The following is a 41,724-nucleotide window of genomic DNA, read 5'->3' as shown; positions in this document are numbered from 1 at the left end:
GAGAGAACTGGCCGGTTCTTTCTGACGGAGTAATCATACAAGCCCGGACAGGCGCGCAGCGCCGCCTCCAGGAAACGTGCGCACGGGGTTTAGAAACGATGACCGGCGTTGAGGGTCACCGCGTCTTCTCCGGCTCTGAATACCAGCGTTGGATTCGGGCCGCCAAGGGTAGCGTGGCCCTGCGTCACCTGTATCCAGTTGCCTTCCGGCAGGCCGATAATCGTCAGCTCTGGCGCAACCACCAGCAGCTCGCGGATCCGCTGTTCGCGGGTCTCGCCTTTATGGCCTTCCGGCAGCGCGTTGGTGAAATGCGGGTTAATTTGCAGCGGGAACAGCCCCAGCGCAGCAAAACCGTTAGGGTCGACAATCGGCATATCGTTAGTGGTGCGAATCGTCGGGCAGGCCAGGTTAGCGCCCGCGCTCCAGCCGATATACAGTGCCCCGCGCTTCACCACATCCACCATCGGCGCCAGCAGGCCGCGTTCGCGGCACTCTTTCAGCAGCTGAAAGGTATTGCCGCCGCCGACGATAACTATCTCCGCATTCGCAATCGCCGACACCGGGTCCGCGACGCTGTGAATACCGGTAACCGTAACGCCCATTGGGCTGAAGACGGCGGCGGTTTTCGCGGTGTAATCATCCCAGGTTTGCGTCACCCCGGCAAAAGGGATGAATACCGCAGAACGGCGGCCATTTAGCTGCCCGGCAATGGTCGGCAGCGCATGTTCCAGCCAGGCTTTGCCCGGCAGCGTTGAGTTACTCAATAGCAGCAGTTCCATTATTTCTCCATTTGACCAGATGATTATTCGGGCAGAGATGTTATCACAGGATATCTTACCGCTTGCTGACGTGGCTCACGCTGGGACGCGCTGAGCAAAGCGGAACGGTGATTATTGGCGCAGCGACTCTCTGAATTAATCTGGAAAGTGCCTCGCAGAGTGACTCTACCGGGCGTGACAGGTTAGCGGGAACCGCTTAGTTTTACGTTGATGATTCACAGGCAAAGGAGGGGCTGCGCTGCGCGATGCAATCGACTTTCTGATCAACGGTTATTAGAGCGCCCTCCCTGGCGCTCTCCGTTTTGCCCTTATCCTCTGGCAAAGGCCGCGGCTTCAGCGACCAGCGCCGCGTCCGGACGCACGCCGGTGTAGAGCGCAAACTGCTCCACCGCCTGCAGGGCAATCACCTCCGCGCCGCTGATAACGCGCTTGTCCAGCCTCTGCGCCAGCTTGATGAGCGGGGTTTCCGGCGGCAGAGCGACCACGTCAAATATCACGTCGGCCCGTTCCACCATCGTCGTGCTAAAGGCCAGGGTTTCGCTTTCCGCACCGCCCGCCATGCCGAGCGGCGTGACGTTAACCAGAATATCCGCCGCGATTCCCTCCGGCCTGGGCTGCCACTGAAAACCGTACTGCTTTGCCAGCGCCAGGCCGCGCTCGCGATGGCGGGCGGCGATAATCACATCGCGGAAACCGGCATCGCGGAAGGCGGCGATGACCCCTTTGCCCATTCCGCCGCTGCCCTGGATCATCACTTTGGCTGAGGAATCGAGCTGATAGCTGTCAATCAGGCTTTTCACCGCGATATAGTCGGTATTCAGCCCGGTCAGCCTGCCGTCGTCGTTGACGATGGTGTTGACCGAATCAATCGCCTTTGCCGAAGGGTCAAGCGCGTCAAGATACGCTATGCAGCTCTCTTTAAACGGCATTGAGACCGCGCAGCCGCGAATGCCTAATGCGCGCACGCCGTTTACCGCCGCGGCTATATCCTGGGTCGTAAACGCTTTATAGATATAGTTCAGCCCCAGCTTTTCATACAGGTAGTTATGAAAGCGGGTGCCGAAGTTACCCGGGCGACCGGCCAGCGACATGCACAGCAGCGTATCGCGATCAATCATGAGCAATATCCTCCGCGTGGGCCAGCAGGTACTCTTCCGCCTCTTTTGACCAGATACCGTGGTGACGTTCCATAATCGCCGCCAGCTGCGGGTCGCTAATGTTTCCCAGCGGCGTAAGCGGAATGTTTTTTCCGGTATAAACCAGCTTCTTACCGCCGCCTACCGCCGGTAAATCCAGGGTGGTCGCGCCCGCCGCGTTCAGCCCCAGAATATGAGTCACCACCTTCGCGGTCTGCACCTTTTTCTCCTGCATCAGCGCTACGGCGGCGCGCATATCGTCGGTATTGCCGCCGGAGGTGCCCACGTAGTGGGTGAAGGCGTAATGCACATCGTAAAAATTGATCGGTGCGCTGAACTGCTTATCCTGCGGGCCGGCAAAAAAGTTCAGGCAGCCGTCCGGGGCCAGCAGCGAGGATGCCAGGGTGATGAGCTGTTCGTTAGGGACGAAGACGAAGATATCGTCAAAGCCGTGGCCGCCGGAGAGCGCCATCAGCGTTTCGCGGCTGGCGTCGCGCCCATCCAGATAGTGGATCAGCGTTTGCGGCTCGGAGGGATAGTGCTGGCGCGCATAGCTGAGCTTTGGCTTATTGGTATCGGTGACCACCAGCAGCGCCGGGTTGATCGGGCCATGCAGCGCGTAGTCGATGGCCAGCAGACCCATCGGGCCGGTGCCGCCGAGGATCAGCGTGCGGCCCTGCGGGCGAATGCCCATCACATGGTTATAGCTGCCTTCCTGCAGATGATAGTTGGCGTTGAAGGCGCCAATCACGCAGGAAAGCGGCTCCACCAGCGAGCCTTCAAACCAGGTATCGCCTTCCCAGGAAAGCAAACAATCCTGTTCCATCACCTCGTTGGGGATCACCACGTGGGTGGCTTCGCCGCCGATCCATGGAAAAGAATAACCGGGGCAGTCCGGGCGATCCGGCAGCTGCAGGTTGGCCTGAATCACATAGCGCTGGCCGGCGTGAAACTTGTGCTGCCACTTTTTGCCGACGGCGATAATCTCCCCGCAGAACTCATGGCCGATAATGATTGGGTTGGTCGCCACATCGTCCGGCACCTTTTTGTGGTCCTCGCCCTGGTTCGCCTCTTTCCACGAGGAGAGGCACAGGCTGTCGGTGACCACCCTGGCGAGAATTTCATCATCCTGCATCGCCGGAAGTTCAAAGGTTTCCAGGCGCAGATCGCGTTTGCCGTAGAGCCGCAGGGCTGTTGTTGTTTGCATGTTTACCACCTCATCCCCTTCATCTTTCGCATGACGGCTGCGAAAGCTTTTGGGTCTAACTTGTTGAAGTAGCCCCGGCATCGCCGGGGCGGAATAATCAGGACAGAATCAGGACAGGAAGCCCAGCGCGTTACCGATAATCCCCAAACCGAAGAGGGCGAAAATCAGCCATACCGGGTTCACTTTCTTATTGAGCAGGCGCACCATCAGCAGCGTCAGGCCCAGAGCCAGCAGGCCGGGGCAGAGCTGATCGAGGATGTCCTGTACGGTCATGGTGACGGTCGAGCCGTCGGCGCCCGGGGTTTGCGAGACCACCAGCGGGACGTTGATGGTGGTCCACTTGGTCACCAGCACGCCCATCACAAACAGGCCAAGAATGGAGGCGCCTTCGGTCAGTTTTTGCAGCAGGTTGCCGCCCATATCGCTGACGATATTGACCCCTTTACGGAAGCCAAGCTGCAGCCCGTACCACTTCATCGCCAGACGTACCGCGTTGAAAATAAAGAAGAACAGCAGCGGTCCAAGAATATTGCCGGAGAGCGCCAGCGAGGCGCCGAGGGCGGCGGTAATCGGCCGCAGCGTGCCCCATACCAACGGGTCGCCCACGCCTGCCAGCGGCCCCATCAGGCCAACTTTGATCCCGTTGATGGCGCCATCGTCGATAGCGGCGCCGTTGGCCCGGGCTTCCTCCATCGCGGCGGTGACGCCAATCACCGGCCCGCAGACTGCCGGAGTGGTGTTGAAGAACACCAGATGGCGTTTCAGCGCGGCGACCTGATCCTCCTTCAGCGGGTAGAGGCGCTTGATGGCCGGGATCATGTCGTAGCAGAAGCCAAGCCCGTGAATACGTTCGAAGTTGAATGACGCCTGCTGCAGGTTGGAGCGCAGAAACATGCTCACCAGGTCGCCTTGGGTAATTTTTCTCTGTTCCATGTTGGGCTCCATCAGTCGTCAAGCTGGTCAAGGGCAGTGGAAGAGGTGGCGGCGGCCTGCGGTTCGGGTTTACGCCACTGCGGATTAAGCTGGATATAAATCAGCGCGATGATGACCCCGACGCCGCCGAAGGCCAGCAGGCTAAAGTCGAGGTAGCCGCCCGCGAGGAAGCCGAGGAAGAAGAAGGGCATCAGATACTTCACGCCCATCATGCGCAGCACCATGGCGTAGCCGACCACCACGATAAAACCGCCGGCGATTTGCAGACCGCGGGTGACGAAGTCCGGAATGGCGTTGAGCATATTGCTGACCATATCCGCGCTGACAAACAGAGAAACGATGAGTGCGGGAATGGCGACGCGCAGCGCCTGAACGCCCAGCGCCGACACGTGCAGCAGATCGATTGTTCTGAAGCGCGCCTCTTCCGCGGCCTTATCCGCCGCGTGCTGGAACACCACGGTAATGGTGCGGGCGAACACGGTGAGCACCTGACCTGCGGCAGCGACCGGCAGCGCAATCGCTATTCCGGTAGCGATGCTTTGCTGGCCCACGATCACCAGGATGGCGGAGATAATGCTGGCTAACGCCGAATCCGGAGACTGCGCCGCGCCGACGTTCATCCAGCCGAGCGCGATCAGCTCCAGCGTCCCGCCGAGCATAATCCCGGTTTTTAGATCGCCGAGAATTAAGCCAATCACGGTACAGGCGATTAATGGGCGGTGCGTCTGGAATTCATCCAGCACGCTGCCCATCCCGGCAATACAGGAAAAAATAAATATGGCGATTATTTGTAGGGTACTTATTTCCATAATTTTTCACCTTGAGGGTATAGAAATCCCTGCCTTTTACGGCATTTACACGATGTTCTTCAGGCTGCCTCTTTGTTGACTGCATTCTCTCGCCCCAGTCGCATAGTTAGCTATGCTGCTGGTGACTCGCTCATTTGCCGCCGCGATGCATCCAGAATGACAGTGTGTAATAAAAGGCGCGTTTTATTATTCTGTAACGGACTGCTCTGCTATTTTATCGAGAATATTAACCGACGGATCCGAAGCCACGACGCGTAAATCAAGCTTAACGCCCAGCTTATCTAACTGCTGAAAGGCATTAATATCCGCTGCGTCTAATGACACCGCTTTGGTTAACTGTTTTTTACCCGGTCGCCAGGCCATGCCGCCAATATTCAGCGTGGCTATTTTGACGCCCTGCTGCACCATGGTTAATACGTCCTGCGGATTAGTGAATAAATAAAAAACCGTTTCGTCCTGATATTGCGGGTTGTGATAAACGGCGACGGCTTTCTCAATATTCACCACATTGACCTTCATGCCCGGCGGCGCGGCCTGGCGAAGCAGCGTGCGGCGAACGTCGTCGTTATACACGTCGTCATTACAGATAATGATGCGCTGGGCGTTGGCCACTTTTGACCAAACGGTGGTGACCTGGCCGTGAATCAGGCGGTCATCGATGCGTGCGAGCGTAATGTTCATCAGAAATCCTCCTCAACGGTTTCCGGTTGCCGCCAGGTGACGCAGCACTGGCTGGCGATGGTCTCAAGATGTTGGCACAGTGCTTCTGCATTCATCGTTTGCTGGTTATCGACCAGCTCCAGAGCCAGCGGTAGCGACAGGCCGCTGATGACCCGAAGCTGCGGGTTGCGCATCGCCAGGCCGGCGGCGGCGTTCCACGGGCTGCCGCACTGTAGATCGACGGCGATGAGCCACTCCTCCTCTTTGTGAGTACTTACCAACTTTTCAAGCTTATCGGCGATATCGCCCGCGTTTTCCCCCGGTACAAACGCCACGGCGCTGACGTGGACATCGCCGTAAACCATGCGCACCGAGTCGAGCATGGCGCAGGCCAGCTGACCGTGAGCGCAGAAGATGACGTTAACCATGTTTCCCCCTTAGCCGCGCGTTTTGCCGCCCGCAATGTTAGTGGTTACTCCGGTGATGTAGCTGGCGCGCTCTGAGAGCAGATAGCAAACAAAATCAGCAACTTCGCTGAGACGGCCGGAGCGACCAACAGGAATCGCATTTTTGCTATAGCCTTCGCGCAGCTGTTCGACGGTGATATTGCGGGTCCAGGCCAGCGCTTCTTCATATTCCGGCGTACGCAGCCCGGTTTTTTCCAGAATGCCCGGCGCAACGCCTACGACGCGAATACCGTGCTTGCCCAGCTCTTTCGACCAGGAGCGGGTAAAGCTGTTCAGCGCGGCTTTGGTCGCGGCGTAGCAGCTCTGGCCTTCAGAGCCTTCGAGACCGCTTTCCGACGAGACGTTAACAATCACGCCGCTGCGCTGTTTAACCATCTGGCGCGCCACCGCCTGCGACATCAGGAACACGCCTTTTTGGTTGATATTGACCATTTTTTCGAAAGCCGCTTCATTTAATTCATAGCGACCGGACGGCGCTTTCTCATCGACTAATAAACGCGGGAAGTTGACGCCGGCGTTATTGACTAAACCATCAATGCGGCCAAATCGCTGAATAATACTGTCGACGGTTTTATTCACTTCGCTGGCGCTGGAAATATCGGTTGGCCAGAAATTATAATTATCGCGATCCTGATGTTTGTCGCCGCCGTGAATATCGCTCATCTGCACGTTTGCGCCCTGGGATAATAACTCATCGACAATCGCCAGTCCGATTCCTGATGCGCCGCCGGTCACGATAATTATTTTGTCTTTTAAATTTAACCATGTATTCATTATCGACTCCTGTTTCTTTAGATAAAGGGATCCCCCGCAGCAGCGCTGCGTGAAATCATATTCTTGACATTTACTTCAGTAATGACTCAGCGGTTTCTCGATTCGTCACCAGACAATTAATGTAATGACCGTTTAAGGCACCAAGAATCCCGGCGTATTTCTCCTCGCCCATGGCGATACCCACCGAGTAGCGCGCCTGCTTGAGTTTCGCCATCTCGATAGAGAGCGTTTTTTCGCTCATGGCGGTTTCGACCAGCGCGCCATCAATGTTGTAAAAACGCGAACAGATATCGCCGGCGACCTGGCGAGCGTTGAGATCGTCGCTCTCTTCACTGCCGTAAAATGCATGCCAGTTGGCGCCGTCGCGGATCGCCGGAGAACCAATGCCCACCAGCGCGACGTCCAGGTTATCCCAGTAGGAGGCAATCGTTTTAAAATGCCGGGACTGCATAATACCGTTGCGAATTAATGTGTTATCCAGCAGTGCCGGGAAATCAGCGAGATGAGATTCCGCTTTCAGCTTCGCCGCTGCGCCGTAGGTCAGCGTATTCACGTGGTAGCGACTTTCCAGTTTTCCGGAGGGGCCGCCGATAATCGGCACGCAGATAACCTGACGGGACTGGCTGGCCTGCGGCAGATTCTCCACCAGCGCGCGCACCGCCCGACCCCAGGAGAAGCCGACGATATCGCCCGGCTCCAGCAGCCTGTCGACCAATTGCGCGCCATGCAGGCCGATAAGATTGAGCTGATCCTCCTCCAGTAGTGAGTCGCAGGCCGCCACCACCGCCTCTTTGAGACCGAATTTTTGTTTTAGCTGCTGCTCAAGCCACAGATTTTCGTTGTAGTCGTAGTTGATGGCGATAGTGACGATGCCCTGCTCGCGGCCGCGCTTCAGCAGACGGCTGATAGTGGTGCGGTATATCCCCAGCTCGCGGGCAATCTGCGCCTGGGTCATATCCTGCTCATAGTAGAGCTGGGCGATTTTCACGATCAGACGAATATCGTCGCTGTTTTCCATCGTCACTGTCGGCTCCTGCACATTTGTGCAAATGGGAGAGTTGCTGTCATGATCTGATATAACCCCATCAGCGACCCGCTTCAAAGAAATTTTCCTCTATTTCATGATGATGTTCCGACCGTTTCTGTTGCACATTTGCGTTGCTTACCGGTGGCTTATGGCACCTTTGTGCCGGACGTGATAAGAGCCTGATTCTGCTTTGTTTCGCCGGGCAAAGTTGCCGGGCTTTCATGGGCACACTTTTGTGTTGAAAGGCGTGGCAGATCACATTTAGCGGCAGGCGACGAGAGCGCGATTCTTTTTTATCGCCCGCAAGGTAGGGTATATTTCGCTTTTACAGGAGATTTTATGCTGCCCGACTCATCAACCCGACTCAATAAATACATCAGCGAAAGCGGAATTTGCTCGCGTCGTGAAGCCGATCGCTTTATCGAACAAGGCAACGTTTTTATCAACGGCAAGCGCGCTACCATCGGCGACCAGGTTAAAGCGGGCGACGTGGTAAAGGTCAATGGCCGGTTGATTGAGCCGCGCGAAGCGGACGATCTGGTCCTGATTGCGCTGAATAAACCGGTTGGCATCGTCAGCACTACCGAAGACGGCGAACGCGACAACATCGTTGATTTCGTAAACCACAGCAAACGCGTTTTCCCCATCGGTCGCCTGGATAAAGACTCCCAGGGGCTGATCTTTCTGACCAACCATGGCGATCTGGTGAATAAAATCCTGCGCGCCGGTAACGATCACGAAAAAGAGTATCTGGTCACCGTTGATAAGCCGGTGACCGATGAGTTTATCCGCGGCATGGGGGCGGGCGTACCGATTCTCGGCACGGTGACGAAGAAGTGCAAAGTGAAAAAAGAAGCGCCGTTTGTGTTCCGCATTACCCTGGTGCAGGGGCTGAATCGCCAGATCCGCCGGATGTGCGAACACTTTGGCTATGAAGTGACGAAGCTTGAGCGGACGCGGATCATGAACGTCAGCCTGACGGGGATCCCGCTGGGAGAGTGGCGCGATCTGACCGACGATGAGCTGATCGATCTTTTCAAACTGATTGAAAACTCGTCTTCAGAAGCGAAACCGAAGGCAAAAGCGAAGCCGAAAACGGCCGGCATCAAGCGTCCCGTCGTGGCGATTGAAAAAACCAGCGACAAGTCCTCCCGCCCGGCGTCGAACGGCAAACGCTTTACCGCGCCGGGGCGCAAGAAGAAAGGGCGTTAACGTCTGCCGCGCGTCGGGGTATTTGCCGACCAGGAAAACGAGGCCTCTGCGTCCGGTTTATAAGCCTGCTTTTTCTTCAGCTGGCGGGCTTTCTTAGCCTCGGCCTCGCGCAGGGCCATCAGTTTATCGATGTACTCTTTTTTCACGCTATTGGTTTCCGCGTTGGTCAGCGGACGGCCATGGGCGATGCGCGCGCGGTCGAGCAGGGTTTTCAGTTCGCGCTGTTCGCGCTCGGTCATCTCTTTTTGCGTGATGCGGGGGAGTGCCATAGTGGTGCCCTCAATTAGCCTGTGGTTTCAGTGTACGGTATTGGGGCTGACGTCTCACGGTAAATTGTTGTGCCTCGCAGAAAATCCCGGAGGCGGCGCTGCGCACCTGTCCGGCTACAAAACCCGCAAGCTGCACGGACCGTAGCCCGGCTAAGCGCAGCGCAAGCCGGGAAAATTACGGGTTATTCGCGCTCTTTTACCGTTTACGCGGTTTGTCGGCGATAGGCTTCCCTGACCAGTAGCCGGCCAGCAGCGAGCCGGACAGGTTGTGCCAGACCGAGAACAGCGCGCCGGGCAGCGCGGCCAGCGGGCCAAAGTAGATTTTCCCCAGCGCGGCGGCAAGGCCGGAGTTCTGCATTCCCACCTCGATCGCCAGCGTGCGGCAGGTGGATTCGTCGAAGCCAAACAGCCGTCCGCCCCAGTAGCCGCCGAGCAGGCCGATGGTGTTATGCAGGATGACGGCGATAATCACCACAAAGCCTACGGAAGCGATATGCGATGCGGAACCGGCCACCACGGCGCAGATAATCGCCAGAATGCAGACCATCGAAAAGGCCGGCAGGAACGGCTCCACCGCCTTCACCACTTTTGGCAGCAGATGGTGCACGACCAGCCCCAGCGCAATCGGGATCACCACGATTTGCAGAATGCTGAGCAGCATCCCCATCACGTCCACCTGAATATGCGCATCCACGTACAGACGCGTCAGCAGCGGGGTGGCGACCACGCCAACCAGCGTGGAAACCGATGAGATGGTGACTGAGAGCGCGACGTCGCCTTTTGCCAGAAAGATCATCACGTTGGATGCCGTACCGCTGGCGACGCTGCCGACCAGCACCATCCCGGCGGAGAGCTCGGGCGGCATGTGAAAAATCAGCGCCAGCAGCCAGGCGGCGAGCGGCATCACCAGGTAGTGGAGAAAAATGCCTGCGGCGACCGGCGCGGGGCGAGAAAGCACGCGCTTAAAATCGTCGACTTTCAGATGCACGCCCATGCCGAACATAATCAGCATCAGCAGCGTCGGGACCCACGGGCCAACGGGGGTAAAAGTGGATGGCGTGTAATAGGCGATAACCGAGAGCAGCAGCGCCCATAATGGGAACAGCCGCGTAAGCGTGGCGAGCATGTTGTTTTCCTTGCACGTAAGTTGTGTTTGCTTGTTATAGACCGGCCGGGATCGAGCCCGGCCATCGCTATTGTTTATCGTGCTAAGACATATTATTCAAACAAATTATGCTCATGTTCCGCTGCGGATAAGCTCCCAGCTGAGTCCGAAGCGCGCTAAATATTTGCGCAAGCGGTCGGCATCGTTAGGGTTGGCCTTTTTTTTCCGGGAGACGGCGAACAGCTCGCGTCCGGCTTCGGAGAGCGAAGCGCTGCGCTGGCAGACCTCCAGCACCGTTTCCAGCTGGCGGCGATCGAACAGATCGATTTCCAGCGCAATATCAGGAGAAGATGTCGTGAGCTGCCAGCTCTCTTTCAGCAGCATTATCTCCTCTTCCGCAACGGCCAGCGTAATGCGCCCCTGCTCGGCCAGGGTCGCCATACGCGCCACGGAGGAGCCTAGCTCGCGGAAATTGCCGCGCCATTGCGCCTGCGGCGAGCAGGCAAAGGCCAGATAGCGTTCGCGGGCGTCTTTATCAAAGCGGATCTGCGTCTGCCGCTCGTTGGCCAGTCGCCGTAATTCATACTCCACGTTCGGCGCAATATCTTCCCGCCGCTGCGCCAGGCCGGGGAGGGCAAAGCGCCACATATTGATGCGCGCATAAAGATCTTCGCGAAAGCGCCCCTCCGCCACCCACTGCTGCATATCGCGATGCGTGCCGGCGATTAGCTGGAAGTCGCTGTGCACCTCTTTATCCGAGCCAAACGGGAAAAAGGTTTTTTCTTCGATGGCCTTCAGCAGCATAGCCTGCTCATCCAGCCCCAGCTCGGCGATTTCATCGAGAAACAGCACGCCGCCGTCGGCTTCGCGTAATAGCCCGGCGCGAGGCGTAACCGCGCCGGTAAACGCGCCTTTGACATGTCCAAACAGCGTGGACATGGCGTTATCACCGCGCAGCGTGGCGCAGTTTACCGCCATGAATTTTCCCGCCACCCGATGGCGCGACTGACGAAGCTGAAAAATACGTTTGGCGAGGACGGACTTCCCGGCGCCCGTTGGGCCGGTCAGCAGGATCGGATCGGTCGATCGGATCGCCACGCGCTCAATACGATCGATAAGCGCGTTGAACGTCGCATTACGCGTCTCGATACCCGCCTTCAGGAAGGAGACGGACTGCTGCTGCTCGCGCTGAAAGCGGCTGGTGAGCGTGGCGTAGCGGCTTAAGTCCAGATCGATCACCGAGTAAATACCGGCGGCGACGGCGTCATCCGCTGCGCCTTTCGGCGCAGGGCTGGTCTGCAGCAGGCTGGCGGGGAGATAGCGCGCTTCGGTCAGCAGGAACCAGCAGATCTGCGCCACGTGGGTCCCGGTGGTGATATGCACCAGATACTCTTCGTTTTCGGTATCAAAGCGATAGCGGTTGGCGAAGTCGAGAAACGCCGCGTAGACCTCTTCAAAATCCCACGGATCGTTTATCTCAATCGTATGCGGGCGCACTTCGGTATGCGGCGAAAGCTGGGCGACATCGTCAATCAGCTTTTGCGCCATATTTTCATCACGCGGCTGGTGGAGAAGCTCCAGCCTGTCGACAGGAAAATCGGCCTGCTGGCATAGCCCAACGGTAGGCCGCCATTTTTTAAAGCGATTCGCCCGCTTGCCGCGTTTGTCCAGCACCGTTCCGAGGACGCCAATGACCACTCGCCGCTTTTTCATGTTTATCCCAAAAGATAAGTTTCGATATTTAAAGATAAAAAAACCTGCTGCCGGCGGCAAGCGTTACCGTTTGAATTAAAAACAAAAGCGTTATTAATCAATTGATTGAAAAATAACTCTCGCATTTTTTATTGTTGGCACGCAACTGGCAATATCCCTTCCGTCACGACGCTGAAAACGCAGGGGGTTAAACCTCGCCGGCACGCCAGGAACGGTACAGGCCGTTTTTCGGGCGCGTTCCGTCAGCCGATGACCACCAATGGGTTCGATTCCCGATTTCATCTCCAATGAAAACTGGTCGTTAATCATAGAAATAACGCGGGGTGATGCGCAGTCAGCACGCCCCACAGCAGGCCGCCGGTAAAGGCGCCGTGCCGCAGGCAAAAGGGAGTTCCCCTGCGGCTTCGCCCCTGCACCCGCGCCTGATTTTGCTAAGGAACAAAAAATGACGAAGAAAATCACGATACGTAAAGGTCAGCTTGGCCTTTTATCCCGTCAGGGTGACTACTATCAGGTTCTGGAAGCGGGCGAGCATCGCCTGCCGTGGTTCAACGTCCCCGAAGTGCTGATCGTTAACCGGGACGGCAGCGAAGTGCCGGAGGCGCTGGCGGAGTATTTACGACGCTTTCAGCCGGAATGGATTGAACGCGACTGCCTGGCGGCGGATTTGACGGATGTCGAGGCCGGGGCGCTGTATGCCAACGGTGTGCTGCAGGAAATTTTACCGCCTTCGACGCGCCGACTGTACTGGTCCGCCGGTGATGAAATTCAGCTGCTACGTATCGATACCCGGCAGGTTGCGGTTCCGGCTGACATTATGAATGCGGTGCTGCAGCCGCGACGTCACGGGGCGGTAAAAGGTCGCGAAGCGATCCTCACCGTATCGGTGCCGGCGTGGCACGTCGGGGTGCTGAAAATCGACGGCGAGACACAATCGCTGCTGCAGCCTGGCCTGAGCGCGTACTGGAAGGTCAATCATCTGGTGGAAGCGGAAGTGGTCGATACCCGCCTGCAGGTGCTGGAGGTTGGCGGCCAGGAGATTCTGACCAAAGATAAAGTGAACCTGCGTTTAAATCTGGCGGCGAACTGGCGCTACAGCGATGTACTGCAGGCGTTTGGACAGCTGACGAAGCCGCTGGACCATCTGTATCGCGAGCTGCAGTTTGCGCTGCGTGAAGCCGTCGGAACGCGAACGCTGGATGAGCTGCTGGAAGATAAGAAAATCATTGATGAGGTCGTGAGCGCGCAGGTCACCGAGCGCATGGCGGCATTTGGTATCGACGTCGCGTCGCTGGGCGTGAAGGATATTGTGCTGCCCGGCGACATGAAAGCCATTTTGTCGCAGCTGGTGGAGGCGGAGAAATCGGCGCAGGCGAACGTGATCCGCCGGCGTGAAGAGACCGCGGCGACGCGCTCGCTGCTCAACACCGCGAAGGTGATGGAGAATAACCCGGTCGCGCTGCGCTTAAAAGAGCTGGAAACGCTGGAAAGAGTGGCGGAGCGTATCGATAAAATCTCGGTCTTTGGCGGCCTGGACCAGGTGCTGCATGGCCTGGTGAATCTAAAAGGATAATGAAAATGACGTATCACGCTGTAAGCGCCGCCATGCGCCATAAGGTGCGGCGGCAGTTAAAAGACGTGGAGCAGCGCTACGGCGTCAGAGTGCTCTACGCCTGCGAATCCGGCAGCCGGGGCTGGGGCTTTGCCTCGCCGGACAGCGATTATGATGTGCGGTTTCTCTACGTTCACCCGCTGGAGTGGTACCTGCGGGTGGATCCCCCGCGCGATGTTATTGAGCTGCCCATCGACGATGAGCTGGACGTCTGCGGCTGGGAGTGGCGCAAGGCGTTGGGTCTGCTGAAAGGGGCGAACCCGACGCTGATCGAATGGCTGGATTCACCGGTGGTGTATCAGCAGGATGACGCAACGGTTCAGGCGCTGAAGAAAGTGATACCGCATTGGTTTTCTCCGGTTCGCGCCCGCTGGCATTACTATTCGATGGCCCGTAAAAATTTTCGCGGCTATCTGCAAGGCGAACGGGTGCGGCTGAAAAAGTACTTTTACGTACTGCGCCCGCTGCTGGCCGTCCGTTGGGTTGAGGCGGGAAAAGGCGTGCCGCCGATGCGCTTTAATGAACTGCTGGCAGGAAGCGAGCTGGAAGCGGGTCTACGTGCGGAAATAGACGAGCTGCTGGAACGTAAACAGCGCGCAGGAGAGGCGGAAAACGGCCCGCGTCGACTGCTGCTGCATGCGTTTATTCAGTCCGAGCTGCTCAGAGGCGCAATCCCGCCAGCGCTGCCTGAGAGCCGGAGCGGTGATGTCAGGGAGTTGGACAGATTGCTGATGACCACGGTGATGGGAAACTAAAAATGGCCCGGCAGAAATGGCGGGCCATTTTATTCGCTATTACTCGAACAGATTATGATGCAGCTTCTGCACCACTTTTTCGGCATCCGCACCCGGGACCAGGAAGCACAGGTTATGGCTGGATGCGCCGTAGCAAATCATACGAATATTAAACGGGTCCAGTACGCCAAACACCTCTTTACCGACGCCGCACGCCTTCGACAGTTCATTACCAATGATGGCGACCAGCGCCAGATCCTGCTCGACCTCAACGCGGCACAGAGAGGAAAGTTCGGTCAACAGTCCCTGGGTGAGCAGGGTATCGCCAGCCGACGTCGAACCGGTGGTATCCATGGTCAGCGCCACGCTCACTTCCGACGTGGTGATCAGATCGACGGAGATACTGTGGCGGGCCAGAATACTGAATACCTCGGCCAGAAAACCGCGTGAGTGCAGCATATTCAGGCTGTGCAGGGTTAGCAGCGTCTGCTTGCGGCGCAGCGCCAGCGCGCGGAACAGCGGCGGGTTTTCGGTGTTTTTGCACACCAGCGTGCCGCCGGCTTTCGGCTCTTTGCTGGAGCCGACGAATACCGGAATATCGCTGCGCACGGCGGGGAGCAGGGTAGCCGGATGCAGGACCTTCGCGCCAAAGGTCGCCATTTCCGCCGCTTCTTCAAAAGCGATAACGTCAATGCGTTTGGCCGCCGGGGCGACGCGCGGGTCGGTGGTATAGATACCCGGAACATCGGTCCAGATGTCGACGCGGGTGGCGTTTAGCGCTTCGCCGAGTAGCGCGGCGGTATAGTCGCTGCCGCCGCGGCCAAGCGTGGTGGTGCGGCCTTTGGCTTCGCTGCCAATAAAGCCCTGGGTGATCACCACGCCTTCCGCAAGACGCGGGGCCAGCAGCTGCTGGGTTAATTCAGATAAGGCGGCAATATCCGGTTCCGCGCGGCCAAAGCGGTCGTTGGTGCGCATAATTTTGCGCACGTCGAACCACTGGGCGGCGATACCGCGCTCGCGCAGGATCTCGACAAACAGCAGAGTAGACATCAGTTCGCCGTGGCTGACCAGTTCGTCGGTTAACGCGGTTGAACTGGCCAGGGAGGCGGCTTCCGCCAGGGTGGTGATGTTTTCCAGCAGGCGCTCAATTTCATCGCGAATAACGTTGGGATAGCGCAGACGCTCCAGAATATTGAACTGGATTTGACGCATGGCATCGAGCTTCGCGAAACGTTCGCCGGGTTCCAGCCCTTCCGCTAAGGCGACCAGCAGGTTGGTCACCCCCGCTGAGGCGGAAAGCACCACCACGCGGGTATTGGCGTCCAGCAGCGCGACGTCCACGCTACGGTTCATGGCATCAAAATCGGCAACGCTGGTGCCGCCGAACTTGGCTACAACTAAGTCTGTCATAACAACCTCGTGTCAGGGGGCCTGACTTATTAAAACGATTCCAGAAAACCAATCCTGGCGGGGCTGGACGCAACCGGATTGCAATAAAATGTCTTAATAAGCCAGGCCAAATTATTCAGCCATGGCACAAGGGAAGAGCGAAAAACAGGGTGGGCGCAGAGCGATAAACAAACTACGATGTCACCCAGAAGTGCTCCACCTTGTAGACCCGCTTGCCGATGCTGTGCATCAGACGGCGAGTATGAAACGCCCGACTGCGAACGTTTCTGGTGACAACCCAGGGGATTCAGCCCCTGTGGCCGGTGATGAGCGTAACCAGACGCTTATTCACCTCGGCGTTGCTCCCCCTCACGTATTTTCCCCGGACTGGCTCCTCCAATACGGTTACCTGGGCAACGCACCTCTTCTGGCAATTACCGACGTCTTTCACTTTGCCAGGGGGACGCGGGACATTATACCCCCCTGCAATACCCTTTCGCTGTAGCGTGAAATGCGCGATCCATACCTACCTACGTATATGTAGGTACTGCCGTTATATAAAGGCTTCAGGCGAAGTATGTCAACGTCAGGGTTATGCGGATTTTTCATGCGCGAGTCGCTGACAGAAAAAAGCCTTATGATGTCTATACTATGAGGGGCGATTTGCGCCAAATTGGCTCTAATCCTGACGCGTATCATCGGCATAACACAAAAATCATCACAATTTTTCGTCACCGGCGCTACAATCGACCGCAGTCACAATTCTCAAATCAGAAGAGTATTGCTAATGAAAAACATCAACCCAACGCAGACCTCTGCCTGGCAGGCATTACAGAAACACTTTGATGAAATGAAAGACGTTACCATCGCGGATCTGTTCGCGAAGGATAGCGATCGTTTCTCTAAATTCTCCGCCACGTTCGACGATCTGATGCTGGTGGATTTTTCCAAAAACCGCATCACCGAAGAGACGCTGGCAAAACTGCAGGACCTGGCCAAAGAGACCTTCCTGGCAGACGCCATTAAATCCATGTTCTCCGGCGAGAAGATTAACCGCACGGAAGACCGCGCGGTGCTGCACGTTGCGCTGCGTAACCGCAGCAATACTCCGATTCTGGTTGATGGCAAAGACGTGATGCCGGAAGTGAACGCCGTGCTTGAGAAGATGAAAACCTTCTCCGAAGCCATTATCTCCGGCAGCTGGAAAGGCTACACCGGTAAAGCGATTACCGACGTCGTCAACATCGGTATCGGCGGCTCCGACCTCGGCCCGTTCATGGTGACCGAAGCGCTGCGCCCGTACAAAAATCACCTGAATATGCATTTTGTTTCTAACGTCGATGGTACCCACATCGCCGAAGTGCTGAAAACGGTGAACCCGGAAACCACCCTGTTCCTGGTCGCGTCGAAAACCTTTACTACTCAGGAAACCATGACCAACGCCCACAGCGCGCGCGACTGGTTCCTGGCGACCGCCGGCGATGAGAAGCACGTCGCGAAACACTTCGCCGCGCTCTCGACCAACGGTAAAGCGGTTGGCGAGTTCGGTATTGATACCGCCAATATGTTTGAGTTCTGGGACTGGGTTGGCGGCCGTTACTCTCTATGGTCAGCCATCGGCCTGTCCATCATCCTGTCCGTGGGCTTCGACAACTTTGTTGAGCTGCTCTCCGGCGCGCACGCGATGGACAAACACTTCTCCACCACCCCGGCGGAGAAAAACCTGCCGGTGCTGCTGGCGCTGATCGGTATCTGGTACAACAACTTCTTCGGCGCTGAAACCGAAGCGATTCTGCCGTACGACCAGTATATGCACCGCTTTGCCGCCTACTTCCAGCAGGGCAACATGGAATCCAACGGTAAATACGTTGACCGTAACGGCAACGCCGTGGATTACCAGACGGGCCCAATCATCTGGGGCGAGCCGGGTACCAACGGTCAGCACGCGTTCTACCAGCTGATTCACCAGGGGACCAAAATGGTGCCTTGCGACTTTATCGCGCCGGCGATTACGCATAACCCGCTGTCCGATCACCATCCGAAGCTGCTGTCTAACTTCTTTGCGCAGACCGAAGCGCTGGCGTTTGGTAAATCCCGCGAAGTGGTTGAGCAGGAATATCGCGATCAGGGTAAAGATCCGGCGACCCTGGAACACGTGGTGCCGTTCAAAGTGTTTGAAGGCAACCGCCCCACCAACTCCATCCTGCTGCGTGAAATTACGCCGTTCAGCCTGGGCGCGCTGATTGCCCTGTATGAGCACAAAATCTTCACCCAGGGCGTGATTATGAACATCTTCACCTTCGACCAGTGGGGCGTTGAGCTGGGCAAACAGCTGGCTAACCGCATCCTGCCGGAGCTGAAAGATGGTTCCGAAGTGAGCAGCCACGACAGCTCCACTAACGGTCTGATTAACCGCTATAAATCCTGGCGCGCATAATCGCTAAAACGTTCGCAATGCCGGCCCATGTGGCCGGCATTTTTGTTATAGCCGCCGCAGCAGCTTTGCCGGGTTCCCGGCCCACACGCCTTTCTCCGTAATGGATTTGGTCACCACGCTGCCCGCGCCAATCACGACCCCATCGCAGATGCTGACCGCCAGAATGGTTGCGCCGCTGCCGATAGACACATCGTTGCCAATCACAATTCTTCCCCAGCTCTCGCGGTCGGCGTTGGGTTTTCCCTCGCGGAACATATCGTTGGCGAACATCACGCCGTGGCCGATAAAACAGCGCTCGCCGATGGTCACGTACTCGCAGATAAAGGTGTGGGACTGAATTTTGCTGTCGTTGCCGATACGGGTATGGCCCTGAATCTCTACAAACGGCCCGACGAAGACGTTATCGCCAAGCGTGCAGTCGTAAAGGTTGGCGGGCTGGTAAATCACCACGTTTTCGCCGCTGGCGACGTTACGAATGGCGGTTTCACGAAGGGTATGCATGCTGCCTCTCAGATTGGTTTAGCCAGAATATGGAGTGTGCTTTCCTGGGTTGCAGAATGAAATGCCACATCCTTCACGTGCTGCATCCCCTGACGTTCATAAAAACGGCGGGCACCGGTATTCGCGGCGAGCACTTCCAGCCATAGCCAGCTTTCACCGGTCTCTTTCGCTCGCTTCTCGACGGCGCGAAAAATCTGCTCGCCGTAGCGATGCCCGGTAGCGTCAGGTAATAGATAGAGTTTATGCAATAGCGTACCCGTAGGGCCTTCGGGGTTGATGTCCTGGCGGCAGGCATATTTAGCAAAGCCAATTGGCTCCTCTGCCTCAGCAATCAACCAGCAGCACTGCGGATCGGCCAGGCTGTGCGCCAGCGCGGCCATGGAATACTCTTGCTGCAGGTAGTGCTCCATTTCATCGGCGTTGTGCCAGAGGTGGGCAAAGTGGTGGCGATAGCTGGCATTGGCCATCTGGTTGAGTAAAGCCGCATCTTCCGGACGTGCAAGACGAATCTTTAGCATTCTGCGTTCCTCGCAAAGAAGTGGCGATATTTTGCCCGTAAAGTTCGCTGCGGGTAAACCTCAAAAGTGGGGGGGATAAGAAGTGGCCGGAGGATGGCCTCCGGCCGGGGATCAGGCGACGGCGATGGCTTCGATCTCAATGCCCGCATCTTTAGGCAGTCTGGCGACTTCGACGCAGGAACGGGCCGGAAAGGCCGCGTTGTGTTCGGTGAAGAACGCTTCATACACCGCGTTGATGGTGGCGAAGTCATTCAGATCCTTGACGAAGACCATCGTCTTAACGATGTTTTTCACCTGCAAACCCGCCGCTTCAACGATAGCCTTAACGTTGTCCAGCGACTGTCGCGTCTGCTGAGCGATGTCGTCAGACATGGTGCCGTCCTGCGGATTGACCGGGAGCTGCCCTGAGGTCATCGTCATGGTACCCAGATTTACTCCCTGAACATACGGGCCAATGGCGGCAGGCGCAGCGGCGGTGGTAATTATCATTCTGTTGATTCCTTCTGATAGGTGATTACATGAAATAGTTGAGCAAAACCAGTGAACCGACGCCGCTGACGACGACCCAGACCAGGCCCAGGCGGAAGCTGGCGAGCGTGCAGATAATCGCGGCGATCACCTTCGGGTTTTTCAAATCGAACTCCATGCTGGAGTTCACGCTCAGGATCTGAATCGTGATGATGGCCGGCAGCACGGTCACCGGCACAAAACGCAGCGTTTTGCTGACCCGGCTCGACATCTGAATCTTCCCGGCGAGGCCAATGAACGAGAAGCGAATAAGAAAGGTCACGGCGGCCATGCCCAGCGTCAGGGCGATAAAAAAGCTATTACTCATTTTCCAGCGCTCCTTCGAGAGAGAGTTTGTCAGCGGCCTGCGCCTGTTTACGCTCTTCGGCGAGATCGACGCTCAGGCCCGCCATTACGCCCAGTACGGACGCGACGACGATACCTAACGAGTAGGGCAGTACGACCAAAAGTACCCCGGATACGGCAGCAACAACGGCGGCGACGGTGCAGGCCTGGCTTTTGATTTGTGGCACCACGATGGCGATAAATGCGGCGACCATCGCGAAGTCCAGACCATATTTTTCAATGTGCGGAAAAGAGGCGCCAACCAGAGCGCCAAGGAAATCGGCCAGCACCCAGGCGAACCAAAACGTCAGCATTGCTGAAAAATAGAAAAGATATTTATCTTTTTTATTCTCCTCCATCTCTTTCACCGTCGTGGCGTACACTTCATCGGTCAGGGCATACGCCATAAAGCATTTTTTAAAGAAGGAGGCTTCGCGTACCGTACTGGAAATAGAGGCGCTATAAAGCACATGGCGAAGATTAATAATCAGCGTGGTGAATATAATCACCCCAAGGCTCGCTCCGGTTTTTAGCATATTTAACGCCAGCATTTGTGCCGAACCGGCGATGACAATCGTCGACCATGCCGTACTTTGCCAGATACTCATCCCGGCGCTAACGCTTAGCGCGCCGACAATAAATGAAAACGGAAAGTCGCCGATGCACAGGGGAAGTATGGCGCTCATACCCCGTAGAATCACTTTTTTGTTCATGAACAATACCTGTTGTATTCAGGAGATTAATTATTTGTGTAAGGTACATTAAAACGCTAATTAATGATTACTTTGCTACCATAATGTTGATGATTTCTTTATCGGTATAGGCCATAGGCTTAATTACCAGACGGCAGAGATTATTAATAGTCTGCTCAACGTCAGCGCAAACAATGCCGTCATTAGAGCCTGCGCAGCTATTTTGCATCGCCATCAGTACGGCCTTAAAGGCGCTGGAAACCACGGACGATACTTTCATTGCGCAGCTATTAGAGGCGCCATCGCAAATCATGCCGGTAATATCGCTGATCATATTAATAATAGCGGTATTAATTGTTTGCAGGTCACGGGTAAATAACCACGCCATGCCTGCCGCGGCGCCCATCGCTGCCGTGGACGCCGCGCATAGCGCGGACAGACGCGTATAGCGGGAGTGGATCGATATGGCGGTCAGGTGGGAGAGCGCCAGCGCCCGCGCGAGGGTCTCTTCATCAGCGTTAAGATGCTCCGCGACCGTCACTACCGGCATGGTGGCGGCGATACCCTGGTTACCGGAACCAAAGTTAGACATCGCGACGACGGGGGCTCCGCCCATTCGCGCGTCGGATGCGGCGACGGTATTGATGATGACTTTACTCAGCAGGTCGTTGCTGAGCAGGCCATTTTTTACCGCATCAGAGAAGGTGCCGTTGATGTTCAAGCCGTATTTTTTGCTTTTACCTTCCTCCGCCAGCGCCGAATTGAGCCGGGCGGCTTCGAGAATAAATGCGATGTCGGCGAATTCGACCTCGTTAATAAAATTAAAGGCTTCCGCAAGCGAGAAGGTTGCTAATGTTTCCTGCTGCGTTACCGTACTCTGTTTGTCCGCCAGTACCTGCGCTTCGCCATTAATATACAGCTCAACGATATTGGTATGCGTGCCCTTGACCACCACGCGGCAGCTCTTTTCGCCACCCGTTAGCGTCAGATCCAGATGAATAAAGTCAGGGGTATCTTTCACGCTAATATTGACCTGGCCATCGGCAATTAACTTCTGGGCTAATTCAACATGCCGTTCGGTAATTCCCTCCAGCGTTTTTAAACCTTTATCCGCATCGCCACCAAATGCGCCAATTGCGGCTGCGAGCGCCACCCCGCTGACGGAAGTGCCCGGAATAGTTACGCCCATCGCATTCTTGTACAGGTTCGCAGAAATAAAACCGCTAATGTTTTGACAAGCCGTATCTAAATGTTTCGCAGCGTAAGCGGCGGTAAAAGAAATAGCAACGGGTTCCGTACAGCCTAATGCCGGAGCCACTTCTTTTTTTAGCCAGTTTATAAACAGGGATGAGTGTTCAGTAGTCATGTTTTATATCGTTCCACTAACGAGGGTTTATTAATCTGCGAGTATGCTAAGTCAATTTCTAAGGAAAAACTTACTCTAATGCGGGCGTAATTTATGCATGAAAGAGAAAAATATTCGCTTATTACAATATTGTAAAATTGTGATCTTATTATGGTTAATTAACTGATTTGACGGGTATTTATATTCTGTTTTTTGAACATAAAAAGGGATTTAGTTAACTACCTCACAGCGTTGCCGAAAGTAAAAATTTCTCTTTTTACGTATTTCGTCGGAGATGAGAAAGGCAAGCAGTGGAAAGAAGGGACTCACAAATGTAGATCTGGATCACATTTTTGCGTTATACAGGTCACAGGAAATCATGATGATGAGGTGTACCTATGCCGCCGGTTTATCGTCCGTTGGTGAGTTTTATTGCAACCGCAATGCAAACCGTTTTGAATCTTGGCCTGCTGTGCCTGGGGGTCATTCTGATCGTATTTCTGGGAAAGGAGACGCTGCATCTGGCGCACGTCCTGTTCACCCCGGAGCCTGTCAGCAAGTACAAGCTGGTGGAAGGGCTGGTGGTCTACTTCCTCTATTTCGAGTTTATCGCGCTGATAGTGAAGTACTTTGAGTCGGGATTTCACTTCCCGCTGCGCTACTTTGTCTATATCGGCATCACCGCAATCGTCCGCCTGATCATTATCGATCATGAGTCGCCTATGGCGGTGCTGATTTACTCCGCGGCGATCCTGATTCTGGTGATAACGCTCTGGCTGTGTAACTCCAACCGTCTGAAGCGCGAATAAAAAAAGCGGCCTCCAGGGCCGCTGACCAACAGTCACAAATAGAATTTATGTAGGGTCCAGTTGAGGATAGCAGTGGCATTTGCCTTACTTTTTCAGCTGAGGGCGACGGCGGTAATACCCGGTTGGGGTCGCGCATTACCGCTAAACCGTCGGCCCTCATCTGAAATTTGGGGCGGGTGTTACAAAAAAATTAACCTTTCACTCCGCCAGCCGTCAGGCCGTTAACCAACCAGCGCTGGGCCAGCAGGAACACCACGGTAATCGGAATGGCGGAAAGCACCGCCGCGGCGGCAAAGTCGCCCCACAGATAGTTCTGCGGGTTGAGATACTGTTGCATTCCGACCGCAAGGGTATAGCTGTTCACATCGCGCAGCAGCAGGGAGGCCACCGGCACTTCGGTGATCGCCGCGATGAACGACAGAATAAACACCACCGCCAGAATCGGTACCGACAGCGGGAGCAGCACGAGGCGGAAAGCCTGCCATGGGGTCGCACCGTCCAGCGCCGCCGCTTCTTCCAGCGAGCCGTCGATGGTTTCGAAGTAACCTTTGATTGTCCAGACGTGCAGCGCGATACCGCCCATATAGGCGAAGATGACGCCGCCGTGGGTATTCAGGCCGACGAACGGCACGTACTGGCCGAGACGGTCAAACAGGGCGTACAGCGCGACCAGCGACAGCACCGCGGGGAACATCTGGAAAATCAGCATCCCTTTCAGCAGCGTTGCTTTACCCGGGAAGCGCATGCGGGCAAAAGCGTAAGCGCAGGTGGTAGAAAGCGCGACGATGCCAATGGCGGTAATGCCTGCCACCTTGATGGAGTTCCACAGCCACAGCAGCACCGGGAAGGGGGGCGGCGTGACGCGACCATCAGCGTGTTCGACGCTGAAGCCGAGCGCCAGCCGCCAGTGCTCCCAGGAGATACTTTCGGGGATCAGGCTACCGGTGGCGAAGTTCCCTTCGCGCAGAGAGATAGCGATGACCATCAGCAGCGGGAACATAATCGCCGCGATAAAAATCAGCAGCAGGAGGTGCGTCGTGAACAGGCGCAGCTTCTGAGATTTGGGTTGAACCATAGCCATAATCGTTATCTCCCTTAATCAAACTTCATACGTGTGGCTTTCAGGTTAACAATCGCCAGGGCGCCTACCAGCAGGAAGATCAGCGTGGCGATAGCCGCCGCAAGGCCGAAGTCCTGACCGCCGCCGCCTTCAAAGGCGATACGGTAGGTATAGCTCACCAGCAGGTCGGTGTAGCCCGCCGGCGTGGTGGTGCCGAGCCGGTCCGGCCCGCCGTTGGTCAACAGCTGAATCAGCACGAAGTTGTTAAAGTTAAAGGCGAAGCTGGCGATCATCAGCGGCGTCAGCGGCTTGATCAGCAGCGGCAGCGTAATTTTGAAGAAGTTCTGGAACGGCGTAGCGCCATCCATTGCCGAGGCTTCATATAAATCGTCAGGAATCGCTTTCAGCAGGCCCATGCACAGGATCATCATGTACGGATAGCCCAGCCAGGTGTTGACGATGATAATCATGGTACGCGCGGTGGTCGGGTCGCTAAACCAGGCCGGCTTGATGCCGAACAGCGCGCTGAGCATCATGTTGATCTCACCAAAGCTCTGGTTGAACAACCCTTTGAAAATCAGAATCGAGATAAACGACGGTACGGCGTAAGGCAGAATCAGCAGTACGCGGTAAATCGCTTTACCTTTCAGGGCTTCCCACTGGACGAGACAGGCGAGCACCATGCCGACCGCAACGGTGAGAATCACGGTCAGAACGGAGAACACCACCGTCCAGACGAAAATCGCGAAGAACGGTTTCTGGATGCCTTCATCCTGGAACACGCGAGTGAAGTTATCCCAGCCGATGGTCACGGTGTAGCCCGGGCTGAGCTTTTCGCTGCCCCAGCTACCGTCGGCGTTCATCGCCTGATAGAAACCGACCTCGGCGTTCGGACGGTATTTCACGCCGCTCTGGTTGTTGGTCAGCGTGCCGTCACTGGCCAGCGCGTACAGCGGCTGAGTACCGGAGAACTGACGCAGGGAGCTCATAATGACTTTGCTTTCATCCGGCAACACGGCGGTCAGCTGGTTCAGGGCGGTACGGTTTTGCGTAATCACGCGCAGCGTGGCGCGCTCGCCTTCCGGCAGGGCGTCTGCCTCTTTTAAGGCCAGCTTCTGTTCGCCGCCGAATTTAAAGGCGTCGGAAAGATAGTTTTTGCCGCTTTCGCCGTCGGTCAGCGCCAGCTTCCACTCATCTCCCGCCGGATAAAGCGCGAAGTTGTAGGATTTCCCTGCCTGGAAGGAGCGGTCCATCAGCACCTGTTGGGCGCGTTCGAAGGTCAGCTGGTTAGTGCTGCTGTAGTTGGTAAAAGCGATAGCGATAGTGCAGATCAGCGGGAACAGGACGAACAGCCCCATCCCGGCGAGACCCGGATAAACATAGCGCCAGGCGTAGGCCTTGCGATTGGAAAAAATATACAGGCCAACCGAGCTCAAAATCAGCGTCATGATGGCAAACAGGTACTCCCCCTGGGCGTACATCAAAACAACAAGGTAACCCACCAGCAGGCACAGCAAGCCGATCACAGACCATGTGAGCTGCGGGCTTTGCCACCAGTGCTTCTTTTTCACGACATCCATGGGGATCATCCTCTTTACACTTTATCCTTCGCGCTACCTCTTTGTTGGCTGCGGATGCGTACCCCAGTCACTTACTGATGTAAGCTCCTGGGATTTGCATCCTTGCCGCCTCGATGTAGCGCGAATGATTTCGCGTAACAACGTATTCAACAAACCTTATTCCCTAAGAAATAAGGGAAACCGTATTACTTGGTGATACGAGCCTGTGCGTCTTTCAGCGCCGCATCGACGGTCTGGCGACCGCTAGCGGCGTTGATCACTGCGGTACGAACGGCATACCAGAAGGCGGACATCTGCGGAATATTCGGCATGATTTCACCTTTCTGGGCGTTAGCCATGGTGGCGGCGATACGCGGATCTTTTTCCAGTTTTTCCTGGAAGGATTTCAGCGCGACCGCGCCCAGCGGTTTGTCCTTGTTCACTTCATCCAGACCCTGATCGGTCATCAGGTAGTTTTCGAGGAACTCTTTCGCCAGTTCTTTGTTCGGGCTGGCGGCGTTAATACCGGCGCTCAGTACGCCAACGAACGGTTTAGATGGGTTGCCTTTGAAGGTCGGCAGCAGGGTAACGCCGTAGTTAACCTTGCTCTTATCGATGTTAGACCACGCCCACGGACCGTTGATGGTCATCGCGGTTTCGCCTTTGTTGAATGCCGCTTCCGCGATGGAGTAGTCGGTGTCGGCGTTCATATGCTTGTTCTTGATAAGGTCGACCAGGAAGGTCAGGCCCGCTTTCGCGCCAGCGCTATCCACGCCTACGTCTTTCACGTCGTACTTGCCGTTTTCAAACTTGAACGCATAACCGCCGTCGGCGGCGATCAGCGGCCAGGTGAAGTACGGTTCTTGCAGGTTGAACATCAGCGCGCTCTTACCTTTCGCTTTCAGTTCTTTATCCAGCGCCGGGATCTCTTCCCAGGTTTTCGGCGGGTTTGGCACCAGGTCTTTGTTATAGATCAGCGACAGCGCTTCAACGGCAACCGGGTAGGCAATCAGCTTGCCGTTATAGCGAACCGCATCCCAGGTGAACGGATAGAGTTTGTCCTGGAACGCTTTATCCGGGGTGATTTCCGCCAGCAGGCCGGACTGCGCGTAGCCGCCAAAACGGTCGTGAGCCCAGAAGATGATGTCAGGGCCGTCGCCGGTCGCGGCAACCTGCGGGAATTTCTCTTCCAGCTTATCCGGATGCTCTACGGAGACTTTAATGCCGGTGTCTTTTTCAAACTTTTTACCCACTTCAGCGAGGCCGTTGTAGCCTTTGTCGCCGTTAATCCAGATAACCAGCTTACCTTCTTCGATTTTTGCGAGGGCAGAGGCGGAAAACATCATCGTGGTCAATGCAGACAGCGCGAGGATGCGAGCGCCAGTTTTGATTTTCATATACCCGTCCTATTTGGTGATGTGCTCGTGGATACACTTGAGTGGCTTAACGGTGATGAGTTTCCTTTTTTAACAACCTCTTTCCATCCTCCCCATGTCTACGCCCCATCCCCCGATAGTGTGATCTCCATTGCAGAAATGCCGGTTATGAGTCCTGGAGCACATAAAAAGGCGGCCAATTTTGCAGGCTACATCACGAAATCGACGTCCGTCCGTCCCCCCCGGCGGCGAGAAGCAATCTCTCATCCTCCCGCCTCCTCCCCCATAAAAAAGCCGGGGGGTGGAGGATTTACCCTATTTATGAATGCCGCATAGTCAGCCCATCTTGAATGTGTCGTTAAGTGACAGGTTGTAACGAAGGGAGAAGGGCATGGCGAGCGTACAGCTGCGAAATGTAACGAAAGCCTGGGGTGACGTAGTGGTATCGAAAGATATCAATCTCGAGATCCAGGATGGGGAGTTCGTCGTGTTTGTTGGGCCATCAGGCTGCGGCAAATCCACCCTGCTGCGTATGATTGCCGGGCTGGAAACGGTGACCAGCGGCGATCTGCTGATTGGCGATACCCGAATGAATGATGTCCCGCCCGCCGAGCGCGGTATCGGGATGGTGTTTCAGTCTTATGCGCTTTACCCCCACCTTTCCGTCGCGGAAAACATGTCTTTTGGCCTGAAGCTGGCCGGCGCCAAAAAAGAGCTGATTAACCAGCGCGTGACTCAGGTGGCGGAGGTTCTTCAGCTGGCCCATCTGCTGGAGCGCAAACCGAAAGCGCTTTCCGGCGGTCAGCGTCAGCGCGTGGCGATTGGCCGTACTCTGGTGGCTGAACCGCGCGTGTTCCTGCTGGATGAACCGCTCTCTAACCTCGATGCCGCGCTGCGCGTGCAGATGCGCATTGAGATTTCCCGTCTGCATAAGCGTCTTGGCCGCACGATGATTTACGTGACCCACGACCAGGTCGAAGCGATGACCCTGGCCGACAAGATTGTGGTGCTGGACGCCGGTCGCGTCGCGCAGGTCGGGAAGCCTCTCGAACTCTATCACTACCCGGCGGATCGTTTCGTCGCGGGCTTTATTGGCTCGCCGAAGATGAACTTCCTGCCGGTGAAAGTCACCGCTACCGCCATTGAGCAGGTGCAGGTGGAGCTGCCAAACCGTCAGCAGGTCTGGCTGCCGGTGGACAGCGCCCGCGTTCAGGTCGGCGCCAACATGTCCTTAGGGATTCGCCCGGAACATCTGCTGCCCAGCGATATCGCCGACGTCACCCTTGAAGGTGAAGTTCAGGTGGTCGAACAGCTCGGCCACGAAACGCAAATTCATATCCAGATCCCATCCATCCGTCAAAACCTGGTTTACCGCCAGAACGACGTGGTGCTGGTAGAAGAGGGAGCCACATTCGCCATCGGTTTGCCGCCGGAGCGCTGCCATTTATTCCGTGAGGATGGCACCGCTTGTCGTCGGCTGCATAAAGAGCCGGGCGTGTAAGGCTTCTAACTAAAAAAAAACACAAAACCATTCGCGCTGCATCGAGGCGGCAAGGGAATGAATCCCTGGGAGCGTACAAAAGTACGTGACCAGGGTGAGTGAGCGCAGCCAACAAAGAGGCAGCCCGAAGGGTGAAGTGTTCAAAGAAAAGCAATGATCTCAGGAGATAGAATGATGATTACTCTGCGCAAACTTCCACTGGCGGTCGCCGTTGCGGCAGGCGTTATGTCTGCTCAGGCGCTGGCCGTTGATTTCCACGGCTACGCTCGTTCTGGTATCGGCTGGACCGGCAGCGGCGGTGAGCAACAGTGCTTCAAAGCCACGGGTGCTCAAAGCAAATACCGTCTTGGCAACGAATGTGAAACCTATGCGGAACTGAAGCTGGGCCAGGAGTTGTGGAAAGAAGGTGATAAGAGTTTTTATTTCGATACTAACGTCGCTTATTCCGTAAATCAGGAAGATGACTGGGAAAGTACCTCTCCGGCGTTTCGTGAAGCTAACATCCAGGGTAAAAACCTGATTGACTGGTTGCCGGGTTCTACCCTGTGGGCCGGTAAGCGCTTCTACCAGCGTCATGACGTTCACATGATCGACTTCTACTACTGGGATATCTCCGGCCCGGGTGCGGGTCTGGAAAACGTTGACCTCGGCTTCGGTAAACTCTCTCTGGCGGCCACGCGTAACTCAGAAAGCGGCGGTTCTTACACTTTCTCCAGCGATGACACCAAGAAATTTGCTGCTAAAACCGCAAACGACGTCTTTGACGTGCGTCTGGCCGGTATGGAAATCAACCCGGGCGGCGTACTGGAGTTAGGCGTGGATTATGGCCGCGCTAACCCGCAGGACGATTACCGTCTGGTTGATGGCGCATCAAAAGACGGCTGGATGTTCACCGGTGAACATACTCAGTCTATCTGGGGCGGCTTCAACAAGTTTGTTGTTCAGTATGCGACCGACTCGATGACCTCCTGGAACAGCGGTCACTCCCAGGGAACCAGCATCGATAACAACGGCAGCATGATCCGCGTTCTGGATCACGGCGCGATGGACTTCAACGATGACTGGGGCCTGATGTACGTTGCGATGTACCAGGACGTGGACCTGGACAGCAACAACGGTTCTACCTGGTACACCGTCGGTGTTCGTCCGATGTACAAATGGACGCCGATCATGAGCACCCAGCTGGAAGTCGGTTACGACAACGTGAAATCTCAGCGCACCAGCGAAAACAACAACCAGTACAAAATTACCCTGGCCCAGCAATGGCAGGCGGGTAACAGCGTCTGGTCTCGCCCGGCAATCCGTATTTTCGCGACCTACGCAAAATGGGATGAGAACTGGGGCTACAGCAACACCTCCGGTCTGCAGACTAAAGACGGCAGCGGTAACGGGGTTTACACCTCCAGCCGCGGTAACGATAGCGAAGTGACCTTCGGTGCGCAGATGGAAGTTTGGTGGTAACACCGCCGTAATCATGTAGTGACACGGAGGGGCTCTGCCCCTCCTGATTCTTCAGGATTAGCGCGCTATTGCCTGGCCACCGCTAAACCTACGCTATCCGAGGTGAGAACAATGAAAATGAAGAAAACTCTCGTCGCCCTGTGTTTATCCGCAGGAATGTTGGCATGCGCGCCGGGAATGAGCCTTGCCGACGTCAACTTTGTCCCGCAAAACACCAGCGCAGCGCCCGCCATCCCCGGTGCTGCCCTGCAGCAGCTCGTCTGGACGCCAGTCGATCAATCTAAAACGCAGACCGTTGATTTACTCACGGGCGGCCAGCGCCTGGATGTTGCCGGCATCTCCGGACCGGTTGCGGCCTGGAGCGTTCCGGCGAATATTGGCGAACTGACCCTGACGCTCACGAGCGAAGTGAATAAGCAAAAACAGATTTTTGCGCCGAACGTGCTGATTCTCGATCAGAATATGACGCCATCCGCGTTCTTCCCCAGCAGCTATTTTACCTATCAGCAGCCCGGCGTAATGACCGCGGATCGGCTTGAAGGCGTCATGCGCCTGACCCCGGCGCTGGGGCAGCAGAAGCTTTACGTGCTGGTCTTTACGACGGAAAAAGATTTACAACAAACCACGACTCTGCTGGATCCGGCGAAAGCTTACGCTAAAGGCGCGGGCAATGCCGTGCCGGATATTCCAGACCCGATTGCCCGCCACACCACCGATGGCGTGCTGAAGCTAAAAGTCAAAACCAATAGCGGCTCCAGCGTGCTGGTTGGTCCGCTGTTTGGCTCTTCCGGCAATGGCCCGGTGACCGTCGGCAATACCGCAGCGCCGGTTGTCGCGCCGGCCCCGGCTCCGGCGGCGAAAAGCGAACCGATGCTTGATGACACCGAAACCTATTTCAACAACGGCATTAAGCAGGCGGTTGCGAAAGGCGATATCGATAAGGCCCTGAAATTGATGAACGAAGCTGAACGTCTTGGCTCGAAATCTGCTCGTTCCACCTTTATCAGCAGTGTAAAAGGCAAGGGGTGACCGTCTCCCCGCAATGCTGATGTTTAGGCACAGCCTTTAGGTGCGTCCGTCAGGGCGCACTTTTTTTTAGCGCGCCGCAGCCTCTGTTGCACGGCTGTTGCGCGGATGATCGTATATTGACGTTTGCCCGCCCCCGATGCCCCATTCTGCGATACAATACCTTTACGTTATGTACCGGAGATTCAGGCATGCCACATCCTGCGCTTACGCAACTGCGTGCGCTGCATTATTTTGCCGCTATGCCCCCGCTGGATGCGCATCTGCGCGACTGGCTATTGCTGGAAGACTCAATGACCAAACGCTTTGAGCAGCAGGGGAAGAAAGTCAGCGTCATCATGGTTAACGAAGGTTTTGTTGGACGCGACGCGCTGGCCGGTGAGGCGCCCCTGTTACCGAGCGAACCCCGCTACTGGCTGCGGGAAATCATTCTTTGCGCCAACGGTGAACCCTGGCTGGCCGGGCGCACGATAGTGCCCGAATCAACGCTGAGCGGCCCCGAACTGGCGCTGCAACAGCTGGGGCAAACGCCGTTGGGCCGCTATCTCTTCACGTCATCGACGCTAACCCGTGATTTTATTGAAATTGGTCGTCATGCAGAGCTGTGGGGGCGTCGTTCCCGCCTCCGGTTGAGCGGCAAACCGCTGCTGCTGACGGAACTGTTTTTGCCTGCATCGCCGTTGTATTAAGAGGAAAATGAAATGGAGTGGAGTCTGACGCAGAACAAGCTGCTGGCGTTTCACCGCCTGATGCGTACTGACAAACCGATTGGCGCGCTGCTGCTGCTGTGGCCGACGCTGTGGGCGCTGTGGGTGGCGACGCCGGGGATACCGCCGCTATGGATCCTCGCCGTTTTTGTCGCCGGCGTCTGGCTGATGCGCGCCGCAGGCTGCGTGGTCAACGACTATGCCGATCGCAAGTTTGACGGCCACGTCAAACGGACGGCCCGCCGCCCGTTGCCGAGCGGCGACGTTAGCGAAAAGGAGGCGCGGACGCTGTTTGTCGTGCTGGTGCTGCTTTCGTTTCTGCTGGTGTTGACCCTGAACACCATGACCATTCTGCTGTCGGTAGCGGCGCTGGCGCTGGCATGGGTATATCCGTTTATGAAGCGCTATACCCACCTGCCTCAGGTCGTGCTGGGCGCGGCGTTCGGTTGGTCGATCCCGATGGCCTTTTCGGCGGTCAGCGAATCGCTGCCGCTGAGCTGCTGGCTGATGTTCCTCGCCAATATCCTGTGGGCGGTGGCCTACGATACCCAGTATGCGATGGTCGATCGTGATGATGACGTCAAAATCGGTATCAAATCGACGGCGATTCTCTTTGGCGACAACGATCGCTTAATCATCGGTATTTTACAGGTGGCGGTACTGGGTCTGATGGCCGCGGTAGGCTGGCTGAGCGGGCTGGGCTGGGAGTATTACTGGTCGTTGTTTATCGCCGCGGCGCTGTTTGCCTGGCAGCAGAAGCTGATATTTAAACGCGAACGCGATGCCTGCTTTAAGGCGTTTATGAACAATAACTACGTGGGGCTGGTGCTGTTTCTCGGCCTGGCGATGGGATATATGCAGTAGCGCTGTGGGTTTCCCGGCTTGCGGCGTAAACGCCTTAGCCGGGCTACAAAACCGCAGGGTCCGGTAGCCCGGCGCAGGCCGGGACATCTCTTTAAACGTTACGCTTCATCCTGGGTAACGCTTTCAATCGTTAATCGCACATCCGAAGTAATCAGATCCGCCAGCATGCGGTAGATCTTCAACGTCTCTTCCGGCTCGGCGTCCCCGGTATCGCTGATATAGCCTTCGTCACGCAGGGTCAACACCAGCGTGCTGAACACCGCCTTATCGAAGAACTCCGGCGCGTTGATGCCGTGCAGAACGGACAGGCGCTGCGCCACGGTGCGGCTCTCTTTCTCCAGCGAACTGCGGTTGATTGACGGGTTGGCACTCAGCAGCCAGAAGGTAATGGCGTAGCGCTGCAGCGTTTCGCGCGCGCCTGCGGCCAACAGCTGCAGAGAACGGGCATGAGACGGATTGACGCTCACCTCATCGTCGTTCAGGGCGATGAGGCCCTGACGCTGCATCTCAGCGATCAGCGCATCGACGACGCCCGCCAGCTCCGCTTTTTCCCAGCGCAGGAACAGCTCGGCCTTCAGGAACGGATAGAACATCTCGACGTGACGCAGGATTTCGGCACGGGTAATACGACGATGCTGAGTGACGATGGCGGCTAACAGCGACGGCATCACCAGCATATGGGCGATGTTGTTGCGGTAGTAGGTCATCAGCACGGCCTGCTCGCGCGGCAGAATGATGATATCGCCAATGGTATCTTTCTCGACTTCGAACTTGTTCATCTGCAGCGCGTGGTCAATCAGCTCGCTGGCCGAAGCCGCAGGCGTGGTCGCATCCGCTGAATATGGCACGTTGCGCAGCAGGGCGAGATAGCACTCCAGCTGCTCGGTGAGCTGCTCGCGGGTCAGTGAACGCTGACGCGATGCCAGCAGCGCGGTACAGCACAGGTTCATGGCGTTAGCCGCGCCGGCATTATTGATGCGCACCATCAGATCCGAGGCGATATTATTCACCGTCGGGGTCAGCCAGGAAGGGCGAACCGCTTCGATAGGGTCGATAGACTCGCGCCAGTCCGGCACATGCTGGTTCAGATAGGCCATCAGCGGCAGGGGTTCGCCGAAGTTAACGTAGCCCTGGCCGAGATTTCGCAGCTTGCTCAAGCCGCGCAGCATCTGCGGCAGGCTCTCTTTCTCTTTCGTCGCACCGCGTAGCTCTTTGGCGTAGGTACCGACCTCCATCACGTGCTCGTAGCCGATGTAAATCGGCACCAGGGTGATGGGGCGATTACCGCCGCGCAGCATCGCCTGAATGGTCATCGACAGGGTGCCGGTTTTCGGATCCAGCAGGCGTCCGGTACGCGAACGCCCGCCTTCAACGAAATACTCCACCGAATAGCCGCGGCTGAACAGCTCGCCGAGATATTCGCGGAATACGGTTGAGTAGAGCTTATTGCCCTTGAACGTACGGCGAATAAAGAACGCGCCGCCGCGACGGAAGATCGGACCGGCGGGCCAGAAGTTCAGGTTGATACCGGCGGCGATATGCGGCGGCACCAGGCCCTGATGATAAATGACGTAAGAGAGCAGCAGATAGTCCATATGGCTGCGGTGGCACGGGACATAAACGATCTCGTGGCCTTCATGCGCCAGCTGGCGCACGCGCTCGGCGTTATGCACGTTAATGCCCTGATACAGCCGGTTCCAGGTAAAGCCCAGCACGCGGTCGGTCAGGCGAATCATCTCATAGGAGAAGTTTGCGGCGATCTCTTCCATCAGGGCGATAGCGTTTTGCTGCGCCTTTTCATGAGAAATTTTCTTGCTGCGGGCTTCGTCTTCTACCGCACGGGCAATGGCTTTCGACGCCAGCAGTTTATTAAACAGATCCTGGCGCGCGGGCAGGCGCGGGCCGACCGCCGCCAGACGCTGACGGGCGAAGTGCATGCGCGCCACGCGGGCCAGCTTCTGGGCGATGGTTTTATCGGTACCGTGTTCGTCCGCCATCTTACGCAGCGAGACCGAAGGCGAGAAACGGACAAAGCTGTCGCGGCCCAGCCACAGAACGGCGAAGAATTTCTGAATGCCGTTGAGCATGCGCAGCGGCGGGTTCACCTCGCCTTTTTCACGCCCCGGCGCGCGACCGAACATCACCGAAACCGGCACCATCTGCACGTCAAGATCGGGATGGTTGCGGTGCAAATCCAGATAGTCGTGAAAGAGCTTGATAGACTCTTCTTTCGGCGTGTAATAGGTAAACACGCGCGGTCCGCCGTGGATAAATACGTAGCGCGGAAGCAGGCCGCCGTCGATCTCGAGCGGCTCCAGCGGGTCCGGTAACTCATGTTCCAGACATTGCGCGCGCAGCGTCAGCAGGTCCGCCTTCGAATTGTAGGGCAGGACATACATAATGGGACGCGAGGTATCCAGGCCTAATTCCTGAGCAGGTTGTGCCGGAATCGACTTGCTTTTTACCAGCGCCCTTAATGGTAAATTCAGTAATTTATAGTAAATTCGTTGCCAGCCAGACATAGACGATGTGAAGCCTCTGGTTAATCATGCAAATGCGCCGCAAGAATAACAGAAAGTGCGCAAAATTTCCGTTGTAACGCGGCAAACGCGTACACTCATTGACGTCATTTACATAAAAAGGTTTGTTTGATGGCCAATAATACCACTGGGTTAACCCGAATTATTAAAGCGGCAGGGTATTCCTGGAAAGGATTCCGGGCGGCGTGGGTCAACGAGGCCGCCTTTCGTCAGGAAGGCATCGCGGCCGTTGTTGCCGTGGCGATCGCCTGCTGGTTAGACGTCGATGCCATCACCCGGGTGCTGTTGATTAGCTCGGTCCTGCTAGTGATGATAGTTGAAATTATCAATAGCGCGATTGAGGCGGTTGTTGACCGTATTGGCCCTGAACATCACGAGCTGTCGGGGCGAGCGAAAGACATGGGATCGGCGGCGGTATTGCTGGCGATCATCATCGCGCTGATCGCGTGGGGAACGCTTTTATGGGCAAACTACCGCTAACTCCTGGCGTAGCGGCTCGCAAAACGGAAAGAAACTCCTGATTTTTGTGTGAAATGTGGTTCCAAAATCACCGTTAGCTGTATATACTCACAGCATAACTGTATATACACCCAGGGGGCGGAATGAAAGCGTTAACGACCAGGCAGCAAGAGGTGTTTGATCTCATTCGGGATCATATCAGCCAGACGGGCATGCCGCCGACGCGTGCGGAGATTGCTCAGCGCTTGGGGTTCCGTTCCCCAAACGCGGCGGAAGAACACCTGAAAGCGCTGGCGCGTAAAGGCGCAATCGAGATCGTTTCCGGCGCCTCACGCGGTATTCGTCTGCTGACGGAAGAAGAAACGGGTCTGCCGCTTATTGGCCGCGTCGCGGCGGGTGAGCCGCTGCTGGCCCAGCAGCACATTGAAGGTCACTATCAGGTCGATCCGGCTATGTTTAAGCCGAATGCGGATTTTCTGCTGCGCGTTAGCGGGATGTCGATGAAAGACATCGGTATTCTTGATGGCGACCTGCTGGCCGTCCATAAAACGCAGGATGTGCGCAATGGCCAGGTGGTTGTGGCGCGCATCGACGAAGAAGTTACCGTGAAGCGACTGAAAAAGCAGGGTAACGTCGTTGAACTGCTGCCGGAAAACAGCGAATTCTCGCCGATCGTGGTGGACCTTCGCGAGCAAAGCTTCACTATTGAAGGCCTGGCCGTTGGCGTTATCCGCAACGGCAACTGGCAGTAATCTCTTCACCTCGCGGCATCATCACCTGATGCATGATGCTGCGCCGTTTTTCCTCATTTGGGCTCTTTCTCCATGCTTTTTAACGCCGCCGACAAAGCCCTGTGGCGCTTAGCGCTGCCCATGATCTTCTCCAATATCACCGTTCCGCTGCTGGGGCTGGTGGATACCGCCGTTATTGGCCACCTCGACAGCCCGGTTTATCTGGGGGGCGTGGCGGTTGGCGCAACGGCGACCAGCTTCCTCTTTATGCTGCTGTTGTTCCTGCGAATGAGTACCACCGGACTGACGGCGCAGGCGTTTGGCGCAAAAGATCCGCAGCGGCTGGCGCGTGCGCTGGTACAGCCTCTGGGCCTGGCGCTGGCCGCCGGGGCGGCGATTGTGCTCTTACGGATGCCGTTAATCGACCTGGCGCTGCATATTGTCGGCGGTAGCGAAGCCGTGCTCGAACAGGCCAGACGCTTCCTGGAGCTCCGCTGGCTAAGCGCGCCGGCATCGCTGGCGAATCTGGTCCTGCTGGGCTGGCTGCTGGGCGTGCAGTACGCCAGAGCGCCGGTGATCCTGCTGGTGGTCGGCAACGTCCTCAACATCGTGCTCGATTTATGGCTGGTGATGGGCCTGCATATGAACGTGCAGGGGGCGGCGCTGGCGACGGTCACCGCAGAATACATCACTTTCTTTATTGGCCTGCTGATGGCGAGACGCGTGCTGGCGCTGCGCGGCGTTTCCCTGTCGATGCTGAAAAACGCCTGGCGCGGAGATATACGCCGCCTGCTGGCGCTGAATCGCGACATCATGCTGCGCTCGCTGCTGCTACAGCTCTGCTTCGGGGCGGTGACGGTATTTGGCGCCCGCCTTGGCGCCGATGTCGTCGCGGTCAATGCGGTCCTCATGACGATGCTGACCTTTACCGCCTATGCGCTGGACGGTTTTGCCTACGCCGTTGAGGCGCACTCCGGGCAGGCCTACGGCGCGCGCGACGACAGCCAACTGCTTGCCGTCTGGCACGCGGCCTGCCGCCAGTCAGGGATGGTAGCGCTGGCGTTTGCGCTGATTTACGGCCTTGCCGGTGAGCAGATTATCGCTTTGCTGACCTCGCTGCCTTCGCTGCAGCAGCTGGCCGACCGCTATCTGGTCTGGCAGATGATACTGCCGGTCATTGGCGTCTGGTGCTACCTGCTGGACGGCATGTTTATCGGCGCGACGCGGGGGGCGGAGATGCGCAACAGCATGGCGGTAGCGGCGGCGGGGTTTGCCCTGACGCTGCTGACGGTACCGACGCTCGGCAACCACGGACTGTGGCTGGCGCTGACGGTCTTTCTCGCTCTGCGCGGCGTTTCTCTGGCGGTTATCTGGCGGCGCCACTGGCAGCGCGGAACCTGGTTTTCGTAATGCATTTGGTGCATCTGATGGTTAAAGATTCCGAATAATAAATCTTACTCAGAATACTCATCTATAGTTAAGTCATGTCCGGCACACAGCGGGCTGTTCATTCACCGAACGATAACCGAACGATGAGGAATGCATGATGAATAAAGACGAAATCGGCGGTAACTGGAAACAGTTCAAAGGTAAAGCGAAAGAAAAATGGGGCAAGCTGACCGACGATGACATGACCGTCATTGAAGGCAAACGCGACCAGCTGGTGGGCAGAATTCAGGAACGTTACGGTTACGCCAAAGACCAGGCAGAGAAAGAAGTGACCGACTGGGAAACCAAAAACGACTATCGCTGGTAGCGAAAACGGCGTGTTTTAACCCCTTACTATTGCCTGCTCTAACGATTTATACCCTAAATAATTCGAGTTGCAGGACAAGGGACTCGTGCTTTGAACAGCGCTTGCGCTGGCCCCGGAGGGGCGAGGCCGCAGGCCGAGTAACGCGGCAACGCAGAGAATCCCCAGGAGCTTACTCCAGTAAGTGACTGGGGTGAGCGACAAATCTGTCTGGAACAGATTTGAACGCCGTATCCCGGCGGCCCGAAGGGCGAGGCTCATGGATGAGCCGAGTAACAAAGCCAACGCACATGCAACTTGAAGTATGACGGGTATACACCCTTGATTCCCGCTGCGGCTAACGCCTCAGCGGGCTTTCTTTTTGATCTGGATGGTATGGTCGTGGTGGCAGTGGCCCGGCGTACTGCAGGATTCAACCTCGACGCAGGCGGCGCACAGGCCGTGAGCCTCAATAACGTTGTGGCGCAGGGCGAATCCCATTCTTGCCGCCAGCGTATGCATAATATCTTCGACGCCTTCCGCACACTCTTCTTTGACGCCGCCGCAGCGGTCGCAGATAAACATCGCCGAGCTGTGGGTCGGCTGATCGAAAAGGTGACACAGCACGTAGCTATTGGTGGATTCCACCTTATGCACGAACCCTTGCTCGAGTAAAAACTCCAGCGCCCGGTACACCGTCGGCGGTTTCGCCTGAGGCTCTTTTTCACGAAGGAGATCGAGCAGGTCGTAGGCGCTGATTGCCCCTTGCTGCAGGCTCATCAAACGCAATACTTCAAGGCGCTGCGGGGTCAGGCGCACGCCACGCTGCGCGCACAGCTTTTCAGCATGCGCTAACATTTGTTGCGAAGTGGTCTTATCCATGAGCGTCCTCTGGTTGCGTGAATCTGAAACTGTTACTTTATCACGATACCGGTAAAACGCCGAGACCCGGCGGGCTATACCCGTCACACTTCACGTTACCTGCGCGCTGGCTGCGCCAATTCGTCCCAGCCGCGCTCCTGGGGTCGCTCAACCTTGCCACCTTATGCTATACCTGATGCATCTCATTTTCGGGAGAAAACGATGAAACGACCTGACTGCATTCGACACTGGCGTGAACTGGAAGGCGTGGATGATTCCACCTATCCCGACAGTACTGAGCTTTTCTCCATCGGCGCGCCGCTGGCGCGGGGCCTGCGGCTGAATCGCCTGGGGATCCACCATGAGCGTCTACCGCCCGGACGCCGAACCTCTTATCCGCATGCGGAGAGCGACGAAGAAGAGTTTATCTACGTGCTGGAAGGTTATCCGGAAGTGTGGATTAACGGCTATCTCTGGAAGCTGGAGCCGGGGGATAGCGTCGGCTTTCCTGCCGGAACCGGCATTTGCCACACCTTCCTCAATAACACCGAGCAGGAGGTTCGCCTGTTAGTCGTTGGCGAGGCAAATAAGAAATTTAATCGCATCTACTACCCGCTTAACCCCGGCTATGCCGCCACGCGACAGGATCGCTGGGTTGACCATCCGCCGCAGTTTTTTGGCCCTCACGACGGGAAGCCACGGAAAATATAGCGTTTATTGCGGGATAAAAAAGGTGAGCGCTGACGCTATGCGTCAGTGGTTTATCTTTGTGCTATAGTAGCGCCCCTTTTTACCCGGATGCTTATTTATTCGCCATGATGTCAGATTCAACGCCTACTGCTTTCGCCGCTCACCGTTTTTCCATCGCGCCGATGCTCGACTGGACCGACAGACACTGCCGTTATTTTCTGCGTCAGCTGTCGCGCCACACGCTGCTGTACACCGAAATGGTGACCACCGGTGCGATTATTCACGGCAAGGGCGACTATCTGGCCTACAGCGAAGAAGAGCATCCGGTCGCCCTGCAGCTCGGCGGCAGCGATCCGGCTGCGCTGGCACACTGCGCGAAGCTGGCGCAGGCGCGCGGCTACGATGAAATTAACCTGAACGTTGGCTGCCCGTCCGATCGCGTGCAGAACGGTATGTTCGGCGCCTGCCTGATGGGGAACGCGCAGCTGGTGGCAGACTGTATTAAAGCCATGCGCGACGTCGTGTCGATCCCGGTCACGGTGAAAACCCGTATCGGCATTGATGACCAGGACAGCTACGGGTTTCTGTGTGATTTTATCGAAACGGTATCCGGGAAAGGCGAGTGCGAGATGTTTATCATCCATGCGCGCAAAGCGTGGCTTTCGGGGCTGAGCCCCAAAGAAAACCGCGAGATCCCGCCGCTTGACTATCCGCGCGTTTACCAGCTGAAGCGTGATTTTCCGCATCTGACGATGGCGATTAACGGCGGCATTAAGTCGCTGGAAGAAGCAAAACAACATCTTGCGCATATGGACGGCGTAATGGTGGGCCGTGAGGCCTATCAGAATCCAGGCATTCTGGCGTCGGTGGATCGGGAAATTTTCGGCGTGGAAGGCGTCGATGCTGACCCGGTTTCCGTGGTCCGGGCGATGTATCCCTATATCGAACGCGAGCTTAGCAACGGTACTTATCTGGGGCACGTAACGCGCCATATGCTCGGGCTGTTTCAGGGGATCCCCGGCGCGCGCCAGTGGCGTCGCTATCTGAGCGAAAATGCGCATAAAGCCGGGGCGGACATCAACGTGCTGGAACAGGCGCTGAAACTGGTTGCCGACAAGCGTTAGTTTTTCACTAAAACCTGGTCAAATTCACCACGCCCTGCACGTATCGTGCCGGGCGTTTTTGTTATTATTCAATAGATTATATTTGGCACGATTTTTGTAATATCCGGTAAGGTAGATAAAATTTCTTTAGGGGAAAGACGATGCTGGAACTCTTATTCGTTATTGGCTTTTTTGTCATGTTATTGGTCACCGGCATTTCACTGCTGGGTATTATTGCCGCGATTGTGGTCGCGACCGCGCTGATGTTTGTCGGCGGTCTGTTTGCGTTAATGATTAAACTGCTGCCGTGGCTGCTGCTGGCCGTTGTTGTGGTTTGGGTGATTCGGGCGATAAAATCACCAACCGACAACCGTTATCGCGCTAATAACCGCTGGCGCTACTAAGGTATTGAGCGGTATGTCACAACCTGAAGATTTTTGCATAAAACAGCGTAGGCTTTGCTTATTAAATCTGTCACTATTAGCGGGTTAACGAATTCATCGTGCTGTACCCTACATACAGCCGAACAAAAAAAGTAAGGGCTTCCCATGTGGAAGCCCTAAACTTTAGTGCTCCGGCCATTACGGCAAGAGCAAACTTGAACCCTGCGTCGCCCGGCTTTCCAGCACCTCATGTGCGCGTCTGGCGTCGGTTAACGCATATTTTTGGCTCTCCGCGACATCCACTTTTATCACGCCGCTGGCGATCAGCGAAAACAGCTCGTTGCTGGCTTCCGTCAGCTCTTCACGCGTGGTGATATAGCCCTGCAGAGAAGGGCGGGTGACGTACAGCGAACCTTTTTGATTGAGGATCCCGAGATTGACGCCGGTCACCGGGCCGGAGGAGTTGCCGAAGCTCACCATCAGCCCCCGACGCTGCAGGCAGTCAAGGGAGGCTTCCCAGGTATCTTTCCCGACGGAATCATAAACCACGTGGACTTTCTTACCGTCGGTGATCTCTTTCAGGCGCTCGACGATATTCTCTTCGCGATAGTTAATGATCTGCCAGGCGCCAGCCTGTTTGGCGCGTTCAGCTTTTTGCGCGCTGCCGACGGTACCGATCAGCTTCGCGCCC

General features: G+C 56.3%; 42 protein-coding genes and 1 riboswitch (1 of these 43 running past the window's edge). Of the genes, 17 read left to right on the top strand and 25 right to left on the bottom strand.

Annotation, left to right across the window (positions count from 1 at the left end; genetic code table 11):
- Positions 1-89: 89 nt before the first annotated feature.
- The 9 genes from pepE to ABLU67_RS04875 form a co-directional block, all read right to left on the bottom strand.
- On the bottom strand, positions 90-779 hold the full coding sequence (pepE, locus tag ABLU67_RS04915) for a dipeptidase PepE (RefSeq protein WP_187228799.1): 690 nt from the start codon (positions 777-779) through the stop codon (positions 90-92).
- 308 nt (positions 780-1,087) lie between these two features.
- Positions 1,088-1,897 carry a shikimate 5-dehydrogenase gene (locus ABLU67_RS04910; RefSeq protein WP_207172000.1) on the bottom strand — a complete coding sequence of 270 codons (810 nt, stop codon included), beginning with the start codon at positions 1,895-1,897 and terminating at the stop codon, positions 1,088-1,090.
- The gene (gene sorE, locus ABLU67_RS04905) at positions 1,890-3,122 is read right to left on the bottom strand and encodes an L-sorbose 1-phosphate reductase (RefSeq protein ID WP_025107714.1); all 1,233 of its coding nucleotides are present in this window, start codon (positions 3,120-3,122) and stop codon (positions 1,890-1,892) included. Before sorE ends, ABLU67_RS04910 begins: the two co-directional genes overlap by 8 nt.
- Positions 3,123-3,230: 108 nt before the next feature.
- A complete protein-coding gene (locus ABLU67_RS04900) occupies positions 3,231-4,055 on the bottom strand; it encodes a PTS system mannose/fructose/sorbose family transporter subunit IID (RefSeq protein WP_004097717.1) in 825 nt (274 codons plus the stop codon).
- A gap of 11 nt (positions 4,056-4,066) precedes the next feature.
- Positions 4,067-4,864 carry a PTS mannose/fructose/sorbose transporter subunit IIC gene (locus tag ABLU67_RS04895; RefSeq protein ID WP_014227519.1) on the bottom strand — a complete coding sequence of 266 codons (798 nt, stop codon included), beginning with the start codon at positions 4,862-4,864 and terminating at the stop codon, positions 4,067-4,069.
- A gap of 186 nt (positions 4,865-5,050) precedes the next feature.
- Positions 5,051-5,545, bottom strand: coding sequence for a mannose/fructose/sorbose PTS transporter subunit IIB (locus ABLU67_RS04890; RefSeq protein ID WP_032747479.1), 495 nt, complete (start codon positions 5,543-5,545; stop codon positions 5,051-5,053).
- Entirely contained in the window at positions 5,545-5,952 is a 408-nt protein-coding gene (locus ABLU67_RS04885; RefSeq protein WP_014227521.1) for a mannose/fructose/sorbose PTS transporter subunit IIA, read from the bottom strand. Before ABLU67_RS04885 ends, ABLU67_RS04890 begins: the two co-directional genes overlap by 1 nt.
- Positions 5,953-5,961: 9 nt before the next feature.
- A complete protein-coding gene (locus ABLU67_RS04880) occupies positions 5,962-6,765 on the bottom strand; it encodes an SDR family oxidoreductase (RefSeq protein ID WP_064375617.1) in 804 nt (267 codons plus the stop codon).
- Positions 6,766-6,835: 70 nt separating this feature from the next.
- On the bottom strand, positions 6,836-7,783 hold the full coding sequence (locus tag ABLU67_RS04875; RefSeq protein ID WP_014227523.1) for a sugar-binding transcriptional regulator: 948 nt from the start codon (positions 7,781-7,783) through the stop codon (positions 6,836-6,838).
- Positions 7,784-8,131: 348 nt separating this feature from the next.
- On the opposite strand from ABLU67_RS04875, the gene rluF reads away from it, so the two are divergent.
- Entirely contained in the window at positions 8,132-9,004 is an 873-nt protein-coding gene (rluF, locus tag ABLU67_RS04870) for a 23S rRNA pseudouridine(2604) synthase RluF (RefSeq protein ID WP_014227524.1), read from the top strand.
- On the opposite strand, the gene ABLU67_RS04865 is transcribed toward rluF, so the two are convergent.
- The 3 genes from ABLU67_RS04865 to rtcR form a co-directional block, all read right to left on the bottom strand.
- A complete protein-coding gene (locus ABLU67_RS04865) occupies positions 9,001-9,273 on the bottom strand; it encodes a DUF3811 domain-containing protein (RefSeq protein ID WP_009653910.1) in 273 nt (90 codons plus the stop codon). The genes rluF and ABLU67_RS04865 overlap by 4 nt on opposite strands.
- A 196-nt stretch (positions 9,274-9,469) precedes the next feature.
- Positions 9,470-10,399 carry a ketopantoate/pantoate/pantothenate transporter PanS gene (panS, locus tag ABLU67_RS04860; RefSeq protein ID WP_025107709.1) on the bottom strand — a complete coding sequence of 310 codons (930 nt, stop codon included), beginning with the start codon at positions 10,397-10,399 and terminating at the stop codon, positions 9,470-9,472.
- Positions 10,400-10,510: 111 nt separating this feature from the next.
- Positions 10,511-12,091: an RNA repair transcriptional activator RtcR gene (gene rtcR, locus ABLU67_RS04855; RefSeq protein ID WP_348852183.1), complete on the bottom strand. Its 1,581-nt coding sequence runs from the start codon at positions 12,089-12,091 to the stop codon at positions 10,511-10,513.
- 445 nt (positions 12,092-12,536) lie between these two features.
- On the opposite strand from rtcR, the gene ABLU67_RS04850 reads away from it, so the two are divergent.
- Both ABLU67_RS04850 and ABLU67_RS04845 read left to right on the top strand, forming a co-directional pair.
- Positions 12,537-13,664, top strand: a complete 1,128-nt coding sequence (locus ABLU67_RS04850; RefSeq protein ID WP_348852182.1) for a slipin family protein — start codon at positions 12,537-12,539, stop codon at positions 13,662-13,664.
- 5 nt (positions 13,665-13,669) lie between these two features.
- Entirely contained in the window at positions 13,670-14,458 is a 789-nt protein-coding gene (locus ABLU67_RS04845; protein WP_348852181.1) for a nucleotidyltransferase domain-containing protein, read from the top strand.
- A 39-nt stretch (positions 14,459-14,497) separates the two neighbouring features.
- Here ABLU67_RS04845 and lysC read toward each other — a convergent pair whose 3' ends face one another.
- Positions 14,498-15,847 (bottom strand): lysine-sensitive aspartokinase 3, encoded by a 1,350-nt coding sequence (lysC, locus tag ABLU67_RS04840; protein WP_004097732.1) that lies wholly within the window; start codon positions 15,845-15,847, stop codon positions 14,498-14,500.
- 180 nt (positions 15,848-16,027) lie between these two features.
- A riboswitch (Lysine riboswitch) is annotated at positions 16,028-16,261 on the bottom strand.
- 352 nt (positions 16,262-16,613) lie between these two features.
- On the opposite strand from lysC, the gene pgi reads away from it, so the two are divergent.
- Positions 16,614-18,263 carry a glucose-6-phosphate isomerase gene (pgi, locus tag ABLU67_RS04835; RefSeq protein WP_004097737.1) on the top strand — a complete coding sequence of 550 codons (1,650 nt, stop codon included), beginning with the start codon at positions 16,614-16,616 and terminating at the stop codon, positions 18,261-18,263.
- A gap of 45 nt (positions 18,264-18,308) precedes the next feature.
- On the opposite strand, the gene ABLU67_RS04830 is transcribed toward pgi, so the two are convergent.
- The 6 genes from ABLU67_RS04830 to ABLU67_RS04805 form a co-directional block, all read right to left on the bottom strand.
- On the bottom strand, positions 18,309-18,764 hold the full coding sequence (locus ABLU67_RS04830; RefSeq protein ID WP_004097740.1) for an acyltransferase: 456 nt from the start codon (positions 18,762-18,764) through the stop codon (positions 18,309-18,311).
- An 8-nt stretch (positions 18,765-18,772) separates the two neighbouring features.
- The gene (locus ABLU67_RS04825) at positions 18,773-19,282 is read right to left on the bottom strand and encodes a GNAT family N-acetyltransferase (protein WP_014227531.1); all 510 of its coding nucleotides are present in this window, start codon (positions 19,280-19,282) and stop codon (positions 18,773-18,775) included.
- A gap of 111 nt (positions 19,283-19,393) precedes the next feature.
- Positions 19,394-19,771: a Rid family detoxifying hydrolase gene (locus ABLU67_RS04820; RefSeq protein ID WP_004097745.1), complete on the bottom strand. Its 378-nt coding sequence runs from the start codon at positions 19,769-19,771 to the stop codon at positions 19,394-19,396.
- 25 nt (positions 19,772-19,796) lie between these two features.
- Positions 19,797-20,117: an AzlD domain-containing protein gene (locus ABLU67_RS04815; protein ID WP_004097748.1), complete on the bottom strand. Its 321-nt coding sequence runs from the start codon at positions 20,115-20,117 to the stop codon at positions 19,797-19,799.
- Complete coding sequence (locus ABLU67_RS04810) at positions 20,110-20,847, bottom strand: AzlC family ABC transporter permease (RefSeq protein WP_004097750.1); 738 nt, start codon at positions 20,845-20,847, stop codon at positions 20,110-20,112. Before ABLU67_RS04810 ends, ABLU67_RS04815 begins: the two co-directional genes overlap by 8 nt.
- 67 nt (positions 20,848-20,914) lie before the next feature.
- On the bottom strand, positions 20,915-22,192 hold the full coding sequence (locus ABLU67_RS04805; protein ID WP_014227532.1) for an L-serine ammonia-lyase, iron-sulfur-dependent, subunit alpha: 1,278 nt from the start codon (positions 22,190-22,192) through the stop codon (positions 20,915-20,917).
- A 377-nt stretch (positions 22,193-22,569) separates the two neighbouring features.
- Between ABLU67_RS04805 and psiE the strand changes: the two genes are divergently transcribed.
- Positions 22,570-22,980 carry a phosphate-starvation-inducible protein PsiE gene (gene psiE / locus ABLU67_RS04800; protein WP_004097754.1) on the top strand — a complete coding sequence of 137 codons (411 nt, stop codon included), beginning with the start codon at positions 22,570-22,572 and terminating at the stop codon, positions 22,978-22,980.
- Positions 22,981-23,170: 190 nt separating this feature from the next.
- Here psiE and malG read toward each other — a convergent pair whose 3' ends face one another.
- The 3 genes from malG to malE form a co-directional block, all read right to left on the bottom strand.
- Positions 23,171-24,061 (bottom strand): maltose ABC transporter permease MalG, encoded by an 891-nt coding sequence (gene malG, locus ABLU67_RS04795; protein ID WP_004097756.1) that lies wholly within the window; start codon positions 24,059-24,061, stop codon positions 23,171-23,173.
- A 14-nt stretch (positions 24,062-24,075) separates the two neighbouring features.
- Positions 24,076-25,620, bottom strand: a complete 1,545-nt coding sequence (gene malF, locus ABLU67_RS04790; RefSeq protein ID WP_025107705.1) for a maltose ABC transporter permease MalF — start codon at positions 25,618-25,620, stop codon at positions 24,076-24,078.
- A gap of 185 nt (positions 25,621-25,805) precedes the next feature.
- Entirely contained in the window at positions 25,806-26,996 is a 1,191-nt protein-coding gene (malE, locus tag ABLU67_RS04785; RefSeq protein WP_014227534.1) for a maltose/maltodextrin ABC transporter substrate-binding protein MalE, read from the bottom strand.
- Positions 26,997-27,366: 370 nt separating this feature from the next.
- Here malE and malK point away from each other — a divergent pair, with 370 nt between their 5' ends.
- From malK to ubiA, 5 genes are all read left to right on the top strand, one after another.
- Positions 27,367-28,476 (top strand): maltose/maltodextrin ABC transporter ATP-binding protein MalK, encoded by a 1,110-nt coding sequence (gene malK, locus ABLU67_RS04780; protein WP_004097762.1) that lies wholly within the window; start codon positions 27,367-27,369, stop codon positions 28,474-28,476.
- Between the two features lie 171 nt (positions 28,477-28,647).
- Positions 28,648-29,937: a maltoporin gene (locus tag ABLU67_RS04775; RefSeq protein WP_014227535.1), complete on the top strand. Its 1,290-nt coding sequence runs from the start codon at positions 28,648-28,650 to the stop codon at positions 29,935-29,937.
- 111 nt (positions 29,938-30,048) lie between these two features.
- Positions 30,049-30,966: a maltose operon protein MalM gene (malM, locus tag ABLU67_RS04770; RefSeq protein WP_014837132.1), complete on the top strand. Its 918-nt coding sequence runs from the start codon at positions 30,049-30,051 to the stop codon at positions 30,964-30,966.
- Positions 30,967-31,154: 188 nt separating this feature from the next.
- Positions 31,155-31,652, top strand: a complete 498-nt coding sequence (ubiC, locus tag ABLU67_RS04765) for a chorismate lyase (protein WP_014227537.1) — start codon at positions 31,155-31,157, stop codon at positions 31,650-31,652.
- Between the two features lie 12 nt (positions 31,653-31,664).
- Positions 31,665-32,534, top strand: a complete 870-nt coding sequence (gene ubiA, locus ABLU67_RS04760) for a 4-hydroxybenzoate octaprenyltransferase (protein ID WP_004097768.1) — start codon at positions 31,665-31,667, stop codon at positions 32,532-32,534.
- A gap of 98 nt (positions 32,535-32,632) precedes the next feature.
- Here ubiA and plsB read toward each other — a convergent pair whose 3' ends face one another.
- Positions 32,633-35,056, bottom strand: a complete 2,424-nt coding sequence (gene plsB, locus ABLU67_RS04755; RefSeq protein ID WP_004097770.1) for a glycerol-3-phosphate 1-O-acyltransferase PlsB — start codon at positions 35,054-35,056, stop codon at positions 32,633-32,635.
- Between the two features lie 129 nt (positions 35,057-35,185).
- On the opposite strand from plsB, the gene ABLU67_RS04750 reads away from it, so the two are divergent.
- The 4 genes from ABLU67_RS04750 to ABLU67_RS04735 all read left to right on the top strand — a co-directional run bounded on the left by ABLU67_RS04750 (position 35,186) and on the right by ABLU67_RS04735 (position 38,020).
- On the top strand, positions 35,186-35,554 hold the full coding sequence (locus ABLU67_RS04750; protein ID WP_014227539.1) for a diacylglycerol kinase: 369 nt from the start codon (positions 35,186-35,188) through the stop codon (positions 35,552-35,554).
- Positions 35,555-35,676: 122 nt separating this feature from the next.
- A complete protein-coding gene (gene lexA, locus ABLU67_RS04745) occupies positions 35,677-36,285 on the top strand; it encodes a transcriptional repressor LexA (protein ID WP_004097774.1) in 609 nt (202 codons plus the stop codon).
- 72 nt (positions 36,286-36,357) lie between these two features.
- Entirely contained in the window at positions 36,358-37,674 is a 1,317-nt protein-coding gene (dinF, locus tag ABLU67_RS04740) for an MATE family efflux transporter DinF (protein ID WP_348852180.1), read from the top strand.
- A gap of 136 nt (positions 37,675-37,810) precedes the next feature.
- Positions 37,811-38,020 carry a CsbD family protein gene (locus ABLU67_RS04735; RefSeq protein ID WP_004137568.1) on the top strand — a complete coding sequence of 70 codons (210 nt, stop codon included), beginning with the start codon at positions 37,811-37,813 and terminating at the stop codon, positions 38,018-38,020.
- Between the two features lie 342 nt (positions 38,021-38,362).
- Here ABLU67_RS04735 and zur read toward each other — a convergent pair whose 3' ends face one another.
- Positions 38,363-38,878 carry a zinc uptake transcriptional repressor Zur gene (gene zur, locus ABLU67_RS04730; protein ID WP_004097781.1) on the bottom strand — a complete coding sequence of 172 codons (516 nt, stop codon included), beginning with the start codon at positions 38,876-38,878 and terminating at the stop codon, positions 38,363-38,365.
- A 201-nt stretch (positions 38,879-39,079) separates the two neighbouring features.
- Between zur and ABLU67_RS04725 the strand changes: the two genes are divergently transcribed.
- The 3 genes from ABLU67_RS04725 to pspG all read left to right on the top strand — a co-directional run bounded on the left by ABLU67_RS04725 (position 39,080) and on the right by pspG (position 41,054).
- On the top strand, positions 39,080-39,568 hold the full coding sequence (locus ABLU67_RS04725; protein ID WP_014227541.1) for a cupin domain-containing protein: 489 nt from the start codon (positions 39,080-39,082) through the stop codon (positions 39,566-39,568).
- Positions 39,569-39,672: 104 nt separating this feature from the next.
- Positions 39,673-40,671, top strand: coding sequence for a tRNA dihydrouridine(20/20a) synthase DusA (gene dusA, locus ABLU67_RS04720; protein ID WP_086074011.1), 999 nt, complete (start codon positions 39,673-39,675; stop codon positions 40,669-40,671).
- Positions 40,672-40,811: 140 nt separating this feature from the next.
- On the top strand, positions 40,812-41,054 hold the full coding sequence (gene pspG, locus ABLU67_RS04715; RefSeq protein ID WP_014227543.1) for an envelope stress response protein PspG: 243 nt from the start codon (positions 40,812-40,814) through the stop codon (positions 41,052-41,054).
- Positions 41,055-41,231: 177 nt separating this feature from the next.
- Here the strand turns inward: pspG and ABLU67_RS04710 are convergent, their stop codons facing one another.
- A protein-coding gene (locus ABLU67_RS04710) for a quinone oxidoreductase (RefSeq protein WP_014227544.1) crosses the window boundary here: on the bottom strand, positions 41,232-41,724 show its 3' portion. Its footprint extends 491 nt past the window's final position; 493 of the gene's 984 nt are visible here — the last part of the coding sequence; the start codon falls outside the window, past its right edge — the gene reads right to left on this strand; its stop codon occupies positions 41,232-41,234.

Origin of the sequence: Klebsiella sp. GN_Kp190, from assembly GCF_040061795.1 — a bacterium.
Classification (GTDB): domain Bacteria; phylum Pseudomonadota; class Gammaproteobacteria; order Enterobacterales; family Enterobacteriaceae; genus Klebsiella; species Klebsiella michiganensis.
This window is presented reverse-complemented; position numbering and strand designations above follow the sequence as displayed.

Bases quoted from the DNA above. Each gene is read 5' to 3' on its own strand.
- pepE (WP_187228799.1), bottom strand. From the start codon at position 779: ATGGAACTGCTGCTATTGAGTAACTCAACGCTGCCGGGCAAAGCCTGG.
- ABLU67_RS04910 (WP_207172000.1), bottom strand. From the start codon at position 1,897: ATGATTGATCGCGATACGCTGCTGTGCATGTCGCTGGCCGGTCGCCCG.
- sorE (WP_025107714.1), bottom strand. From the start codon at position 3,122: ATGCAAACAACAACAGCCCTGCGGCTCTACGGCAAACGCGATCTGCGC.
- ABLU67_RS04900 (WP_004097717.1), bottom strand. From the start codon at position 4,055: ATGGAACAGAGAAAAATTACCCAAGGCGACCTGGTGAGCATGTTTCTG.
- ABLU67_RS04895 (WP_014227519.1), bottom strand. From the start codon at position 4,864: ATGGAAATAAGTACCCTACAAATAATCGCCATATTTATTTTTTCCTGT.
- ABLU67_RS04890 (WP_032747479.1), bottom strand. From the start codon at position 5,545: ATGAACATTACGCTCGCACGCATCGATGACCGCCTGATTCACGGCCAG.
- ABLU67_RS04885 (WP_014227521.1), bottom strand. From the start codon at position 5,952: ATGGTTAACGTCATCTTCTGCGCTCACGGTCAGCTGGCCTGCGCCATG.
- ABLU67_RS04880 (WP_064375617.1), bottom strand. From the start codon at position 6,765: ATGAATACATGGTTAAATTTAAAAGACAAAATAATTATCGTGACCGGC.
- ABLU67_RS04875 (WP_014227523.1), bottom strand. From the start codon at position 7,783: ATGGAAAACAGCGACGATATTCGTCTGATCGTGAAAATCGCCCAGCTC.
- rluF (WP_014227524.1), top strand. From the start codon at position 8,132: ATGCTGCCCGACTCATCAACCCGACTCAATAAATACATCAGCGAAAGC.
- ABLU67_RS04865 (WP_009653910.1), bottom strand. From the start codon at position 9,273: ATGGCACTCCCCCGCATCACGCAAAAAGAGATGACCGAGCGCGAACAG.
- panS (WP_025107709.1), bottom strand. From the start codon at position 10,399: ATGCTCGCCACGCTTACGCGGCTGTTCCCATTATGGGCGCTGCTGCTC.
- rtcR (WP_348852183.1), bottom strand. From the start codon at position 12,091: ATGAAAAAGCGGCGAGTGGTCATTGGCGTCCTCGGAACGGTGCTGGAC.
- ABLU67_RS04850 (WP_348852182.1), top strand. From the start codon at position 12,537: ATGACGAAGAAAATCACGATACGTAAAGGTCAGCTTGGCCTTTTATCC.
- ABLU67_RS04845 (WP_348852181.1), top strand. From the start codon at position 13,670: ATGACGTATCACGCTGTAAGCGCCGCCATGCGCCATAAGGTGCGGCGG.
- lysC (WP_004097732.1), bottom strand. From the start codon at position 15,847: ATGACAGACTTAGTTGTAGCCAAGTTCGGCGGCACCAGCGTTGCCGAT.
- pgi (WP_004097737.1), top strand. From the start codon at position 16,614: ATGAAAAACATCAACCCAACGCAGACCTCTGCCTGGCAGGCATTACAG.
- ABLU67_RS04830 (WP_004097740.1), bottom strand. From the start codon at position 18,764: ATGCATACCCTTCGTGAAACCGCCATTCGTAACGTCGCCAGCGGCGAA.
- ABLU67_RS04825 (WP_014227531.1), bottom strand. From the start codon at position 19,282: ATGCTAAAGATTCGTCTTGCACGTCCGGAAGATGCGGCTTTACTCAAC.
- ABLU67_RS04820 (WP_004097745.1), bottom strand. From the start codon at position 19,771: ATGATAATTACCACCGCCGCTGCGCCTGCCGCCATTGGCCCGTATGTT.
- ABLU67_RS04815 (WP_004097748.1), bottom strand. From the start codon at position 20,117: ATGAGTAATAGCTTTTTTATCGCCCTGACGCTGGGCATGGCCGCCGTG.
- ABLU67_RS04810 (WP_004097750.1), bottom strand. From the start codon at position 20,847: ATGAACAAAAAAGTGATTCTACGGGGTATGAGCGCCATACTTCCCCTG.
- ABLU67_RS04805 (WP_014227532.1), bottom strand. From the start codon at position 22,192: ATGACTACTGAACACTCATCCCTGTTTATAAACTGGCTAAAAAAAGAA.
- psiE (WP_004097754.1), top strand. From the start codon at position 22,570: ATGCCGCCGGTTTATCGTCCGTTGGTGAGTTTTATTGCAACCGCAATG.
- malG (WP_004097756.1), bottom strand. From the start codon at position 24,061: ATGGCTATGGTTCAACCCAAATCTCAGAAGCTGCGCCTGTTCACGACG.
- malF (WP_025107705.1), bottom strand. From the start codon at position 25,620: ATGGATGTCGTGAAAAAGAAGCACTGGTGGCAAAGCCCGCAGCTCACA.
- malE (WP_014227534.1), bottom strand. From the start codon at position 26,996: ATGAAAATCAAAACTGGCGCTCGCATCCTCGCGCTGTCTGCATTGACC.
- malK (WP_004097762.1), top strand. From the start codon at position 27,367: ATGGCGAGCGTACAGCTGCGAAATGTAACGAAAGCCTGGGGTGACGTA.
- ABLU67_RS04775 (WP_014227535.1), top strand. From the start codon at position 28,648: ATGATGATTACTCTGCGCAAACTTCCACTGGCGGTCGCCGTTGCGGCA.
- malM (WP_014837132.1), top strand. From the start codon at position 30,049: ATGAAAATGAAGAAAACTCTCGTCGCCCTGTGTTTATCCGCAGGAATG.
- ubiC (WP_014227537.1), top strand. From the start codon at position 31,155: ATGCCACATCCTGCGCTTACGCAACTGCGTGCGCTGCATTATTTTGCC.
- ubiA (WP_004097768.1), top strand. From the start codon at position 31,665: ATGGAGTGGAGTCTGACGCAGAACAAGCTGCTGGCGTTTCACCGCCTG.
- plsB (WP_004097770.1), bottom strand. From the start codon at position 35,056: ATGTCTGGCTGGCAACGAATTTACTATAAATTACTGAATTTACCATTA.
- ABLU67_RS04750 (WP_014227539.1), top strand. From the start codon at position 35,186: ATGGCCAATAATACCACTGGGTTAACCCGAATTATTAAAGCGGCAGGG.
- lexA (WP_004097774.1), top strand. From the start codon at position 35,677: ATGAAAGCGTTAACGACCAGGCAGCAAGAGGTGTTTGATCTCATTCGG.
- dinF (WP_348852180.1), top strand. From the start codon at position 36,358: ATGCTTTTTAACGCCGCCGACAAAGCCCTGTGGCGCTTAGCGCTGCCC.
- ABLU67_RS04735 (WP_004137568.1), top strand. From the start codon at position 37,811: ATGAATAAAGACGAAATCGGCGGTAACTGGAAACAGTTCAAAGGTAAA.
- zur (WP_004097781.1), bottom strand. From the start codon at position 38,878: ATGGATAAGACCACTTCGCAACAAATGTTAGCGCATGCTGAAAAGCTG.
- ABLU67_RS04725 (WP_014227541.1), top strand. From the start codon at position 39,080: ATGAAACGACCTGACTGCATTCGACACTGGCGTGAACTGGAAGGCGTG.
- dusA (WP_086074011.1), top strand. From the start codon at position 39,673: ATGATGTCAGATTCAACGCCTACTGCTTTCGCCGCTCACCGTTTTTCC.
- pspG (WP_014227543.1), top strand. From the start codon at position 40,812: ATGCTGGAACTCTTATTCGTTATTGGCTTTTTTGTCATGTTATTGGTC.